Consider the following 52,550-nt stretch of genomic DNA (forward strand, 5'->3'; position numbering starts at 1 on the left):
GTCCAAGCACACCTACTCGAACTCCTCGGCATAGACGAAACCCGACCCCGCTGGCTGGAGACCTAAAACCCCATGTGCGAAGTCCGGGCCTAGACGGCGACGACTCCCCAATCCCGGACTACTACCGCGGCTCCAGCACGAGCGTCCTCAAGCAGCTCGCCACCCTCCTCGGCACCGGCGGGCCCGGCCTTTCCGACGAGGCCCTGCCGCGCGTGCAGGCGTGGTGGACCTGGCGTCTGGCCGCCGTGACGAGCGCGACCGAGCCGGACGGGCGCACCGAGCTGATCGACACCCTCCCGGCCCTAGCCGCCAGCGGCCGCTTCCCAGACGAGTGGATCCTCCAGCAGTTCCACGTCCTGCTGGACGCCAGCGGCTAAGAAGTCATCTCATTTGGGGATCCTCCGGAGGCAAATGAGGGCTGCGGCGATGCTGGCGAAGGCGGCGAAGTGGTCGGCCTTGCGTTCGTAGCGGCGGTGCAGTCGACGGAAGCCGCCGAGCCAGGCGACGGTGCGCTCGATGACCCAACGGTGGCGGCCGAGGCTTTGGGAGGACTCGGCGCCTCGGCGGGCGATGCGGGCGGGGATCTGGCGTCGTCGCAGGTAGGAGCGGATGAAGCGGTGGTCATAGGCTTTGTCGCCGTGCGGCTTGCCGGGCCTGCGTCGCCTCGGTCCGCGCCGCAAGCGGATCGGCGGGATCGCATCGACGAGCGGGATCAGGGCCTGGCTGTCATGGACGTTGGCTCCGGAGATCGCCAGCGACAGAGGCAAACCGGTACGTTCCGTCAGCAAGTGGATCTTCGACCCGTACTTGCCCCGATCGACAGGATTCGGACCCGTCAACTCCCCTTTTTCAGAGCCCGCATGTTCACCGAGTCGATGGCGCACCGCGACCAGTCCAAGTCGCCCCGCGCGCCGAGCTCGTCCAGGGCGACCCGGTGGAGCTTGGCCCACACTCGAGCCCTGCTCCACTCGGTGAAGCGGCGATGGGCGGTGGGCCCGGACGGACCGAAGCAGGGCGGCAGTTGCGCCCAGGTGCATCCCGAGGTGGCCACGAACACGATCGCCGCCAGCACTTCGCGGTCCCCGTATCGGCGTCGGCCACCGCCCTGCGGCCGACTCGGCGCCGCCGGCACCACCAACTGGAACAGCTCCCACAGCTCATCCGGCACCAAGCGCTCCACGATCGTCACGCGAGCAGCCTACAAGGCCAAATGAGATCACTTCTAACTGCGCACCGACTCCACGACGTTCACCTACCTCACTCGCGCCGCCGACGCCCACACCGAGCAGGTCCTGCTCCTCCTCAAAGACTGGATCATGACCCTCGGCCCCTACGACCAGACGCCCCGCTACCGGGAAGCCGACATCCGCACTCTGCTGCGCACCGGTCTGGCCGATCCGAAGTGGGCCCAGTTGGCGGAAGAGATCATCAACCGCGCAGCGACCCGAGGGCACAGCCAGTTCCGCGGGCTCCTCCAGGCATCTGGAGACGCCAGCGAGTAGGCCGCTGAACCTGAGCGGGAGGACGGTTGAGACCGGCGGTCGGGCCAAGCCAGTACCCACGGCGGTGCGAGCGTGGTCTCGACGTCGACCTGGATGTCGCCTGGGAGCACACGCTCACCGTGATCCCGTAAGGACCGAGTTCCCGCCCCGGATCTGGCTGAACGGTCGGGGCTGCGAGCCCCGGGCGTACCGCGTCTGGGCGCGCAGGACGCCGGGCGGCCTACGCGGCATCGCCCTTTCTGAGGGAGGTCATGGGCTCACCCTGCCACGCCGCGTGCCGACGCGCTCCCGGGTTTCCCGGCCGGGAAACCCGGGAGCGTGGACTGCGGACTACTGGCTACGGGCTACGGGTTGGGGATGCTGCAGTTGCTGTCCTGTGGGCCCGCCAGGGAGGCGCCGTTGGAGTAGTCGTGCTGGGTGCTGTAGGCGGGGCAGATCTGGTCGAGCGACGCGATGGCCGTCCAGATGTCCGGGGAAGTGGCGTGGATGTTGACGTAGCCGTAGACGTCCTTGCTGCTCTGGTCCCCGATGGTCGCCTGACCGGTGTAGCCGTTGCTCGCCATCAGGTACACCTTGACCTGGGAGCCGTTTCCCTGGAAGCCGCCGGACCACTGAAAGTGGGCGATCGCCGTCCGGCTACAGCTGTCGTACTGCTGCTCGACCTGGCCGACGTAGACGCCATTGTTGTAGATGTTGCCCGGGAGGCCTTGGTCGCTCACCCCGCAGGCGAGACGCGGGGCCGGGGCGGCCGAGGCGTCGGTGCTCATCGTGAGCGCGACGGTCGCCGCAAGGGTGACCGTGGCGACGGCGTGGCGAATACGCATTGGGTGTTCCCCCTGGAGTCGGTCCCACGGCCGGAGCGGCCGGGGTTCGAGGGGAGCGTAGGCAGGCGCCGAGGAGGCGACGTAGGCACGTTCAGGACAAAGCCCTTAGTTGGGGCTCTAGTTGAGAGGGATTTACCATTCCGCTGGCGGACGGATGACGGGAGTTGGGATCCCGGCCACCCGCCCGTCGCGTAGCCCTACGCCCCGGCGGGGCGGGTGAAGCCGTAGGAGCGCTCGACCTTGGCGACGCGGAGGGAGCAGGCGGGCCCGGACGGCCTGGGCCTGGCGTGGGAGCGGCGCTGGCGATCGTTCCCGCGGCTGCTGGTGGTCCTGGCCGGCGTGGCGGCGGCCGGGGTTCGCGGCGCGGTGGCGGACCTGTGGCTGACCGCCGAGGAGAACCCGGCCACCGCCGAGCTGCTCACCGCCGAGCCGCCGCAGCGCGCGAGGTCGAGGTGGGAGCCGCAGCAGGGACTGCTGCGGTCCGGTCAAGGTCGTAGCGCACGGCGCGGGTGCGCAGAGCGGGCCTGGTGATGCCGCGCAGGGCGTCATGGTAGGCGTGCTCGATGAAATGCCAGCCGCGGAGGACGAGGCGGTGGTCAAGTTCGCGGTGGCGCTGGAGGAACTACTGGTAGAAGACACTGTTCCGGGAAGAGACGGTCATGGTGACCTGTTGTCCGTCGACGACACGCAGGCCGCCGTAGACCCGGGTCTTCTCCGGGCCGCGGCTGCAGTCCAGCTCAGCCTTACGGGACCTTCGTCACCGCGACGCCGTTGACGAACACCGTGACGTCCTGCGGCGCCCGGCGCAGGATCTGCAGGACGTCGGGGGGCATCGGCCCGGACCAGGTGACGGAGACGACTTGGTGCTCCTCGTCGACGGTGACAGACGGAGCCGGGCCGGTCTGGTGGTGCTCGTGGGCGAGTTGCCGGACGAAGTCGCCGAAAGACACAACGGGGGGCGGGTCGGGCAGGGTGAGCGGCTGGTGGGTGTTGTGGACGACGATCTGGCCAGGGAAGGCCTCCTCGAAGGCATGCTGGGCCCTGGCCTGGTCGCCGATGACGCCCGCGCGCACCCGGTGGTCGGGCATCTGGTCGACCATGTAGACGGCGAAACCGTCGCCCCGGACGGTGCGGGCGTAGCGGTCGGCTCCGGGGTGCGCACGGTTGCCTTGTTCGATGCCGGGATCGAGGTGACAGGTGTGGAGGGTGACGTGGCGTCCGGTGGCTTTCTGGAGTTCGCGGCTGGCCTTCTGGTGGTCGCCGATGATGTCCGCGTCCAGGCCTTCGGCGGTGAGGCCGATGTTGCAGACGTGGTAAGTGTTGCCGCCCATGCGGGAGGCCAGGGTGAGGATTTCGTCGTCGCCGGGGTGGGTGGTGGCGGCGGCGAGCATGGTGATGGTGGCGCCGATGCCGACGGCGACCGCGGTGGCGGTGGCGGTGAACAGGGTTCTGGTGGTACGCCTCATGCGAGTGAGATCCCGAACTTGTTGGTGATGGCGCCGATCGGCGCGTAGGAGACCCCCGAGTAGCAGGTCGGCTTCCAGCCGGCGGCGGTGTCGGTGCCCCACTTGCAGGCGACGGGCTCTCCGGCGGATCCGACGATGATGCCCTTGGCGGCCGAACAGCGTCGCCCACCGGGTAGGGGGCAAGGACAATCGGTGTCGGCACTCCGGCCGACCGACTGACGGATCGCCACAAACACACTCTGTCAAACGGGTTCGGCACCCGACGCCGCCGCGGTGGACGTCTCCGGCCAGGAGGCGTCCACCGCGGGCGGCGGGGCAGGACCAGCGCGACGATCTCCTCCCTGGGGCCGACTGCCACGGACGAGACGACGTCACCCGGGAGCGCGCTGCCTCCGCTGCCGCCACACTGCGGTGGACGCCGTCCGGCCGGAACACGATCACCGCTTCGGCCGGACGGCGCGCGGGAAGCCGGGCGTAGTACGCCAGTTGTAGATCGCGACCTTGCCCATTGGCGGCCCCCAAGGGCCAGTCGGGACACCAAGCTGCCCGTCCCGTTGGTGACAGGGCGAAGCCATTCTGCGGGGTGCCCCGTACCAGCAGGATGGTGATCACCGGCGCGGGGCGAGGACGACTCCCCTGGACGAACGCCGTGCCGACGGGGTTCGCGGTAGGTAGAGGCTCCGTATCCGGACCCGCCCGTACCGCGCCGATGCTCCGCCGCGCACAGCCGGGCGGACGACAACCGGCCTGCTCGCAGGATCGTCCGGAGTCCGGCCGGGCTCGGCGCGGACAACCTCGGATCCCGCTCTTCCCCCTCTGTTGTCCGCGGCCACCTCGGGTTGTCCGCCACTCACCTGGGCCTTCACGCCCTCCTGTAGACGGACAATCACTGCGGATCCCACGCTGGAGATTCCACCGGCTCTCAGAAGGGAGTTCCTTTGACACACAGCCTCGACCCGGCCGACATCGTCGTCGTGCGCGCTCCGGACGTGGAAACAGCCATCACGCCCGATGACATCAGCTTCGGGCCCGCGGACGACAACAACAACAACGACTCCGGTCATAAGGACTTTTTCATCGACGACACCGACTGACCTCGCCTGAGCAGAGCCCGCCCGAGAAGTCTCACGGGCCGGGGAGGGGCCGCGCTCCCGGCGCGCCCCCTCCCCGAAGGACAGCAAGAACGCCAAGGAAGACATGGCTGCCGGTTACCGCGTCAGCAGAGCCGGCCGACCTCTGTTAGGAGACACGAGATCTCGATGACTTCTCTGACGGACCGGGTGGGGGCCGAGCCCGAAGACGGGCCTTCCTTCGGCCTCTCCCGCCTTCTCCACCCGGTCTCCCTTCCGACGTTCCGCGACGAGTACTGGGAGCGGCGGCCACTGCACATCCCGAGGAACGACCCCGAGCACTTCGCGGATCTCCTGACGCTCGACGACGTGGACCGGGTGCTGGGCCAGTCCGGTCCGGACTTCGGGAACGTCCGGGTCATCCGCGAGGGCAAGGAGACCCCGGTGTCCGAGCTGGGCGCCCCCGGCCGCAACATGACCGCCAGCCGGCTGGAGGCGCTGTACGAGCGGTACCGGTCCGGCTCGACCGTCATCCTGAACGCCCTCGAACGCCGCTGGGAGCCGTTGGCGCGCTTCACCTCGATGCTGAGCGCCGAGGTCAACGCCAGGTTCCAGGTGAACGTGTACCTCACCCCCGGCGGGCAGGCCCGCGGATTCGACCCGCACTACGACAGCCACGACGTGATCGTGATGCAGGCGTACGGCAGCAAGCGCTGGCGGCTGTACGGGGCACCGTACGCGCTGCCGTTGGAGGGTCAGAGGTACGACCACTCCGGCGAGGTGCCGGAGGTCGAGGAGGAGTTCGACCTCCAGCCGGGCAGCCTCCTCTACCTGCCCCGTGGCACCATCCACGCCGCGACGTCCAACGACGCCGCGTCGATGCACCTCACCTTCGGTGTCCACCCGGTCCTTATACCCGCGCTGATCAGCGACGCGGTCCGGGAGGTCTTCGAGGGGGACGAGCGGTTCCGCAGGAGCATGCCCATCGGATTCGCCAACGACAAGCACCTCCAGGAGCAGGCCGAGGACGTCTTCGCCGAGCTGATCGATGCGCTCGCCGCCCGGCTCTCGCCCCAGGAGATGACGGCCAGGGCCGTGAAGCAGACGACCTCGCTCGCTCCGGTGACGCTCCGCGGTCACCTGGGCGACCTGGAGAGCCTGCCGCGGCTGAACCTCGACACCCGGGTGCGGCGTCGTCCGGGTCTGCGGTGGAGCGTGGCACTCGGCGAGGAGGTCGTCGAGCTCGAGTTCCACAGCAAGACCATCCAGCTGCCGGTCCACGTGGCCGATGAAGTCAGGTTCGTGACGGAGAGCGACGGTCAGGGGTTCACCGCCGGCTCGATCCCCGGCGGCCTGGACCAGCCGGGCTGCCTGCTGCTCGTGCGCACGCTGGTCCGCGAAGGATTCCTCACCCTGTCCTGACGGACGGACGGACGGACGGGTGCCGGGCCGGGCCGGGCGGCGCCGGCCGGTCCGGCATGACGACTCACGCAGATCCTCCCGGTGCCCCGGCCCGCGGGCCGGGGCACCTGACGGACGCGTCCGACGGAGAGAAGGGAGGAGCCCCGTGGCCGGAGAACGGAAGAACAGGCGGCACGCTCCACTGGTCAGAGCCATGGGCCTGTTCGTGCCGCACCGGCTCCGGCTCGGCGCCGTGCTGCTGCTGGTCGCGGCCGGATCGCTGGCCGCGATCGCACCGCCGTTCATGCTGCGGCAGATCTTCGACGTCGCGCTGCCCCAGGGCCGGCTCGGACTGCTGACCGGGCTGGCCGCCGGGATGCTCGCCCTGGTGGTGGCCAGCACGTCCGCCGGAGTGCTCCAGGCCTACCTGTTGGTCACGCTGGGGCAGCGGGTGATGGACGACCTGCGCACCGCGGTCTACACGCATCTGCAGCGGATGTCCCTGTCCTTCTTCACGGCGACCCGCACGGGCGAGGTGCAGTCCCGGATCGCCAATGACATCGGAGCCATGCAGTCGACGGTGACCGGCGCGGCCGCCACGATCGTCGCCAGTGCCACCACGGTGGTGGCCACGTTGCTGGCGATGCTCTCCCTGAACTGGCAGTTGACGGCGGTGTCCCTGGGGGTGCTCCCGTTCTTCGTCGGGATCAGCCGCAGGGTCGGCGCGGAGCGGCGCGGGATCGTCGAGCAGCAACAGAGCCTGCTCGCCGTGATGTTCAGCCTGATCGAGGAGTCGCTGTCGGTCAGCGGCTTCCTGTTGGGCCGCACGATGGGGCGCACCGACACGCTCGTCAAGGAGTTCGCTGGGCGGTCGCGGGACCTCGCCGATCTGACCGTCCGGTCCTCGATGGCCGGACGATGGCGCCAGTCCATCATCTCGATCATCGTGGCCGCGATGCCGATAGCGTTCTACTGGACGGCCGGAATCGTCGGTGGGTACGGTGGCCCGACCATATCCGTGGGTACCGTCGTCGCGTTCACCGCTCTCCAACAGGGCCTCTTCGGGCCGGTCATGACCCTGTTGCAGACCGGCATCGGCATCCAGAGCTCCATGGTCCTGTTCGACCGGGTCTTCGAGTACCTGGACCTCGAGGTCGACGTCGCGGAGCCCAGGGATCCCGTTCCGCTCACCGGGCGCCACGGACACGTCCGCTTCGAGCAGGTGAGCTTCTCCTACCCGGCTTCGGGGCCCGTCCTCCGGGGGGTCGACTTCGATCTGCCGGCCGGTGAGAAGCTGGCGGTCATCGGCGCCACCGGCGCGGGCAAGACCACCCTCGGCCATCTGGTTCCGCGTCTCTACGACGTCACGGGCGGACGGATCACCATCGACGGCGTCGACATCCGTGACCTCAGCTTCGCCACCCTTGCCGAGACGGTCGGCATCGTCCTGCAGGACACCCACCTCTTCCACACGACCGTGGCCGACAACCTGCGGTTCGCCAAGCCCGGAGCGACCGCGAGTGAGCTGGCGGCCGCCGCCGAAGCCGCTCAGATCCATGAACTGATCGAGAGCCTGCCGAAGGGGTACGAGACGATCGTGGGCGAGCGCGGGTACCGGTTCTCCGGCGGCGAGAAACAGCGCCTGGCGATCGCCCGGACCATGCTGAGGAATCCGCCGGTCCTCGTCCTGGACGAGGCCACCAGCGCACTGGACACGATCACCGAGAAGGCGGTCCAGCGAGCACTGGAGGCGCTCTCCGCGGGCCGTACCACGATCACGATCGCCCACCGGTTGTCCACGGTCCGGCATGCCGACCGGATCATCGTTCTGGACGGCGGCCGGGTCGTCGAGTCGGGCACGCACGCGGACCTTCTCGCCCGCGCCGGACGGTACGCGGAGCTCTGCCGGGCGAGCGGCTCCCTCGGCCCGAAGCCCTGAAGGACGGAAGTCGCCTACGCCAGACGCCCGCTCAGAGCCGCAGGTCCATCCGCTGCTCGACCGTGTCCAGGCCGAACTTGCGGGCGGAACGGGAGACGGTGAGCTCGAAACCGGCCTTCGCGTACAGGTGGTGGGCGGCGTCGAGGCCCGCGATGGTCCAGAGCAGCACGCCCTCGTACGCACGGGCGCGGGCCTCGTCCAGGGCGGTCTCCAGCAGCCGGCCGCCCAGGCCCCGGCCCCGGGCGACCGGGTCGAGGAGCACCCACCGCAGCTGGCCCCAGCCCGGGCGTTCGTCCGCCCGGACGAGGCCGGTGGCGCCGACCACGCGGCCGTCGAGCTCGGCGACCCACAGACGACCGGGCGCCGCACCGCCCTCGCGGGCCCGGGCGAGGACCAACTCGGCCATCCCGGAGGCGACATAGGCCTCCATGGTCTCGTCCGTGCCGTACTCGCGGGCGTAGAGGACACCGTGCAGGGCGGCGACGGTGCCGAGGTCTCCGGGGCAGACGGCCTCGCGGACGGTCGCGAATCCGGGTGCGGTGGCGGCCATGGTGGCATCCCTTCCAGGAGGGCACTTCCACTGAAACAGTCGTTTCAGTGGAACGATAGACCACGTGTCCACCCCCACCCCCGCAGATGCGCGCTCCCGCCCGTCGCGGCGCCGCGAGGAGATCCTCGCCGCGACCGTCCGCTACGTCGCCGAGCACAACGTGTCCGACCTCTCGCTGCGCCCGCTGGCGGCCGAGATCGGCTCCAGCCCGCGGGTGCTGCTGTACCTGTTCGGGTCGAAGGAGCAGTTGGTCCGGGAGGTCCTGGCGGTCGGCCGGGCCGAGCAACTCGCGCTGCTGGAGCGCTCCGAGACCGAGGGCGGCGACGCCCGCGAGACCCTCGAACTGCTCTGGGAGTGGCTGACGAAGCCCGAGCACCGGGGCGCGCTACGCCTGTTCTTCGAGGGGTACGTCCGCGCCTTCGGCGGCTCCGGGCCCTGGCTGGACTTCGGCACCGTCTCGCTGGACGAGTGGCTGCCGCCCCTGAAACGCGCCCTGGACGGCACCGGCGCGAATCCCACCGTGGTGCTGGCCGTCCTCCGCGGCCTGCTGCTGGACCTCCTCGCCGACGGCGACGGCGATGGCGGGAGCGGGAGCGGGAGCGAGGACGGCAACGACGGTGGCGGGAACCACGCCGGCCGCGTCCACGCCGCCTGGCACGCCTTCCTCGACGCCGCCCTCGGCTGACGCCCGGCAGTCAGCCCGCGCCGCACCCGAAGGCCGGGTGCTCGCCACCTGCCAGCGGCGCCTGAGGACCTGGCGCCTGGTCGCCACTCACGCGGACAGGCCGAAGAGGACACCGGCGGAGTCCAGGCAGGGGCCTGCGTCATGGACAAGGGCGACGCCTCGTGTTCGTGTGCCGGCGCCCGCGTCCTGGCGGTGCCCTGCCCATGTGCAGGCGGGGGTCTGGCGGTCGCGCTTTCCGCGGTGCCGTGGTTGCCGGGCACGACTACTGTGCCGTTCATGTCTGACGATCTGCGGGACTTCCACCCGCGTGCTGAATCCGCCGCGGCCGTTGGGCGGTTGGCCGATCCGGGGTTCCTGGTGAACGCGGACCCGGGATCGGTGCTGGCGTTGCTGGATGCGGCGTCGGGTCCGGTGGCGCGATTGGCCGCGTCGGTGTACCGGGCCTCGACACACCTGCATCGTGACGTCACCGCGGGGGTACGCCGGCAACTGCTGGCGCTGGACGCGGCCCGTCACGGGGACCGGGAGCTGTCGGCGCGGATCACCGCGGTACCGGTGGAGGACGAACCCGCCGCACCGTGGGGCGTCGAGTGGGCCACCGGCTCCCAGCTCGACCGGTCCGTGCGTCGTATTCCGACCGCCCACACCGACGCGTTGCTGGCGGTGGCGACGGCGGTGGTCGACGGCCGCCCCGTCGCGGTCACCGGCGGTACTGACCGGAGCGTGCGGGTGTGGGACCTGACCACCGGCCGGCAGATCGGCCAACCTCTCGCCGGCCACACCGGCCAGGTGTGCTCGGTGGCGACGGCGGTGGTCGACGGCCGTCCCGTGGCGCTCATCGGCAGTGGTGACCGGACCGTGCGGGTGTGGGACCTGACCACGTGCGAGCAGATCGGCCAACCCCTCACCGGCCACACAGCTGCGGTGTCGGCGGTGGCGACGGCGGTGCTCGACGGCCGCCCCGTCGCGGTCACCGGCAGCGGCGACGTGCGGGTGTGGGACCTGACCACGCGCGAGCAGATCGGCGAGCCGCTCACCGGCCACACCCATGCTGTGTGCGCGGTGGCGACGGCGGTGCTCGACGGCCGTCCCGTCGCGGTCACCGGCAGCCACGACGAGACCGTGCGAGTGTGGGACCTGACCACGCGCGAGCAGATCGGCGAGCCGCTCACCGGCCACGAGGAGGCGGTGCGAGCGGTGGCGACGGGGGTGGTCGACGGCCGCCCCGTGGCGGTCACCGGCAGCGAGGACGAGACCGTGCGGGTATGGGACCTGACCACCGGCCGGCCGATCGGCCGACCTCTCACCGGTCACGACGGCTGGGTGCTGTCGGTGCTCACGACAACGATCGACGGCCGCCCCTGCATCGTCAGCGGAGGCGAGGACTGGACGCTCCAGGTGTGGGATCTGACCACCGGCAAGCAGATCGGCGAGCCGGTGAACGGCAACACCGACAAGGTCCGGGCGATGGCGACCGCGGTGCTGGACGGCCGTCCCCACGTGATCGCCGGCAGTCAGGACGGGATGGTGCGGGTGTGGGACCTGGCCTCGGGCGGCCAGGTTGGTGAGCCGCCCACCGGCCACACCGGCGACGTGAACGCGGTGGCGACGACAGTGGTCGACGGCCGCCCCGTGGCGATCACCGGCGGCGACGGCACGGTGCGGGTCTGGGACCTGACCACCGGCCGGCAAATCGGCCTGCATCTCACCGGCCAGGACGACTGGGTGGGGGCGGTGGCGACGGCGGTGGTCGACGGCCGCCCCGTCGCGGTCACCGGCAGCCACGTGCAGGTATGGGACCTGACCACGTGTAAGCAGATCAGCGAGCCGCTCACCGGCCACGAGGAGGGGGTGAACGCGGTGGCGACGGCAGTGGTCGACGGCCGCCCTGTAGCGATCACCGGCAGCTGGGATGACGTACGGGTCTGGGATCTGACTGCGGGTCAGCAGGTCGGCGAGCCCCTGACGGGCCACACCGGCGAAGTGAACGCGGTGGCGACGGCGGTGGTTGACGGCCGCCCCCTGGCGGTCACCGGCGGCGACGACGGCACGGTGCGGGTCTGGGACCTGACCACCGTCCAGCCGATCGGCCAACCCCTCACCGGCCACACCGACCGCGTGCTGGCGGTGGCGACGGCGGTGGTCGACGGCCGCCCCGTGGCGATCACCGGCGGCGACGACGGCTCCGTGCGAACCTGGGACCTGACCACCGCCCAGCCGATCGGCCAACCCCTCACCGGCCACACCAGCGACGTGAACGCGGTGGCGACGGCGGTGCTAGACGGCCACTCCCTGGCGGTCACCGGCGGCGACGACGGCACGGTGCGGACCTGGGACCTGACCACCGGCGACCAGGTCGGGCCGGAGCTAGTGTTCCCGCTGCCGGTCCACACGGTGGCCGTGGTGCCGGATGGCCGGTTGGTGGTGGGCTTCGGCTGGGAGGTCGCGGTGTTGGCCCGCCGCTGACCGGGCCCCGCACGAACGTCTCGCCGCCGGACGGCGGTGGCGGCCCGCGGTCAGTCCGCGCCGGGCGGGAGCCAGCGCAGGGCGAACCAGAGCTCCATCCGGACCTCCGCGTCGCCGAGGTCGACGGCGAGCAACTCGCCGACCCGGGCGATGCGTTGGCGCACGGTGTTGCGGTGGAGCTGGAGCGCCGCCGCAGTGCGGTCCCAGCTGCCGTGCAGGGCGAGCCAGGTGCGCAGGGTCTCCCGGAGCACGGCCGGCCCGGGGGTGCCCGCGGCGGCCAGCGGGGCGAAGGTGCTGCGGGCGAGGGCGGCGGCGTCCTCGGGGGCGACCAGGGTGTGGACGCTCGGCCCGACGGCCTCGCGGTGGTGGACGGCGGCGGCACCGGTGGCCAGCGCGTGACGCAGGGCCCGGTCAGCCTGGGCGTCGGCGGTCCTCAGTTCCGCCGTGGGGGCGGGCGCGCTGACGCCGAGCGTCCAGCCGAGCCGGGCGGCGGATTCGGTGTCCACGACCCGGTCCGGAGCCGCCGAGCCGGGCAGCAGCGCCCGCAGCCGGGTCCCGTCCAGGTTCAGGTGCGGTGTGCCGAGGGCGGTGCCGAGGGCGGCGAGTTGGACGGCCTCCCCGCCGCCGCCCGCCCGGCCGGTCAGCCGGCCGTGCACGACCACCCAGGCCCCGTCGGGCGGCAGCAGGGCGGCCGCCGCCTCCTCCGGTGCGGCGCCGAGCAGCAGCCGCACCAGGGCTCCCGCGCTGCGGGCGTCCGTGCCGAGCGCGTGCCGCGGGCTGGTGAGCAGCGAGAGCAGCACCACGGCCACCCCGGCCACGGACCGGTGGACGACGGTCGGCGGCTCCTCGGCGGCGGTGACGAGCGTGAGCGGGCCGCCGGAACCGTCCGAACCGGGCAGGGTCCGCACGGTCAGGTGCCGCCCGGCGTAGTGCTGGGCGGCGGCGGTCGGCGGCTGGGCGCGGCCCGCTGCGCGCGCGGTGGTCCGTTCCGCGAGGGCGCGCAGTTCAGCCGGGACCGGTACGGGCGGGCGCACTCCGGCGCTGAACAGTTCGACGCCGCGTCCGTCCAGCAGTGCCGTCCAACCGCCCAGGTGCACGGCGAGTTGCTGGACGACCGCGCGCAGCGCGTCGGGGCGGGCGGCCGCGGAGGCGAGTGCGGACTGGGCTTCGGAGATCTGCCGCAGGCCGCGGTGGGCGGCTTCGGCCATCGCCGAGTAGGCGGCCCGGCCGACGGCGACGAACGGGGTGCCGTCGGGCACCCGTAGCAGGGGCAGGTCGTGCCGGTCGCAGGCGGCGACCAGGTCGGCCGGCACCTCGTCGTAGACCGGTGCGACGCCGAAGCCGAGTGCGGCGGCGCCCGCTTCGACGACGCAGCGTACGTAGGCGTCGATGCCCTCGGCGTCCTTCGGGAGGCGGACTCCGGCGGTGAGCAGCAGTTCCCCGCCCAGCAGGTAGGGGCCGGGGTTCTCGACCTCGGTGGTGCCGACGGTGCCGATCAGCCGGTCGTCGAACGGTCCGGCGATCTGGCGCAGTCCGAGCGCGGGGTCGGCGAGCAGGACGGTCAACGGGACGGCGGGGCTGCCGGAGGCGGGAGCGGGGGCTGGGTTGGGCACGCCGGCGGCCTTTCGTCGGAGGTTTTGCACATCTGACCCCACGATATTGGATGAAACCGATACTTCTGCAGGCCAGGTGGGGCGGTTTAGGTTCAGCGCACGGCGTTTTCCTTCGGGCGCCCCCGGCTCGTCCCCCCGCTCCCCGCCTTTCCTGTGAGCCCTGCCAGTCCCGCCCGTCGCCTGCCTGTTCCCCCACCCACAGCCCTGGCCCGGCCCGCTCCCCCCAGCGCGTCCGGCCGGATCGGAGGACCCCCCATGACCCTCGACTACGTCGTGATGATCGGCTATCTGTTGGGCATCGTCGGCGTCGGCTGGTGGGGCAAGCGGCGCGCCTCCTCGAAGGCGGACTTCCTCGTCGCGGGCCGCCGTCTGGGCCCGGTGCTGTACACGGGGACGATGGCCGCCGTCGTCCTCGGCGGCGCGTCCACCATCGGCGGCGTGCGGCTCGGCTACTCCTACGGCCTGTCGGGCGCCTGGATGGTGTTCGCGATCGGGCTCGGCCTGCTGGCGCTGAGCATCCTCTTCTCCGCCCGGATCGCCCGGCTGCGGGTGTACACCGTGGCCGAGATGCTGTCGCTGCGCTACGGCGGGGCGGCGAGCGTGATCTCCGGCGTGGTCATGTGGGTCTACACCCTGATGCTGGCGGTGACCTCGACGATCGCCTACGCCAGCGTCTTCGACGTGCTGTTCGACGTGCCCCGCTGGGCGGCCGTGGTGATCGGCGGCACCATCGTGGTCGGCTACTCGGCGCTCGGAGGCATGTGGTCGATCACCCTCACCGACATGGTGCAGTTCGTGGTGAAGAGCATCGGGGTCCTGTTCCTGCTGCTGCCGGTCGCCGTCGTGAAGGCCGGCGGCCTCGCCCGGCTGAAGGCCGAACTGCCGTCCGGCTACTTCTCGTTCGGCTCGATCGGCGGCGACACCATCTTCACCTACGTGCTGATCTACACCTTCGGCATGCTGATCGGCCAGGACATCTGGCAGCGGGTGTTCACCGCCCGCACCGACCGGGTGGCCACGTACGGCGGCACGGTGGCCGGAGCCTACTGCCTGGCGTACGCCGTCGCCGGCGCGGTGATCGGGATGGCCACCAAGGCGCTCTACCCCCAACTGGCCAGCCCCGACAGCGCGTTCGCGACCATCGTGAAGAGCACGCTGCCGGCCGGGGTGCGCGGCCTGGTCCTGGCGGCGGCGCTGTCGGCGATGATGTCGACCGCGAGCGGCGCGCTGATCGCCTCCGCCACCGTGGCCAACAACGACATCTGGGCCCGGGTACGCACGCTCGTCGGCCGGGGAGGGCCAGGCGCCGCGGCCACGGACCATGACGAGGTGCGGTCCAACCGGCTGGCGATCGTGGCCCTCGGCGTGCTGTCGATCGGCGTCGCCTGCGTACTGGACGACGTGATCTCGGCGCTCACCGTCGCGTACAACCTGTTGGTCGGCGGTCTGCTGGTGCCGATCCTGGGCGGGCTGGTCTGGCGGCGCGGCAACCTGCCGGGCGCGCTCGCCGCGATGATCGCGGGCGGCGGCACCGTGATCGCGTTGATGGCCGCCAAGGGTGTCCTCGCCAACGAGCCGATCTACTTCGGCCTCGCCGTGAGCCTGGTCGCCTACCTGGCCGTCAGCCTGGCCACCCGCCCGACCGATGCCACCGTGCTGGAGCACTGGCGCGGCCGGCTCGCCGGGCAGGCAGCGACCCCGGCCGCTCCCGCCGCCACCGCCCCGGCCGCCGCGCTCTGAGAGGAAGCCTCATGGGCCTGCCCACCGCACCGACCGTCCCGACCGCACCGACCGTCACGTCCGGACCACCCGCCCCGCTCGGACCGTCCGGACCGTCCGGACCGACGGTGCCGCCCGCACCGACCGAGGCCCGGTTGCGCCGCGAACTCGCCGCCGTGTACCGGCTGGTCGCCCACTTCCGGATGACCGACCTGATCTTCACCCACATCTCGGTCCGCGTCCCCGGCCCCGAGCAGCACTTCCTGATCAACCCGTACGGCCTGCTGTTCGAGGAGATCACCGCCTCCGACCTGGTCAAGATCGACCTGGCCGGGAACCCGGTGGAGCCGACCCCCCATCCGGTCAACCCGGCCGGCTTCGTGATCCACAGCGCCGTCCACGCGGCCCGCCAGGACGCCCACTGCGTGCTGCACACGCACACCCGGGCGGGCTGCGCGGTCGCCGCCCAGCGGGACGGGCTGCTGCCCCTCAACCAGATCTCGATGGAGTTCCACGACCGGGTCGGCTACCACGACTACGAGGGCGTCGCGCTCAACCTGGCCGAGCAGGAGCGACTGGTCGCCGACCTCGGCGGGCACCCGGCACTGATCCTGCGCAACCACGGCCTGCTGACCGTCGGCCGCACCCCGGGCGAGGCCTTCCTGCGGATGTACTACCTGGACAAGGCGTGCGAGATCCAGATCGCCGCCCAGGCCGGCGGCGGCCCGCTCGTCCTGCCGTCCCGCGAGACCGCCGAGCTCACCGCCCGCCAGCTGACCGGCCAGGAGCACGGATCCGACCTCCAGGACGACCGGGCCGCCGAACTGGCCTGGGCCGCCCTCCTGCGCCTCGCCGACCGGATCGCCCCCGACCACGCGAACTGACCCCGTCGACCCGGCGCAACCCCCGCCCGCCGACGCCCCGACGCCGACGCCCCGCCCGCGGCTCCCCGACGCCGACTCCCCGACAACGCCCCGACAGCGCCCCGCCCGACCGACTCCAGGAGCTGCCATGAGCACCGCCCCCGACCCCCACGCCCCCCACAGCCCCCTCGGCCCCACCGACTCCTCCCGCGTACCGCGCTACGCCGGGCCCGCCACCTTCGCCCGCCTGCCCCGGATCGACCAGGTCCCGCGCGCGGACATCGCGGTCGTCGGCGTGCCCTTCGACACCGGCGTCTCCTACCGGCCCGGCGCCCGCTTCGGCGGCAACGCGATCCGCGAGGCCAGCCGGCTGCTGCGCCCCTACAACCCGGCCCAGGGCGCCTCGCCGTTCGCACTCGCGCAGGTCGCCGACGCCGGGGACATCGCCGCCAATCCGTTCGACATCCACGAGGCGGTCGACACCGTCGAGGCAGCCGCCGGCGAACTGCTGGACACCGGCGCCCGGCTGATGACCCTCGGCGGCGACCACACCATCGCGCTCCCGCTGCTGCGCGCCGTGGCCCGTCGACACGGGCCGGTCGCGCTGCTGCACTTCGACGCCCACCTGGACACCTGGGACACCTACTTCGGCGCCGAGTACACCCACGGCACACCGTTCCGCCGGGCCGTCGAGGAGGGAATCCTGGACACCTCCGCCCTCTCCCACGTCGGCACCCGCGGGCCGCTCTACGGCAAGCAGGACCTCACCGACGACGAGAAGCTCGGCTTCGGCATCGTCACCTCCGCCGACGTCCTGCGGCGCGGCGTGGACGAGGTCGCCCAGCAACTGCGCGAGCGGGTCGGCGACCGCCCCCTGTACATCTCCATCGACATCGACGTGCTCGACCCGGCGCACGCCCCCGGCACCGGCACCCCCGAGGCCGGCGGACTCACCTCGCGCGAGCTGCTGGAGATCCTGCGCGGCCTGAGCGGCTGCCACCTGGTCTCCGCCGACGTGGTCGAGGTCGCACCCGCCTACGACCACGCCGAGATCACCGCCGTGGCCGCCTCGCACACCGCCTACGAGCTGACGACGTTGATGGCCCGCCAGATCGCGAGCGAACGGACGGAGCAGGATCCGCGAGCCGGTGCGGGCGGCCGCACCGACGGACGCCCGGCCAGCCGCGCCGACGCCCGTACCGACGCCCGTACGGAGTCCCACGACGCCACCGGCGAGGTGCGCGCATGACGCACCTCCGCAACGGCGGCGACCTGGTGGTCGAGTCACTCGCCACCCTCGGCGCCCGCTGCGTCTTCGGCCTGCCCGGCCAGCACGCCCTCGGCCTGTTCGACGCGCTGCGCCGCTCCGACCTGCGTTACGTGGGACTGCGGGTGGAGAACAACGCCGGCTTCGCCGCCGACGGCTACGCCCGCACCGCCGGGACGGTCGCCCCGCTGTTCCTGTCCACCGGGCCCGGCGCGCTCACCTCGCTGGCCGCGCTCCAGGAGGCCGCCGCCGCCTCGGTGCCGGTGCTCGCCGTCTCCAGCCAGATCCCCTCGGCCGGACTGGGTGGACGGCGGCGCGGCTACCTGCACGAACTCGTCGACCAGCAGGCCAGCTTCCGCGACGTGGTGAAGTCCGTGCACACCGCCCGCACCCCCGCACAGATCCCCTCCGCGCTGGCCGCCGCCTGGGAGTCGGCGCTGAGCGCGCCGTACGGGCCGGTGTGGGTGGAGATCCCGCAGGACGTCCTGCTCGCGCCGGTGACCGTACCCCCGGTCACCGGGCTGCGCGCCGAACCCCGGCCGCCGGTCCCCCGCCCGGAGCTGGTCGCCGAGGCCGCGGTGCTGCTGGCCGAGGCCGAACGCCCGGTGATCCTGGCCGGAGGCGGCGTGGTCCGGGCCGGAGCCAGTGACGAACTGCTGCGGCTGGCCGAGCTGTTGCGGGCCCCGGTGGCCTGCACCTTCGGCGCCAAGGGGGCCTTCCCCTGGGAGCACCCGCTGTCGCTGCGGTCCTGGCTGGAGGACCGCCACACCACCGACCTGCTGGAGGACGCCGACGTCCTGCTCGTCGTCGGCTCCGGCCTGGGCGAACTGTCCAGCAACTACCACACCCTGGCGCCGCGCGGCCGGATCATCCAGATCGAGGCCGACGCGGGCAAGCTGGAGGCCAACCACCCGGCCTTCGGCATCCACGCCGACGCCCGCCTCGCCCTGGCCGCCCTCTCCGACTCGGTACCGGCCGCCACAGCGGACGGACGGGCCGAGGCGGTGACCGCCGAACTGCTCAAGCGCGTCCAGGAGCGGATCGACGGCCAGGGGCTGGAACTCGAACAGGACTTGCTGGCATCCGTTCGCCACGCGCTACCGGACGACTCCCCGGTCTTCTTCGACATGACGATCCTCGGCTACTGGGCCTGGTCCGCCTTCGACGCCCGCCGCCCCGGAGCGATGCACTCCGCCCAGGGCGCCGGCGGCCTCGGCTACGGCTACCCCGCCGCACTGGGCGCCGCCGTGGCCACGGGCGGCCGCCCGGTCCTCGCCGTCTCCGGCGACGGCGGCGCGATGTACTCGCTCGCCGAACTCGCCACCGCCCGCCAACTCGGCCTCAACGTCACCTGGCTGATCATCGACGACGGCGGCTACGGCATCCTGCGCGAGTACATGACGGGCGCCTTCGGCGAGGCCACCGCCACCGAACTGGCCCGCCCGGACTTCGTCCGCCTGGCCGAGTCCTTCGGCGTCCCGGCCGCCTTCACCACGCCCGACGACCTCGCACGGGACCTGGCCGCCGCACTCGCCGCCCCGGGCCCCAACGTGCTGGTCCTGCCCGCCCTGCTGCGGATGTTCGCACCCACCCACCTGGACGCCTGAACCACGGGGGGAGCGCGACGGCCCGGCCTTGCCCGCGCCCGGCGCGCTCCCCCCCGTCGACCTGATCGCACACCACCACGCGCCCCGGCCGTCCGACGCCGTTGCGCCGCCCCTTGGATAGGCTGCCGCAATGGCCCTCGACTCCCCCCGGCTACTGCGCGCCGACGCCGCCCGCAACGCGGAAAAGATCATCCGGGCAGCCCGGGAGGTCTTCACCGAACAAGGCCCCGACGCCCTCCTCGACGACGTGGCCCGCCGGGCCGGCGTCGGAGCCGCCACACTCTTCCGCCGTTTCCCCGACAAGGCCGCGCTCCTGCGAGCCGTACTCGACGAGCGCTTCGGCGAGAACGTCCGCCCCGTCATCCAGGCTGCCGCCCACGACCCCGACCCCGCCTCCGGACTGTCCCACGTCCTGGAAGCAGCACTGGAATCGGTGGCCGGCGACTACAACGTCCTCGCCGCCGCCCGCTCCGCCGGCGTCCTCACCCCGGCGACCGGACAGGAGTTCTTCACCGCCCTCGACGCCCTCCTGGCACGCGGTCAGCACACAGGCGCGATCCGCGCCGACCTCGTACCCGACGACCTCCACCGCATCGTCGTCATGCTGGTCTCCGTGCTGTGGACGATGGAACCCCGCGAAGACGGCTGGCGCCGCTACCTGGCCCTCGTCCTCGACGGCCTCACCCCCACCGGGGCCCGCCCGCTGCCCTGCCCCGCCCCCGCACTGCACACCCGCACACCCTGACACCGAGGCGGATGCCGGCCACCCTCGCGCGGTGGGGGCGGCCGACACCACCGACCGCTAGACCTGTCCGGTCGATCCTGCCGGAGAGGGCCTAGCGCGCCGGGTGCACCCGGATCGCCGAGGCCGGGCACATGGCGGCTGCCTCGCGGGCCAGTTCCGCCGCCCGTGCGCCGGGCTCGGCAACGAGCACGAAGACCTGCCCGTCCTCGTCCTGGTCGAACACCAGCGGCGCGGTCACCGCGCACTGCCCCGACGACACGCACCGCGAGGTGTCCGCCTCCACCCGCGCGACCGGCCGCTCGCGAGGCTGCTCCCCGTTCACCACAGGACCGGAACCTCGCTGAGGCCGCCCGCCAGCCGTTCGGCGTGGTCGCGCAGGCTCCGCGCGTCCACCGCCAGCCGCAGGCCGGGGAAGCGCCGGAACAGCGCGGTCAGCGCGACCTGCATCTCGGTGCGTGCCAGCACGTTGCCGATGCAGTAGTGACCACCGTGCCCGAAGGCCAGGTGCGCGTTGGGGGAACGCGACGGGTCGAAGGTGTCCGGCTCCTCGAACACCCGCCCGTCCCGGTTCGCGGCGTTGATCGCCACCAGCACCGCCTCGCCCCGCGCGATCGCGGTCCCCGCGACGGTGACGTCCTCGCGGGCGTAGCGGGTCAGGCCCAGGCCACCGGGCGAGGCCATCCGCAGGACCTCCTCCACGGTGGCGCGGGCCAGCGTCTCGGGCTCGGCGGCGAAGCGGTCCCGCCGGCCGGTGTCGCTCAGCAGGAACAGGACTCCCAGGTCGATCCGGGCCGACGTCGTCTCGTGGCCCGCGAACAGCAGCCCCACCGCCAGCCGGGTCATCTCCCCCTCGGTGAACGAGGGGTCCTCCGCCTGCACGGCCAGGATGTCGCTGATCACGTCCTGTCCCGGCTTCTTCCGCTTCTCCTCGGCGATGCCGGCCACGTACGCCTCGAACTCGGCCATGGCCGCGGCGCCGTCGGCCCCGCCGTACAGCGCGGCGATCCGCTCCGACCAGCCGCGCAGCAGGCCCCGGTCCGCGACCGGCACACCCAGCAGCTCGCAGATCACCATCACCGGCAACGGGAACGACAGGTGGTCGTGCAGGTTGACGGCGCGTTCCGGCTCCCGTGAGCGCTCCTCCTCCATCGCGTCCAGGCAGGATGCGGCGAGTTCCCCGATCCGCTCGCCCAGCCGGCGCATCCGCGGCGCGCTGAACGCGGGCGCCAGCATCCGCCGCATCCGCGTGTGCTCGCGGTCCTCCTCCTCGGGCGTGGGGGCGGGGCGCGTGTGCAGCGCCGACTCCGAGATCCTCGGCGCGCCCTCGGAATCGGGGCGCAGCCGGGAGAACCGGGCGTCGCTCAGAACCTCCCGGGCCTCCTCGTAGCGGGTCACCAGCCAGGCCGGGTCGCCAGCGGGTGTCGTCACCCTCGTGATCGGACCTTCCTCGCGCAGACGCGCGAACAGCGGCGCCAGGTCCAGGGCGTCGGGGCGCTCGAAGGGTAACTGCGGTGCGGGGGCGGTCATGGTGGTCTCCTCACCGGCCAAAGGCCACAACAGCAGCGAACGCTTGGCAGAACCGCCCTCTCCTGCACGTCCGGACCAGGGCGGATGAGCGGCATCCCGGCCCAACAAGTGAGAGTCAGCTCTCTCTTCTCTCGGGAGCGTAACACCGTCGGCACGCACAGTCAGCCACCCGGCGAAATCGGCCTGTCCGGTGACCGGGCGGGGCCCCGGCTCGGTGAAGAACACCTGCGGCACGGCCCCCTCGGGGCATCAGCCGCGCCCGCACGCCGTCCGCTTCTGCCGGTCCTCGGCCGATCGCAGGACCGCCGGGCCACGCGGTCGCGTAGGCTCGCCCGGGTGCCGCCAAGGTGTGGGGCGGCGGCCGGGTCGCCGGGCGCGGCCGGGCCGGGCCGGGCCGGGAGGCAGGGGTGGGAGGCAGGGGTGGGTGTTGTCGGATCGTGCGCGGGCCGAATCGGTCCTCAAGGACGCGGCTGCCACCTGTGAGGCGCACCTGCGGCGCTGGGTCGGACAGTTGGAGGGCGCGGTCGGGCAGGTGGCGGCCTACCAGTTCGGATGGACCCGCGACGGATCCCCTCACCGGCGGCACGGCGGCAAGAACGTTCGAGCGGCCCTGGCACTGGGCTGCGCCCGGGCGGTGGGAGGGGACCCGGAGCGGGCGGTGCCCGCCGCCGTGGTGGTGGAGATGGTGCACAACCTGTCGCTGCTGTACGACGACGTCCTGGACGGCGACGCGCTCCGTCGCCACCGGGCCTCCGCCTGGGAGGTGTTCGGGCCGGGCGCGGCGACCCGGTCTGCCGACGCACTGCTGATGCTGGCGTTCGAGGTGCTCGCAGGCCCCGACGGCGAAGCATTCGCCGGTGAAGCCGTCGCCGGTGAAGCGTCGACGGCCCTGCTGGACACGCTCATCCAGCTCGCGGTCGGTGAGAGCCTGGACGTGCTGTTCGAGGCCGCGCCCCGCGTCGAGCTGTCCGAGTGCCTGGAGATGGTGTCGGGCAAGACGGCGTCGCTGATCTCCTGCGCCTGTCGGCTGGGCGCCCTCTACGGCGGCGGCGGGCCGGCGCAGGTCGAGACCCTGGCCGCGTTCGGACACGACCTGGGCATGGCGTTCCAGCTGGTGGACGACCTGCTGGGGATCTGGGGCGACGAAGCGGTCACGGGCAAACCGGTCTTCGCGGACCTGCGGGCCCGCAAGCTCTCGGTGCCGGTGGTGGCCGCGATGGCCTCGAACACTGCGGCGGGCGACGAACTGACCCGCCGCTACGCGCTGTCGGCCGGCCCTGGCCGGGCCGGGGAGGCGGAGCTGGCCCGGCTGGTGGAGGAGGCCGGCGGCCGGCGCTGGACGGTGGAGCGCGCCGCCGAGCACGCGGACGGGGCCCGACGCCGTCTGCGGAGCCTCGCCGACGGCCCCGGCGCGGTGGCCGGTGCCGTCGCCGACCTCGACGCGCTCTGCGAACTGATCGTCAACCGGTCGCACTGAACCGGTCGCCCCCGGCGCGGGAGGACCAGGGCGCCGGGGTGTCGAGGATGTGCGCACGACCCTGCCGGTAGAGCGCGGCGTCCACCTCCTTCAGGCGGCGCAGTTCCTGCGGCTCGTACAGGGCATGGACCACGGCCGGCTCGGCCCCGTGCCCGGCGGCCTCCAGCAGCGCGTTCGCCGCCGCCCGGCCGCTCTGGTTCGCGCCCTCCATGGTGGCCAGGTTCACCGGGCAGCGGACGAAGTCCCCGGCCATGAACAGGTTCACCGCGGCCGTCCGCGCCCGCGGGCGCAGCGTCCACGAGCCGGTGGTGTTGATCAGCAGGGCCTCGTCGTTGGTGGCGGGACCGGGGCCGTCGAGGTTCTTGACGGCCGGGTCCAGGTGCCAGGAGTGGAGCAGGCCGTCGTGGAGGGTCCGGCGGCGGCCGTCGTTGAGGGCGTCGGCGAGCTGGGCCCAGACCTCGGCGACGACCTCGGCCCGGGTGCAGTCGCGGGCCGGCTTGCCGTAGAGGATTCCGGGGGTGTCCCAGGAGGAGATGTCGACCGACAGGCAGTCGGCCACCGTCCCGTCGCCGTAGGTGGCGCGGAAGTCGGTGTCCCAGAACTGCGCCTGGCTGATGGAGGTCAGGGCCCACGGGGAGTCCTGGTAGATGACGTGGCCGCGGGTGATCGGGGTGGGCTCGGTGAGGTAGAACTGCAGGCCGACCATCCAGTCGGTGCGCAGGTCCGCCGTCTTCTTCAGCTCCGGGTCCGCCTCGGCCAGGCCGCGCTCCAGCAGCGCCCCGATCCGGTCGACCGGGAGCGCGCACACGTACCAGTCGGCGGCCGCTTCCCGCCGCCGGCCGCCCGGGCCGCGCAGGACGGCGCCGGCGACAGCGCGGCCCCGCACCGTCAGGCGCTCCACCTGCCAACCGAGTTCGAGCCGCACCCCCAGCCGCTCCAGGTGCCGCACCCAGGGGTCGATCCAGGCGGTGCTGGTCGGGGCGTTCAGGACCCGGTCGGCGGCCTGGGCCTCGCCCCGGCCGAGGAAGCCGTAGCCGAAGGCCTCCAGGAACCCCCCGACGGTGTGCGCGCTGCACACCTCCGCCCTGGCCGCCACGACCGTACGGGTCGCCCCGACGACGCACACCTTCCGGTACTCCTCGGAGGCGCCGTCGGCGGCGGTGAAGTCCCACCACGACATCTGCTCCCACTGCCCCAGCCGCCGCTGCTCGCTGCTGGTCATGTAGACGAGCAGCCGGTTGGCGAAGTACAGCAGTTCCTCGTTCAGCTCTCCCCCGGCGCCCAGCTTCATGCCCCGGGCCCGCAGGATCTGCAGGGGCGTCCTCGGACCGGCGGCCAGGGACACGTCGGAGACCGTCTCCCCGATCCTCCCCGACCGGGCGGACAGCATCTGCGGTGCCTCCCGCAGGTTGCCTTCCACCCCCGAGGGCGATCCCGGGAGGGGGATCCGCCGCATCGTGTCCGGCAGGCTCCGGTAGAAGCCGGGGAAGAACCGGAACCCGTGCTCGCTGGGCAGGTCGAGCCGCCCGCCGGTACCCGTCCCCGGAACCGAGGCACTACGGGCCTTCCCGCCCCACCCGGAGGGCTCCACCACGGTCACCTCGAAGCCGCGCTCCGCCAGCTCCATGGCCGCCGTCAGCCCGGCCACCCCACCGCCCAACACCGTGACCGTCCGGCCCGAACGCCCCGACACCGCACACCCCCTCCCCGGCCCACGGCCGCTCACCCGTCCCACCTGTCCCACCCGATCCGTACGGGAACGATAGAGCAGGTCGTGGCCGTCACCCCGGCGAAGCCCTTCCCCGCGACCCCCGGCACCCCGCGGCCGCGTTGTCGGCCCGAGCCGCCGGGCCGGCATCGACCTCGACATGTGGATCGACACGCAGGGCCGCACCCGCTACGCCGAGAAGCGATGGGCCACAGACGGAACACCGGTCGCCTTCACGATGGCTTTCAGCGACTACGGTCCGCCCGAGACCGTCGATCCCCCGACCACGACCGGCATCGCAGCTTGACTCTGCCGGGTAACTCGGGGTGGCCACGCACTCGTTTTCGCCCTGTCGGACGTCGACGAGTGGCGGGACGCGGGCCGTCACCGGCACGTCCAGTTCGCGTGGTATCGGGCCGACTGGAGTGGGTGTGTCGGCGAGGCGGTCGAGCAGCCGGTCAAAGGGCTGCCTGGCCGCCCTCGACGGCTGCCTGCTCGTCGTCGTCCGACGGGATGGACACGATCATCTTCTGCAAGTTTCCTTCGGCTTGCAGGAGTTGAGATCGCGTGGATTCCTTTGGACTGTCCACGGGTCTCGAACCCGGACCTGCCGGCGAACGGAGGCCTGGCAGCCGCGGGTCCCCGCCTGTAGCGCCACCCCATGACCGACGAGACCACGGCCAGGGCAGGCAGAGAGTTCTACACGTTCGACGGCCGGATCCTGGAGGTCTTCGGCAGCTCTCCGAAGCGGTTCCACATCCGGAACACGAACCTGCGGGTCGCGGGCCCCGACCGGAAGGGGAGGCGGACCGTCGAGATCGTCGCCGGCCCGCCCGAAGCCCCGGCGACGCAGCACACATGGCACCACTCGGCCGAGGAATGGCAGCAGGCACAGGGCCTGGAAGCCCTACTGGAACAGGTACGGGCGGGTATCGCGGCAGTCCGGGAGCACGGAGCCTGAGGGTTTTCCGCAACCGTGGTCGAGGACGGCCGCCGCGGCCCTGTCAGGAGTTCCGGTTCCTCCAGAAGGTCCTGTGCCACCGGACCTTGACCGATGGATGTGCCCGTCAGCCAACGGCTGACGCCGACGGGGCGAGCGCTGACGAATCGGTCCGTGACGGGTAGCCCCCCAGGACCGGTCCCGCCCCGCTGGACTCGTTCACCACCGCCGTCCTCGCCCGGGGAACGGAGGCCGTCGCCCGGGGGACGCCGGACGCGCCGTCACCGAGTAGGCCCTCGGGGCGCTGCAACGGTGTCCCCACCGCGCCGCCCCGGTCAGCGTCCGGCCGGGGCTGCCTGCGCGATGGGCCAGCGGGGGCCGCCCGGGCCGCCCTGCCATGCCCACTGCTCCTCAGGGGTGACGGTGATCCCGTAGTCGTAGCGGCCCGGCCGGCCGAGTTCCTCCCACCGGGTCCAGGCGGCGACCACCTCGTCCCCGAGGCGGCGCGGTCCGCCCTGAAGAAGCAGCGGCGCCTCGCCGTCACCGCGCGCGGTCACCGTCGCCCACGACCGGGTGCCGTCGTGGATCCAGGCGTTGAGGCCGTCGTCGTCCCGGGCGGTGAGCACCACAGCGTCCGGCACGGCCACCCGCAGGGCGAACCGCAGGTCCCAGTCGTCCAGCAGTTGCGAGTCACGGTCCAGCGCCTGGCGGGTCTCGGGCTCGGTACCGCCGCGCACCTGCGCGAAGGCGGCGCTGCCGGTGCTCGGCTGTGCCGGGCCGTGCCGGTCGCCCATGAACTGGGCCAGGCCCTGGACCCATCCTGTGGCGGACCGTCCGTCGTCGGCCACGGTCAGGGCGACGTGGCCCAGCCGCCCCCAGGGATAGACGATCCGTCCGCCCGGCCGTACCGCCGCCACCCAGGACCAGGGGACGGTCTCCACGGCGTAAGTGGCGTGGAGCCGGTCGACCGGGACGCCGCCGGGCGGGCCGCTGCGGGTGCCGTTGCCCAGGGTGACCTCGGCGTCGAGTCCGGCGGCCGCGAGGCGGGCGCGCGCGGATTCGGCCAGGTACCCGTCCACCTCGGTGGTCACGACCAGGCCGGGCCCGGCCCGCCAGGCGGCCAGCGCCGCCGTCCAGCCCTGGCCGGTACCGACGTCCCACACCCGGTGCCCCGGCTCCACCCTGAGGCTGTCCAGCATGTCCGCCACCACCGAGGGCGCGGACAGCGACGAGGACGGCCGGCCGCCGTCGAGCTGGGTGACGGCCGCGGAGTAGACGCCGGAGTACAACTCGGCCGCCCAGCCGTCCGGATCCGCCGAGCGGTCGAGCGGCACGTAGGCCCGGTTGTCCCACCGCCACAGCCGGTCCGGCGCGAACGCGTCGCGCGGCAGCGCGGTGAAGGCGCCACGCAGCCACGGCGAAGCGGCCGGCCACGCCCCGCACCGCTCCATCTCCGCGTCCAGGCGCGCCCGGCGCCCGGCCAAGTCCTCGTCAGCCACGGTTCTACTTGCGGTGCTTGCCGTCGGACGGCGGAGCCGGAGGGACCTCGCCGTCGGCGTTGTTGGGAGGCGGCGTGCCCTTCTGAGGATCCGGCGGCGGCTTCTCGTGCTCACCCATTTTGCTGCCCCTTCGGTCGTGTGCCGGACACGGTCGGCCGCCCATCCTCGCGCACCTCCACGCCACGCGGTAGACGGCGTGCAGGAGCACCCACGGGGCGCGCACGAGAGCGTCCGCCGCGCCCACGGGTCTTGGGTTCCAGCGGTCGACGCTCAGTCCTCCGAATCGGCGCTGCTCCGGTCGGCGTCCCGACGGAGGTCGGGCATCCCGAGGTGGACGGTAGACGGTTGCGCTGCACGCTCGCACATGGCCTCCAGCTTCTGCGCGGCGGCGGCCAGGGTGTCTCGATGGCGGCGACCTCGCCGAACCATCCCTGCTCCTTTGCCCCCTGGAGGCGGTCGACGAGGTTGGCGTGGATCTCCTGAAGGCGTGGCATCTGGGCTGGGTCCACCAGAAGTAGGGGCATCCGATACAGGCGTTTTGGGCCTCACTGCTTTCCACCACGGCTCCAGCGCGGGGCAGTTGGGCCCGACCTTCCATCTCGGCCGGGCCGGCCTGCTCGTCCGCGCAGACGTTGGCGATCCAGTGCCGCAGCTTGTCGCCTTCGCGGTTGGTCGTGATGATCACGAAGGTGCGGACGCGACCGGCGGCGGCCGTGAGCCCGGGTGAACGGGCGAGCAGTGCTTTCAGCTGCTGCTGGTCATCCTCGCGCAGGTGGCCGGGGTGGCCCATGATCCAGCGGGTGGCTTCGCGGGGCGAGGGAGGCCGTGCCGTCGGGGGTGTGGTCGCCCCGGACCGGCGGCCGGGATGCGGTGGAAGGACGTAGTCGCGCAGGGTGCGGCGGCGTGCGCCGCGTTCGCCGAGCTCACCGAGCTCACCGTGGAGTCGGGAGAGGTCCGTGCAGCCCTCGACTGCGCGGGCGACCTCTGCCTCACTGGACTCGCCTCCTGATCAACGCCACTCAACGACGCACTGTAGAGCAGCACTTGGCCGGAACCCGGTGAAGGAGAACGAGCGGGCAGGCCGGAACGGGCCTGGCCGGTTCCGGCCTGCCCAAGGTCCTTTCGAGGCTCCTGACCGGTGGTGAGACTGGTGACCGCCGCCAGGGAGCACCTGCCCGGGGCAGCACACCGGACCAGGTGTCACCGACCGCTGCTCCTGCAGGGCAGCCGTCACCTCCCGGTGTGCGCTCAGCGCCACGCACGGCCCGATCCCACCCCTTCCTCCCTGCTGGAGCTGTCATGCCTGCTGGAGCTGTCATGCCTTCGAACGCCTCCAAGCTGCTGCGCGTCACGCTCGCCGCCGCCATCGCCGCCTCCGGTGCCGTGGTCGTCACGGCCGTCACCGCCGGGAGTTCGTACGCGGCGACGACCTCCTCGGTCGGCGGCCAGATCACCCGATCGGAGATCCTCGCCCGTGCCCAGTACTGGTACGGCAAGTCCATCGGCTACGACCAGGGCGGCTCGTACCCGGACTCCTCCGGCCGCTCCTACCGCACGGATTGCTCGGGCTATGTCTCGATGGCCTGGCACCTCGGCACCAGCGCCAACACGCAGGGCCTCGCGGACAGCTTCACCTACCAGATCAGCCGCAGCGATCTGATGCCGGGCGACATCCTGAACTCGTACTACGACCACGTCATCCTCTTCGAGAAGTGGGACGACGCCGCCCGCACCACCTTCTCGTACTACTCCTTCGGCAGCACACCGGTGAAGCACCGGACCGGGGTCTCGATCAACGCCGCGTCCCTCGACTCGCACCCGAACGGCGACTACAAGGCACTGCGCTACAAGAACGTCGTCAACGACCCGGCGCCGGGTTCGGCGTGGGTGCCGGCGGTTGGTGACGGTAGTTCGGTGAGTGGTGTCGACGGCACGGCCTACACCTTCACCCGCAGCGTCGACGGTCATCTTCAGGGGACTGCCAGGTATCCGACCGACAAGTGGGCGACCGTCGACCTCACCAATGTCGTGGGCACTCCGATTTCGGCGGGTGGCGCGCCGAGTGCGTTCGCGATGAAGAACGGTGTCACCGGCGTGGCCAGTGCCAACGCCGCCAACGGCCACCTGCAGATCACGTATCGCGACGCCGCCGACAAGTGGGCCACCAGCGACCTCACCAACCAGGTCGGTACGCCGGTCACCGGGGGTGCGGTCCGTGCCACGACGGATCCCGATGGCACTCTCGCGATCTATTCCCGTGGTTCGAACGATGGCGGGCATCTGAGTCTCACCGCTCTCCAGCCGAACGGGAGTTGGGCCACCGTCGACCTCACCAACGTCGTCGGCACCCCGATATCGGCGGGTGGGGCGCCCGCGACCTTCACCCAGAAGAACGGGACCGTCGGTGTGGCCAGCGCGAATGCCGCCAACGGCCACCTGCAGATCACCTACAAGGACGCCGCCGGCCAGTGGGCGACCACCGACCTCGCCAACCAGGCCGGCACACCGGCCACCGACGGCGCGCTCAGTGCCACGACCGACTCCGACGGCACCCTCATGATCTACTCCCGCAGTGTCGACGGTCATCTCCAGGGGACCGCCAGGTATGCGAACGGCCAGTGGGCAACGGTCGACCTCACGAACGTCGTCGGTACCCCGGTCTCGGCGGGTGGCGCGCCCAGTGCTTTCACCATGAAGAACGGTGTCACCGGCGTGGTCAGTGCCAACGCCGCCAACGGCCACCTGCAGATCACCTACAAGGACACCGCCAACCACTGGGCCACCACCGACCTCACCAACAAAGTCGGCACCCCGGTAACCGACGGCGCCCTCAGCGCCACCACCGACCCCGACGGCACCCTCGCCATCTACTCCCGCGGCTCGACCGACGGCGGACACCTCAGCCTCACCGCCCTCCAACCCAACGGCCAATGGGCCACCGTCGACCTCACCAACATCGTCGGCACCCCCGCCAGCTGACCCACCACCCGAACCGAGATCGCAACGGCCCGGCCCTCCTCATGAGGGCCGGGCCGTCCGGCGTGGACGGGCGGAACCCCGCCCGCAGAGCAAGGCATCGGCGGCGGAATCGAGCCAGAAGTTCCGGCTGCCCCCCAGCGAGAGGGCATTGTGCTGAGGCCGTTGCCGTTGGTACGGCTTCCCGGACCCGCTCGGGGGTTCGAGCCCGGGAAGCCTCCCTCCACGGTGCCGGTAGCGGCCGCCGACAGCGCGCGGGGCTACGCCATGACGTCGACGGCCGGTGGGGTGGTCTGTTCCGGCGGCGAGGGCTCGGCTGCGCCGGTGGGTCCGCGCAGCAGGGAGGGAGGGAGGGAAGGAAGGAGCGGGAGGCGGGCACCGCCCCGAAGTGGCCGGCGGGTCGCAGGTAGCGCCGACCGGACTCCCGTCCGCGTTATCGCCGCAGGGAAAAACACCCCAGCCGGTATTTTCGAAGACCCTCGCAGGTACGACGATTCGGCACGGCAGGTCGAAGGGCTCGGGCGGGTGGGCGATTTCTGACCGTCCGGGTCCCGCCCGAGCCGTTCGGGGTCAACGGCCGGCGGTCTCCGGCTCCAACACGAAGACAGGGACCACCCGGTCCGTCTTCGTCTGGTATTCGGCGTAGTCCGGCCAGACCTCGACCGCGCGGGACCACCACAGCTCCCGCTCCGCGCCCTCGACCTCGCGGGCCGTCATGTCCTGGCGCACGCCGCCGTCCTGGAGCTCGACCCGCGGATGCGCGACCAGGTTGTGGTACCAGGTCGGATTCTTGGGCGCGCCGACGCGACGGACGAGGTCGCGCCGCTCCAGCACCTGGACCTGGACCTGGACCTGTCGCGTGACGTGCGGGCCGACCACCGTGATCCAGCACTCTCCGTATCCACCCTGCGCGGCAGCAGCCGGGCGGCAGGATTCCTCGCGGCTTTCGACCGGCTGCCCGCGCGGCCATCGAGGCTGGTCAGGGGGCTTCTCGGGTGGTGGGGCAGCCCAGCGGCGAGTTCTGCCCGCCCGTGCTCTGGTCCTTCTCAAGGATCGCGCCCTTGACCAGTTGCCCACGGATCGACTCGTCGGCGTGCAGGACGGCGTCGGCATCGAGTCCTCGGTGGCGCAGTGACAGAGGTCAAGTAACAGAGGTCAACTGACCCGATGGGGCCGGTCGGATCGAAGCTGTGCCGGTCCGGCCGGCCTCATTGCTGTGCAGAACGTGTCCGGCCCCGACGGAGACGTCGGGGCCGGACACGTTCTGGGCAGGTCGGGTGGATCGGCTCCCAGGAGCACCCCACGCCGTGCCGCCCGCTAGCCGGCGTGGAGGGCGAGGGTCGGGGAGAGTCGGGAGGCCCGGACGGCCGGGTAGAGGCCTGCGACCGTACCGATGAGCAAGGTGGCGGCGAAGCCCCCGGTGACGGCCCACAAGGGGATCACCCAGGGCAGGCCGCCCGAGGCGGCGAAGGCGTAGGTGGCGGCCGCGCCCAGGGCCACGCCGGCCAGCCCACCCAGTCCGGAGAGCAGGAGGGACTCCGTCACGAACTGGAGACGGATCTGGCCCCTGGTGGCGCCCAGGGAGCGGCGCAGTCCGATCTCGTGGCGCCTCTCCAGCACTGAGATGATCATCGTGTTGGCGACCCCGACGCCGCCGACCAGGAGTGCCACCCCGCCCAGTCCGAGCAGGAGGTCGGTGAACGCCCCCTCGGTGGCGGCCTTGGCCTGGAGTGCCGAGGAGGGGTCGGTGACCTGCACGTTGTGCGGGTTCTGCGGGTCGACGGTGCGTGGGATCAGCGCGCGGACGGCGCCGACCGTCTGGTCCGTCGACCGTTCGTAGATCTGGGTCGGGTGGCCGTCGAAGCCCAGCAGCGCGCCGGCGCCGTCCCAGCCGACCAGGGCGGCCCGTTCGATCTCGGGAGCCAGCGGCAGCGGGTCGAGGATGCCGATGACGGTGAAGTACTGGCCGCCGATGTGGACCTGCTGGCCCGGGGCGGCGATGCCCAGGCGCCGGGCCGCGACGTGTCCGAGAACCGTCGACGGGTAGCGCCCGTTGGCCTCGTTGAGCCAGGTGCCCGAGCCGACCGCGCCGCGCACGACGTCCAGCAGTCCTTCGGTGGCGGCCTTCACGGTGATGCCGCCGGTTTCGTCGTTGGGGATCTTCTCACTGCGTCTGACGGACTGCGCCAGGTCCCCGGTCGCGCCGACCTGCTCGACCCCGGGGACGCGGCTCAGCATGCCGATCGACTCCTCGGGCAGCTTCACCTTCTCGCCGAACAGCCCCTGCCCAGGGGATGCCACCAGCAGGTTGGTTCCCAACTGATCGAGCTGCCTGAGGAGTTGGGCCTTACTGGAGGAGGAGATGCCGACCACCGCGATCATGGTGGCGATGCCGATGGCGATGCCCAGCGCGGACAGCACCACCCGCAGCGGCCGGGTGCGCAGGCCGGCCGAGCCGACGTGGAGGACGTCGCGGGGGCCGAGCCGGGCCGGGGAGAGCCGTGTGCGACTCATCGCTCCCCACCCCGATCGGCCGGGTCTGCGGCGCCGGTGCGCAGATCCGCCACGACGCGGCCGTCGCGGATGCGGACCCGGCGTGGCAGGCTGTCGGCGATCTCGCCGTCGTGGGTGATCACCGCGATGGTGGCACCCTCGGCGTTGAGGTCGTAGAGCAGCTCCATCACCGCTTCGCTCGAGGCGGAGTCCAGCGCGCCGGTCGGCTCGTCGGCCAGCAGCAGGTCCGGTTCGCCGACCACCGCCCGGGCGATGGCCACCCGCTGCCGCTGGCCGCCCGACAGCTCGTGCGGACGGTGGTGCATCCGGTCCGCGAGCCCGACCCGCTCCAGGGCCAGGGCCGCGCGCCTGCGGCGCTGGGCGCGCGGCAGGCCCGAGTAGAGCAGGCCCTCGGCGACGTTGTCCCGGGCGCTGACCCCGGCCACCAGGTGGAAGGACTGGAAGACGAAGCCGATGTGCCGGGCGCGCAGGGCGGACAGCCTGCGGTCGGAGAGGGCGGCGACGTCGTGGCCCGCCAGGGTGACGGATCCGGCGCTGGGCCGGTCCAGGGTGCCGACGATGTGCAGCAGGGTGGACTTGCCCGACCCCGAAGGGCCGACGATGGCGAGCAGTTCGCCGCGTCCGATGCGCAGGTCCACTCCGTGCAGCGCCGTGACCGCGCCCGGATACTCCTTGGTGACCTGGTTCAACTCGACCACCGCGCTCATGACTTGGGCACCCCGACCTTCATCCCCTCGGTCAGGTCGGTCCCGCTGACCTCGACCCGGCCCTGTCCGAACATGCCGAGCTGGACCGGGACTTCGCGCACCTTCCCGTTCTCCACGACCTGGACGCCGAAGCCCCCGCCGGACAGCGCGAGCAGTGCGTTGACCGGTACGGTCAGCACGTCCTTGTGGACCTCGCCTTCGAGCTCGACGGTGACGGGCGCCTGGTCGAAGCCCTCCGCCTGCCCCGGGTCGTCGAATACCACCCGGGCGGTGATCTTGGCGGGCTTGTCCGGGGAGCCCTGCTCCTTGCCGTCCTCACCGATGGTGCGGTCCACGGAGGCGACCTTGCCCTTGGCCCTGGCGCCGCCGGGCAGGTCGACCTCGACCCGGGTGCTGGGCTTGGCGAGGTCGGCCCGGGAGACCTCGATCTTGATCTGCACCTGCCGTTCGGCGCCGGTGGCGGTGAGGACCGGCTTGCCGGGAGCTGCCTGGTCGCCGACGGCCGCGTCGTTCTTCTTGATCCGCACCGGAGCGGGTGAGAAGACGATCTGCTCGGGGCCGATCTCGCCGGTCTGGGCCAGGCCGTGGGCCTTCTGCCAGCGCTTGACCGCTTCCGCCGTACCGGCGGTGAACTTCTCGTCCGCGGCCAGCCCCTTGCCGTAGCCCAGGTCGCGGAGGTTCTCCTTCAGCTGTCTGACGTCCGGCCCCTCGTCGCCGGCCTTCAGCGTCCGGTACATCGGGCGCTCGCCGACCATGAGCCGGACCTTCCGGCCGTCGACCTCATAGAGAACCCCGTCGCGTTTCACCACCGCGCCGGCCTCCGGGAGCCAGGTGAGGGTGCCCGGCACACCGGCGTTGATCCGGCGCTCCTCGGCGTAACCGAGGACCCCGTCCACCCTGGTCCGACTGCTCAGGTCCTGCCGCTCCACCGAGCCCGTGCTCGGCGGCAGCCCGTCCGTGCGGTCCACGCCGGCGTTGCCGCCGCCTCCGGTCTGCGAGAGGGCCGTGACCCCGCCCGCCAGCGTGACCGAGGTGGCCAGCACGGCGATCAGGTACGTCCGGCGGCTGCGCCCGCGCTCACTGCGCATTCTGACCACTGCACGCCTTGTTCGCCTGGTCGAACCTGTCCTTCTCGGCGCCCTCCGGGATCTTCATCGCCGATCCCGACATCGCCGAGTCGCCGTCGAACTTCGGGTCCGGCATGTCCACACCGTTACCGCGCATGCACCGGGCGAATTCGAGGGCCTTGTCCTTGTCGGCCTGGGACATCTTCGCGCCACCCGCGCCACCGACTCCCCCGCAGGCCTTGAGGGCTTCCGCCATCTTGTCCTGGCCGCCCTCCAGGACCATGGCCCGCGGGTCCTGGCCCGGCTCGGGCTCCTTCACCTGGGCGCCGTGTTCGCGCAGACACTTACGGTGCTCGTAGGCCTGGTCCGCCGCCGCGCCCGTGCCCGACGAGTCCGAGCCGCCGCCCCCGCCGGAGCCCGTGGCGCCTCCGCCGCAGGCCGTGGCGAACAGCGCGATCCCCGCCACCAGCGCGGCCGCCGCGCCGTACCTGTGGTTCCGCATGTGGTTCCGCATGGAATTCCTCCGTGTCCGATGACGAGTGGCCGATGACCAGTGGCCGATGACGAGTGGCCGATGACCAGTGGCCGATGACGAGTGGCCGATGACGAGTGGCCGACCGCTCCGGCCACGCAGAGGCTGGCACGCACCCGCATTTCGCCGCTGTCAGCCGAGACCTTTACGGCGACGAAAGGTGGGTCTCAGGTACACCTGGTGTCATGCGTGTACTGATCGTGGAGGACGAGGAATTCCTGGCGGACATGATCGCCGAGGGATTGCGGCGCGACGCCCTGGCCGTCGACGTCGTGTACAACGGCGCCGACGCGCTGGAGCGGCTGAGGCTCACCGACTACGCCGTGCTCGTACTCGACCGCGACCTGCCCGGGGCGCACGGCGACGAGGTGTGCCAGAGCGTCGTCGAGCAGCGGCTGCTGACCCGGGTGCTGATGCTCACCGCCTCCGGTACCGTCCGCGACCGCGTCGACGGCCTGGACCTGGGCGCGGACGACTACCTCACCAAGCCGTTCGCCTACGAGGAGCTGCTGGCCCGGGTCCTGGCGCTCGGCCGCCGCACCCACCCCGCCCTTCCGCCGGTCATCGAACGTGCGGGCATCACCCTCGACACCGCTCGCCGCCAGGCCTTCCGGGAGGGCCGCTACCTCGCCCTGTCCCGCAAGGAGTTCGGCGTACTGGAGGTGCTGATGCAGGCCGAGGGCGCCGTGGTCTGCGGTGATGACCTGATCGAGCAGGTGTGGGAGCGGAACATGGGATACCGCACCAACGCGGTTCGGGTCGTCCTCAGCAAACTCCGCGCCAAGCTCGGCGAGCCCTCGGTCATCGACACCGTGCCCGGCCACGGCTACCGCATCGGCGTCCCGGCATGAGGCGCTTCGCCTCGGTCGGCCTGAACCGGCCTCCGCTGCCCGGCCGACCACGCCCGCGGCTGCCGGGCGGGGAACGGGGCCGGCTGACCATGCTCTACGGCGGGCTGCTCGTCCTCGCCGGGGCCATGCTCATCTTCCTGGTCAACTTCCTGGTCCGGGAGGGCCTGTACACCTCGATCAGCACGGCCGTCGCCGTCGAACCGCGACTGGCCACACTGGCGACCCCGGACCCCGCCGCGGCGAAATCCCTCACGATGGGAACCGCTTCACCCGCGAACGCTCCACCCGGAACCGCCCCCGCCGACGGCGGACAGTCCCACTTCCAGGCCGTCAAGGTCGTCACCCAGGCCGCCGAGCAGGCAGCCCAGAACCAGCTGCTGACCGTCTCCCTGATCGCTCTGGCCGCCTTCGCCGTCATCTCGGTGGCGCTCGCCTGGTGGATGTCGGGGCGGGTGCTGCGCCCGGTGGCGGTGATCACCAACACGGCGCGGCGGCTCTCGGGTGAGAACCTGCACGAGCGGATCGCCCTCGACGCACCCCCGGGCGAGCTCAAACAGCTCGCCGACACCTTCGACGCCATGCTCGACCGCATGGAACAACTGGTGGGTGCGCAGCAGCGGTTCGCGGCCAACGCCGCGCACGAACTGCGGACTCCGCTCGCGGTGCAGCGGGCCGCGGCCGAAATCGGGCTGGCCACCGAGGATCCGGCCGCCGTCGCCCGGGTCCGCCGCAAACTGATCGAGGTCTCCGAGAGCAGCGAACGGCTCATCGAGGGCCTGCTGTTGCTGTCCGTCTCCGACCAGAGGCTGGACCGGCGCGAACCGGTCGCACTGGACGAGCTGGCCCGCGCGGTGGCCGCCGAGTGCGACGCCTCGCAGGAAGCCCGGGAGAACCGCGTCACCGTCCGGACCGACACCGCCCCCGTGTCCGTCGAGGGTGATCCGGTGCTGCTGGCACACCTGGTGCGCAACCTGGTCGGCAACGCCCTGCGCTACAACCACGACGGCGGCCGGGTCGAGGTCGGCGTGCACGACGGTGTCCTGGAGGTCGCCAACACCGGTCCCCAGGTGCCGCCGGAGACCGTCCCCTATCTCTTCGAGCCCTTCCGCCGCCTCCGGGAGCGTCGGCACAGCCCGGGTGAGGGCGCGGGCCTGGGCCTGTCCATCGTCGCCTCCATCGCGCGCGCCCATCACGCCGTCGTCACCGCCGTCCCCGCCGGCACGGGCGGACTGCGGGTCCGGGTCGAGTTCCCCACGACCTGATCCGCCGGCCCGGGGGCCCGGGCGCGGAGCAGCAGATCCGCAGGGCGGGGGCACTGCTCGGGGAAACTGAAGGTGTAGCCGTTGGACGTGGGGTTCCTCACGCGTTGGCGGGGGTGGCGACTGTTCGGCGGAGTCGCCACGGCGACGGAACCACCGTCCGTCGCGCGGTTTCCGGGCCTGTGAGCTGCGTATGAGCGTTTCGCAACAACCTCACCGATCCCTGCTCCACGGCCTCCTGCGCAGGTCGGAGGGCCGGATACTGGTGGATATGTCACGGGTACTGCTGATCGAGGACGACGCGTCGGTGCGCGAGGCGCTGGCCCTGGGCCTGCGCCGCCAGGGCCACGAGGTGCGGATGGCCGCCACCGGCGAGGACGGCCTGGAGCAGGTGTTCCGGGAGCCTCCGGAGATCGTGGTGCTGGATCTGATGCTGCCCGGGATCGACGGCTTCGAGGTGTGCCGGCGGCTGCGCACGCACGGGAGTGTCCCGGTGATCATGCTGACCGCGCGAGGGGACGACATCGACACCGTCCTCGGCCTGGAGTACGGGGCCGACGACTACGTGGTCAAGCCCGCGCAGTCCAGGGTCCTCGACGCCCGGATCAAGGCCGTCCTGCGCCGCACCACCAACGTGTCCCCCGCGCCCGGGGTGGCCGAGGCGGTGCGGGAGGTGCACGGCGACCTGGTGCTGGACCGGGCCGCGCTGACCGTCGCCAAACGCGGCACCCCGCTGCCCCTGGCACCCGGCGAGCTGCGCCTGCTGCTGGAGCTGTCCGCCGCGCCGGGCCGGGTCTTCAGCCGGGAGCAGCTGCTGGACTCCGTCTGGGGCCTGGGCCGCCAGGAGGACATCCGCCTGGTCGACGCCGGGGTGAACCGGCTGCGCGCGAAGCTGGAGGACGACCCCTCCGTGCCCCGCTACCTCCAGACCGTGCGCGGTTTCGGCTACCGATTCGGCCCCCTGTGACCACCCCGCCGCACACACCGGAGCACCCCTCGGCCGAAACCCGGACGCGCGGAGCCGCGAACGGCACCGCCCGTGCCGACGACCGGCCGGACCGCCCCGACGCCTCCCGCTTCCTCCGGTGGCGCCGGGCCGTCCTGGGGCTGCGTCCGCGGATGCTCGCCGCGTTCGTCGCCACCGCCGCCGTCAGCGCCCTGGCCACCTCCGCACTCACCTACCAGGCCGCCACCGGCTCCACCCTCGACCTGACCCAGGACACCGCCCTGGACGAGCTGCGCCGCCGCGTCGACGTCCTGGCCCCCGCCCTGCCCTTCCCCCCGACCCAGGCCGAACTCGACCGCCTGTCCCTCCGGCTCTCGGGCACCGGCGGCTTCCGCGACTGGCACGTCCTGGCCCGCTACGGCGCCGCCCACTCCGAGTGGACCGCCGCCGTCACCATCCCGGCCGCCCTCCAGGACACCGTCGGCTCGGGCCACGGCGCCTTCCAGCGATTCACCGCCGACGGGCACTCCTGGCTCGCGGTCGGCGTCCCCGTCACCCACACCACCCACACCACCGCCGGCCCCGCCACCCCGGCCGCAAGAGCCGGCGACCTGTCCGGGCTGACCGTCTACGCCCTCCTGCCCCTGGACCGCGAACAGGAGGCCACCAGCACCCTGCTGGCCGCCGCCACCGGCGCCGGCGTGTTCGCCGCCGTACTGGCCGCCGGACTCGCCCTGCTCGCCACCCGCCAGGTCCTGCGCCCCGTCCGCGCCCTGGGCGACGCCGCCCAGGCCCTCGCCCAGGGACGGCTCGACACCCGCCTCGCCGTCTCCGGTCACGACGAACTCGCCCAGCTGTCCAAGACGTTCAACCACACCGCCCGCACCCTCCAGGGCACCATCGAGGAGCTTCGGGCGGTCGAGAGCCAGGGCCGCCGGTTCGCCGCCGACGTCTCCCACGAACTGCGCACCCCGCTGGCCGCCATGGCCGCCGTCACCGACATCCTCGACGAGGACGCCGAACACCTGCCCGCCGACACCGCGACCGCCCTGCGCATGATCAGCAACGAGACCGGCCGCCTCACCCGCCTGGTCAACGACCTCATCGAGATCTCCCGCATGGACGCCGGCGCCGCCCCGCTGCGCACCGAGGACGTGGACGCCGCGGAAGCCGTACGCGCCACCCTCGACCTGCGCGGCTGGAGCGACCGGATCGAGCTGGACCTGCCCGCCGCCCTGCCCGTCCGCCTCGACGCACGCCGCTTCGACGTCATCGTCGCCAATCTGGCCGGCAACGCCCTGCGCCACGGCCGCCCGCCCGTACGCCTCACCCTCACCACCCGTGACCCGCGGCCGGGATCCGACCTGGTGCTGACCGTCACCGACCGCGGCCCGGGCATCCCGCCCGCCGAACTCCCGCACCTGTTCGACCGCTTCTACAAGGCCGACAGGGCCCGCACCCGCTCCGAGGGCAGCGGGCTCGGCCTGGCCATCGCCCAGGAGAACGCCCGCCTGCACGGCGGCTTCATCGAGGCCGCCAACGCCCCCGGCAGCGGCGCGGTGTTCACCCTCGTCCTGCCCCGCGGACCCCTGACGAAGGACGCCCCATGACCATCCGCCTCCGCTCGACCGCCGCAGCGGCGCTGCTCCTCACGGCCTGCGGCTGCGCGATCCCCGACACGGCGGGCGCGGTGAAGTCGGGCAAGCCCGCCACCGGGATCGAGTCCGGCACCCGGCTGTACTTCCTCAGCCCCCAGGGAATCCGCCTGACGATCAGGCCGGGCACCGAACGCGAAGGCCTCCAGCAGACCCTGGACGCCCTCATGGCAGGCCCCACCCAGACGGAGCAGCACACCGGTCTCGGCACCGCCCTGCCCGCCTCCGGCAAGGTCACCGCCGCCGGCGAGGACGGCACCGTCACCCTGCGCCTGTCCTGGCCGACCTCCGCGCTGAGCCCCTACGCCATCCAGCAGCTGGTCTGCACCGCCGAGGACGCCCCCGCGACCACCGCGACCGCCCCCCGGATCGCCGTGGTCAGCAGCGACGCCCCCGGACCGGTCTTCGCGCAGTGCGACCTCCACCACACCGGCTGAAGCCGACGGAACCCGACCTGGAAGGTCGCACGAGGCCTCGCCACACACCTCGGTGAGGACGCCCGCCCGGGCTCAGCGAGCCGGATCACCGGCACCGGCTGCCTACCTGTCTGCCTGCCTGCCCGCCCGCGACGGTCTGGGACAGGTCCCGAAGCCCGGCCCGAACGCACGCAGGCACAGCGCGGATCCGGCCACCGCGCCTCAGGGAAGGGACAGTTGGGTGACGTCCACGACGGCACCCGGCGCCGTCGGCGCGATCAGCGGCAGCACCAGCCACAGTGCGGCGAGCGCGCCCAGGGTGCTCACGGCCGCCAGGACCCCGGGGCGGCCGCGGGCCCAGCGGGCCCGGTAGCGGACGGGGTCCTCCAGCAGTGCCTTCAACCCGGCCGCGACCGCCACCGCCAGCCCGCCCAGCCACAACATCCGGGCCCAGCCCTCCAGGCGGGGACCAGCGTGGTCCAGGAGCAGGATCAGCGGCCAGTGCCACAGGTACAGGCCGTACGAGAGCCCGCCCAGTACCGTCAGCGGGCGCCAGCTCAGCACCCTGCCCAGCGGGGACGCCGGGACGTGCGCGAGCAGGGCGATCAGCGCGGCCGCCGCCGCCGAGTGCAACAGCAACCCGCCGCGGAACAGGACGAGCTGCCCCGTCCCCGAGGCCAGCGCCCACCCGGCGGCCAGCAGGCCCGCCGGGATCAGCGCCAGCCGGCCCGCGGCGGGCCCCGGCAACCGCGCCACCCGCAGCCGCACCGCCGGAGTGGCCGCGAGCGCGCCGAGCAGCAGGGCGAACACCCGGGTGTCGGTGCCCTCGTAGACCCGGGTGGTGTCCATCGGGTCGACGAGCAGCGCCATCAGCGCCGCGGACACCAGCGCACCGACCAGCGCCACGCCGGCCACCGCGACGGCACCCGCGGTCCGGCGCAGCCGCAACAGAAGCAGCACCAGCGGTGGCCACAGCAGGTAGAACTGCTCCTCCACCGCGATGCTCCACAGGTGGGTGAACACCCGGGTCGGGTTCGCCTGGAAGTAACCGACCTGCGCGTCGATGAAATGCCAGTTCGCGAGGTTGGCCACCACCCAGGGGGCGTCCTGGTGCGCGAAGCGGGCCATGGCCGCCGTGCCCAGCACGGAGGCCAGCACCATCGCCGAGCCCAGGGCCAGGGCGAGGGCGGGCATCAGCCGCCTGGCCCGGCGGCCCCAGAAGGCCGCCAGGTCGATCCGGCCGCCGTTCTCCCCGGCCTCCCGCAGCAACAGCCCCGTGATGAGGAAGCCGGAGAGCACGAAGAACAGGTCGACCCCCAGGAACCCGCCGGGGAAGTCCCCGAGGTGGAACAGGAGGACCCCGAGGACGGCCAGCCCGCGCAGGCCGTCCAGGGCCGGGACGTGGGAGCGGCGGGAGCCGGAGCGCGCGGCGGTCCCCGGGCCCGGCCGGCGGCGGGACACGCGCGCGTTCCCCCGCCGGGCCGTCGGCGAGGCGGTCTTCATCTCGGACACCGGCTCAGGCGCAGTTCAGCTGGGCGAACACATCCGACTTGGTCCAGTCGCCGTTGGCCCAGCTCTTGGGATCGGCGGGCGAGAACCCGGCCAGCTTGCCCACCTCGGTGGTGAACCACTGCGCGAACTTCGCCGTGCCCTGCTGGCAGGAGTGCGTCCTGTCGTTCGAACGCTGCGCCTGCGGGGCCTTGAAGTCGGTGCCCCACAAGGCGGAGGCGTCGAGGAAGAAGGCATCGCCGGGGTGCGCGGCGACGGCCGCCTTCGCCGCCCCCGGAGCGGACTCGATGTCGGCCCTGTGCGGGGCGTAGAAGTCATCGCCCGTGTCGAACGGCGGAGTGGTGACGATCACCAGACGGGCACCCGCGGCCTTGACCGTGTCGATCAGCTTCTCGTACGCCTGCTGCTGCGCCTGCGGGCCGCCCCAGTCGTAGGTGGTGATCTGGTAGGCCACCAGCTCGGGGCGGACCGACGTGAGCCGGGAGGCGACGTCGCCGCTGGACATCGCCACCGGTCCGACCGCTGCGCCGCCGCCGTCGGCGGCGACGGAGGTGAGCTCGATGCCGGTGGACTTGAGCGCGGCGGCCAGCGGCAGCGCCTCCCCGACGGCGATGGAGTCCCCCATCCACAGGATCCTTGAGGGCTTCTTCAACCCTCCGGCGCCGGGCACCGACGACGGCCGCTCCGCGCCGGCCCCGGCCTTCGCCGGCCCCGGGCCACCCCCGTCCTCGGCCGGGGAGCTTCCGCAGGAGGTCAGGGCGAGGGCGCCGGCGAGGACGGCAGCGCAGAGGATGCCACCCCGGCGCAGGCCGCGGCCAACGGCGTGGGTGTCGTGGTCATGGGACGTTCGGTGTTCGTAGGTCATGCGGAAGAAGCTAGGAGACCTCTTTTCGCGCCGTTTGACCGTTGTGTCACCGCGGTTCGACGGCCTCATGAGCATCCCGTAACCGACGTCCCCGAGGGGCGGGTCCAACGCGTCCACACGGCGTGGCCGGTGCCGATGACGAACACCTCCCGGCAGCCGTCACGGAAGTGGTACGTCGCCGTGCCGCCACGGCAGGCGCCGGCACAGGTGCGCTGCTGCCGATCGTGTGTTTCGAACGGCCCGGAGACGGCACGAGGGCCTGTTCCCGCGCAGATGCGCGGGAACAGGCCCTCGTGGGTCACTCCGGTTGCCCCTGTCCGGCCCCCGGGGTGAGGGGAAGCCGAGTGGTCGGCTTAGTACCAGTGGTTGGCCTGCCAGAAGTTCCAGGCCGCGTTCGGGCTGCCGTAGCGGGTGTTCATGTAGTCCAGCGACCACTTGATCTGGGTGGACGGGTTGGTCTTCCAGTCCGCGCCGGCCGAGGCCATCTTGGAGGCCGGCAGCGCCTGGCCCAGACCGTACGAGCCCGAGCTCGGGTTGGTCGCCGTGACGTTCCAGCCCGACTCGTGGGAGATGATCTGGCTGAACGAGGCCAGCTGGTCCGCCGGCACGATCTGCGCGGCGATGGCCTGCGGGGAGGCGTCCGCGGCCGAGGCGACGGCGGGGACCACGGCGGCACCCAGGGCGGTCACACCGGCGGCACCGGCAAGAATCACGGCAGTGGTACGCATACGGAACTTGAAAGCGGGCATATAGAGCAAGACCTCAATCAGTTGGGCCGGCGTCACTCCCCGCCTCGACCGTGGCCGGACAGGGGCCGAACGGTCGCGGGGTGTGACTCGGCGGTAAGCCGTTCACCGGTGGGACAGGGGCCGGTGTGGCTGGCGATGAATGCCAAGTTGCCAGACCGGATCGGCGCTCGCCAAGACCCCTCCGCTACGATCCGCCGTCGTAGCGAAGCGACCGGCACTGGTTCGAGAGGCGGGCCGCCCGGAGCGCGCCGACCCCGCTCCGCCTGCACAAACACCCCCCAATAACCCACCAAACAGTTGCAAAATAGTGCAAAACGGACACCACTATCCGTCGTCGTACGCCGCATTCACATGTGAGCGCACTCACGGCCCCAACCCCGGCGCCATCACCGACCGGCCCGCCGCCACCACGCCGAGTCACCGCCGATCGGCCGCCATTGAGACCGCCACCACACCCGGCCGACGCGGGAACGGCACCACAGGGCGTCGCCACAGCTGGCGGCCCCCTGGCCGGCAGGGCGGCGGTCGGGCAGGGCGCGAAGCCGTCACGGGATCCCGGCCGGGCCACCGAGACGCCCGTCCGTCCCGCCGGCATACCCCGCTCCGAAGACGTCCCGGCGTCGTTCGTGGCCGGGTGCGAGTCGCCAGGCATCTCGACGCGGCCCATGCGGCCCATGCGACCCATGCGGCCGGCGAAGCCCCGAGGGTTTCAGGCGTACAGCGCGATCCTGGGCTGGACCGTGCCCGGGCCGGCCTTGACGACGGTGAGCCGGTACCGCTGGGTGAGGGTGTGATGGCTGTGGAGGACCAGTTTCGCCCGGGTGAGGTCCGTGTACAGCGTTCCGGTCTGGCTGGCCAGCCGCACGGTCCTCCAGTGGCCGCCGGTCAGGACCTCGAGCTTGATGTCCGTCGGGGCGAGGAAGGGCCCGTCGTCCGGTGACTCGACGAGGATCTGCGGGGCGACGGTCCGGTCCGCCGACGAGTCGTTGCGGTAGGTGACAGTCATCGGGTGCGCCGCGTGGTCGGACGGCAGCGGCCGGTCGGGCAGGCCGACGAACGAGACCGGCGCGACAGCGGCCACCACCTGCGGGGCGAGGACCCCCGTGGCGAGCGCCGGCGACGGCATCGTGAACGGCGCGGCCAACACGGCGGCGAGGGCGGTCGGGGCCAGAGCCCGGCGGAGGACCTTCCAGGTGGGCATGGTGTCTCCTTCGGTCGTCGACGGCGCTCCCGGGAAGTTCACCGGCGGCCGGGCGATCACCCGCCCACCGAGCGCTCCACGGCTGGACGGACTGCCGCCGCCGGGCAGCCCGGACCGTACCCCATCCACCCTGCACACCAATGGCCCACCGCGCATCCGCACCGGACCGGCGGCCCCGCCCAGGGCCCTCCAGGAACGAGCACTGCAAGCAGGCCAGGTCACACCTTCGGGCCCCTCACCGGACGGCAAGAAGCACCGGCCACCGCGCGGGTGGCCGGTGCTTCGCCCCGCCGGACCCCGGGTTGCTCCACCAGTGCTCGCGGTGGTCGCAGCGCATGTCGGACTCGTCGTGCTCGTCGTGCTCGTGGTGCTCGTGGTGCTTGATCGTGGTGGGGTCGGTGTCGGTGTGGGTGGCGGTGTCGCCGCCCCCGGTGACGGTCGCGGTGTTCGTGACGTCGTCGTCGGTCTCCGACGCCCAGTCGAGGCCGGCCTCGACTGGGCGCGGGCCTGGGCGAAGGTCCACGCGCGGTCGCCGGCGGTGCCGGCGGGCCGCCGTACATGTCTGTTGGCCGGAATGCGAGCGAGTCAGGGCTGAGGCCGGCTGGTGCCGCTGCAGCCCTTGGTGTCCCGCCAGCGGTTCGGAGAGCGTCACGGCTCCGAACAGCCCTCAGCCGTCAGATCAGTTGGCGGAGCACGTCGTACGTAGTCGAGGACTGGAGGTCCGGGGGTGGGCAGTTGAGTGCTTGGCGGCCGACGAGGGCGGTACGGGTTCCGGCTCGCCGACCGGCGGCGACGTCGCTCGGCGAGTCTCCGACCATCCAGGACCGGGTGAGATCGAGTCCGAGGTCGTGGGCGGCTCGGTGGAGCATTCCCGGAGCCGGCTTCCGGCACTGACAGGCGCTTCGGTACGCGGGAAGGGTGCCTTCCGGGTGGTGAGGGCAGGCGTAGATGGCATCGAGATGAACGCCGTGGTGGGCGAGGAGCAGGGTCAACCGGTCGTGCATGGCGCTCATGGTCTCCGCGGTGAAGAACCCGCGGGCCACACCGCTCTGGTTGGTGACGACGACGAGGGCGTAGCCCGCTTGCTGGAGGGCCAGCAGTGGTGCCTCGATGCCTGGTTGGAGGACCAGGTCGGCGGGGTGGGAGGGGTAGTGGCGGAGTTCGGTCAGGGTGCCGTCGCGGTCGAGGAACACGGCCTTCCGGCACCGTTCCGGATGCGGCCTGTGCCTCGGGTCACTCTGTCGCACGGCTGCGGCGGTGGAAGGTCGTCGCTGTGTATCGGCCGATGAATACGGCCGCGTCGGTGACCGGGATGCTGCCGCCGAGGATCATCTGGCGCCTGCCCGCTGGGCGACGTGGTGAATCCGGTCGGTGGTGGAGTGGCCGTCGAGGAACGGCACGGTGACGACTTCTCCTCCCCAGCTTTCGACGAGGTCGGCTTCGGCGATCCGTCGGCCCGCGTAGTCGCCGCCTTTGACCCAGATGTCCGGGCGGAGCTCGGCCAGCACCCTTGAGGGGGTGTCCTCGTCGAAGACGATCACGCCGTCCACACAGTTCAGTGCTGTCAGCAGCATGGCGCGTTCGCGTTCGCCGACGACCGGCCGGCTCTCGCCTTTGAGGCGGCGAACGGAGGCGTCGCTGTTGATGCACACGACCAGAACGTCGCCCAGGCGCCGGGCCTGGTCGAGCAGGGAGAGGTGGCCGGCGTGCAGCAGGTCGAAACAGCCGCCTGCCGCGACGACCTTGCCGCCCTGCGCGCGCACCCGGGCGGCGCGCTCCAGCGGGCCCGTGCACCAGGGGGCGGGCACGACGGTCAGGGAGGCAGGGCCGCCTGCTTCGACGTAGCTGGTGGCGGCTTCGACAGCTGCGGCCACGGCGTGGGAGGGCAGCCGTTCGGCGGCGAGCGTCATGGCTGCGGTGACCGCCAGTTGGTCGCCGGCTCCGCAGGTGTCGCCGGCCGCGTGTCTGGCCGGGACCGCCAGGGGGTGACCGTCGGGATTCGTGACCAGGACCGCGCCGTTGCGGCCGCGTGTGATCGCCAGCTGCTCCACGGGCCAGATGGCCAGCAGTCGGACGGCGCGGGTCGTGTCGCCCGCCAGGTCGCGAGGTCCGGCGTGTCCGCTGAAAGCGAATGCCTCCTCGGCGTTCGGGACGGCCAGGGCGGTGCCGGGGACCGGCGCTGTGCCTCTGGGGTGCGGGTCCCACACCAGTGGACGGCCGGCTGCGGCCGAGGTGAGAGCTTGGCGGAGTTCCGGGTGGGAGGTGATGCCGCGCCCGTAGTCGCACACCAGGACTGCCTCGGCTGTGGCCAGCCGGGCATGCGCCAGTTCTGGCAAGGGTCCGAGTGGAAGTGGACAGGTGTCCGTGTCGAGCCGGAGCACAGTGCGGTCGGCGGTGCGGATACGGGTCTTGATCGGGGTGGTCCCGCCGGTTGCCAGATCAATGACCTCGATCCCGGCTTCGCCCAGCAGGGCGCGCACCTGCGCCCCGGATTCGTCGTGTCCGGTACCGCAGACGAGGGTGACGCGCCAGCCGGGGGTCCGGGCGGCGAGAACGGCTGCCAGCCCGGCGCCGCCCGGCCGGTTGACGGTCTGGGTGCCGGAGACGACGGGGACGGGGGCTTCCGGGGAGAGGCGGTCTGCGGTCCCGGTGATGTCGCGGTCCAGCAGGACGTCGCCGACCACCACCAGTCGCCGCGGACCGTCCGGTTGTGTGTCGGCGGAGGGATCGGGTCCGGTGAGGTGGGTGTCGATGCTGGCACACAGCAGGTGTACGGCGACCAGATGGCATTCCTGGACGGTGGCGGCTTGGGCGGCGTCCACGCACACCGCCTCGTCGCTCACGTCGGAGAGGGGATTCGGGCCGGGGCCGGTCAATGCCCAGACGGTGAGGCCTGCTTCCCGGCCGGCGTGGGCGGCGGCGAGCACGTTGGGACTGGTCCCGGAGGTGGAGAGAAGGAGCAGGACGTCGCCAGGGCGCCCGTGCGCACGGACCTGCCGGGCGAAGACCTCCTCGGGCCCGTAGTCGTTGGCTATGGCGGTGACCGAGGAGGAGTCGGAGTGCAGCGCGATCGCGGACAGCGGTGCGCGCTCGGCGCGGAACCGGCCGACCAGTTCGGCCGTGAGGTGCTGGGCCTCGGCTGCTGACCCGCCGTTGCCCGCCACCAGGAGCCGCCTCCCGGTGGCCAGAGCAGGGGCGAGGATCCGGCCCCAGCGGTCCAGGACATCGGTGTCGAGGTGGTGCAGCGCCTGGACGAGGGCGCGGATGTGTTCTTGGCCCGGTGGAGCCATGAAGTGCCTCCGGAAGGGGGGTTGAGGGGAAGACGCAGCCGGCGGGTGCGCGGTCACACCGACTCGGGTGCGGAGCCGTGACGGACACGTTGGGCCTGGTACCGGAGGAGGACGCCGGTCAGGAGAAGCCACGACGCGGCTACGGCCACCTCGTGTGCCACCGCCCCCCACACCTGACCCGTCGTACCGATCCGCACGGCGTTCAGGCCGGCGCCCAGGGGTAGCACCTGGCCGATCAGGTGAAGGATTCCGTCCGGATCGGCAGGAACGACCACACCGCCGCAGAGCAGTATGAGGTAGCCGACGAAATTGACGGCCATTCCCTCGTCCAGACCGAGGAGAACGAGCGCGCAGCAGAGCATTCCTGTGCAGAGACAGCCCATCGTGGTGAGGAGAACGAGGGGATACGCAGCCGCGACGTCGGCCGTTGCGCGCCAGCCGAGCATGGTGGGCCCAAGGACGACCAGGGCCACGAGTGACGTGGTGAGCCCTTCGGCGACGTACACCCACGACCGCAGGAGCATGACGGCGAGCAGGGGGACGTTCCCGAGGCGCAGCCGGTACATGGTCCCCTGGGGGACTTCGGCGGTCACCACAGTGGACACGTGGCTGGTGACCGCTGCGACCGGAGCGAAGACGACGGCTCCGACGAACGCGTACGCACGTCCGGTGGCTCCCCCGGCGAGTTGCCCGAGGAGGGTGAAGAAGGCGACCTGGAAGACCGTCCGAATCGCCACGCTGGACGACGCTGCCACGCCGGCTGAGGCGACCCGGTAGTCCTTCCCCGAGAGACGGCAGATCCGCAGGCCGACGGCGAACGCGCTTCGGACGGACTCAGGCAAGCTCAAGGGTCCCCTTGACTCGGCCGCGCCGCAGCACAGCATTGAATGCGTACACCCCACAGGCGAGGTAAAGCACGGTCAGGATCAGCACGCCCGCCAGGTGAACGGAGGCAGGCGCCCGGCCGTGGGCGGCATCGTGTACCAACTCGGCCAGATGGTGCAGGCTGACGGCCTGGGCCGGCCAGCGCAGCACCGGAGAGAGGAGATCCGGTGGGATGACGATGCCACCGAGAACGAAGACCGGGTAGCCGAGGGCCTCGATGATGCGCAGACCCGCTCGGGACAGGAAGACGACGCAGCTCAGGACGAGACCCATGGCTGCTGCGGAGACGACGGCCGCGACAGTGACGAGCACGGCCGCCGACGGCCGGGGCAGCTGTGGGTGCAGCCCGAGGACGGGCACGGCGACAACCACCGCGGCCAGCGTGCGCACCAGTCCCGCCGCAGCAACCCCGAGCGTCTTGCCGAGAAGGACGGACAGCAGGGAAACAGGGCGAACCAGCAGTGTCGCGAGGGTTCCCTGGGCCGCCTCACGGCGCAGTAGCGTTCCCGCGCCCCACAGGGTGGACGACCACAGGCCGATCATCACGCAACCGAACACGACCTCGGTCGCCTGTCCGGGGTCGGTACTCGCGGTTCCCCGGGAGACTACGGCCAGGAGGACCATCGGCTGGATCACCGAGACGACCATCGCCGTTCTGACCCGGCCGGTCTCCCTGATCTGAAGGACGGCCGCGCGCCACACCGCCCACGCTTCCGTCTGCGCGGCACGCAGAACGTCACCCACGATTCACGGCCAGTCTTCGTATCACGGCCTCGACCCCGGGCGAGGCGACATCGATGTCCGTCACCGGATACCGTCGTACGACCTCGGCCAGTCGGGCGAGCACGTCCGCGTCCCAGGCTCCGACCTGGAAGGCGAGTCTCCAGCCGTCCTTGTCCTGGTGGATCCGCACGGACGCGTTGGCCAGGAGTTGGGCAGCGTCACGTGGCGCGACGCCTGGGCCAGACAAGCTCACCTCCGCAGTGAAGCCCGCCTGCCGCCGGAACTCGTTGACGGGCAGGTCGTGGGAGACCGAGCCGGATTCGAGCAGCACGACCCTGCCCGCCAGGCGGTCGATGTCGGTCGGGTAGTGGCTGGTGAGGAGCACCGCCGTGCCCGTGCGGGCGAGCCGCGCGACCGCGTCGCGGACCCGCTCCCCCTCCAGGAGGTCCAGGCCGATCGTCGGCTCGTCCAGCATGAGCAGGCACGGCTGGTTCAGCATTCCCACAGCCAGGTGGAGGCGTTGCCGCATGCCTTTGGAGAACGTCTCGACCCGGCTCTCGGCCCGTTCGACGAGCCCGACCTCCTCCAGGGCCGCCAGCGAACGGTCGCGCAGGTGGCGGTGCGGGCCGGACAGACCGCCGAAGAACATGATGTTGTCCAGGGCCGAGAGCCGGGGGTACAGCCCCCGGTCTCCGCCGAAGACAACACCGATGTGACGGCGCGCCCGGCGCGCCTGCCCGGCCAGGTCGGCACCGCAGACCGCGGCCCCGCCCGCTGACGGGAGGAGCAGCGTCGAGAGGATCTTCAAGAGCGTGGTCTTGCCCGCACCGTTGTCTCCGAGCAGTCCGACGATCTCCCCGGCACGCACCGTGAAACTGACACCACGCAGCGCCTCGACAGGCGGAGTTCCGGGAAATGCCCTGCGCAGGTTCTCCACTCGCAGGACTTCCCCGTCCGGCTGACACGGTCTCACGACAACCCCATTACACGTCACCTCGCGGTATCTCGGATTCATCACATGCGCCCGTTCCCGATCCCCGGGCCGGCGCAGTACCGGCCCGGGGGTGGAATCCGGCTTCCGCGTGCGGGTCGCCGGGCGACCGGCTAGATCACGCCATCGGCACGAAAGAACTGCTGGATCTGCGCGATGCGCTCCTCCTTGGTCATGTCGGTCACCTCCTCTCGGGATCGGACAACGGGCCTCCCGTGTCACTGCTGTCGCCTTCGTTGCCCGGGCTCAGAGCCTGCCCGGGCTGTCTGCGACGTCGGGGAGGAAGCTCACAAAGTCGACGTCCTTGCGCCGGCCGGTGCTGTGGAAGTCGCCGTCGTCGACTTCCCGCACCCGGCACCGGACGTCCGCGCCGAGGACGTCCGCGAGACTGCGGGTCAGCTCCGTCGCGTCCGCAGCGGTGAACGCAGGAGCGGGCGAGACCAGCACGGACACGGAGAAGTCGGCCTCCTGCACGACTTGGTAGCGGCGGACCGGGTGGCGGCGGACAGCCCGAACGGCCCAGAGCACGGGAACCGCGGTCCCGTCCGGCCGACGAAGCTCACCCGGGTTCCGCCCCTCCACCAAGTCCATCGCCTTGTGCGGGAGGCCACACGCGCACGACGCCCCTGCCAGCGAGCCGAAGTCCCCCGTCCGGTAGCGGATGAGGGGCATCGCCAGGTTGGTCAGATCGGTGATCACGATCTCCCCGACGCTGCCCTCCGGCACCGGCGCACCATCGTCGTCGACGACCTCCAACCACAGCCGCTCCGACTCGATGTGGTAGGAGCCCAGCGCACACTGCACCGCGATGGTGCCGACCTCCTTCATCGCGTACATGTCGGTCACCGTCAGCCCGAAGAAGTCCGCGAGTGCCTCCCGAGCGGCGGGGACGAGAAGCTCCCCGCACGACACGACGGACCGCACCGACGGCAGGCGGCCGCCGTGCTGCCCCAGCAGCCCCATGAAGTCCATGAGGTTGCGCGGAGACCCCGTCAGCACGTCGGGGCGGAAGCCCCTCGCCCGATCGGCGAACCCGGCACGGTCGGGTGCCGTGCGTCCGGCCGTGCCGAACTGCGCAACGCGCGCGAACCCCATCCCGGGAGAGGTGTACTCGAACCAGTGGTCGAGCCGCGCGAGACACGGCATCAGCACCCTTCGGTCGAACGCCAACCCCGCTCGCTCGTTCCGGACGAGCGCGGTGGCCCACTCGTGGACGAACGCGTCGTCGTGGCGGATCATCCGCAACGGCACACCACTGGTCCCCGACGTTTCCAGGAACCTGCACACCGCCGGGTCGATGTCGTCGTCGCAGTGGTCGATCATGCCCTCAGCGAGCTGACGCTTGCCCACCAACGGGAAGGCGGACAGTACCCGCCACGGATCCGCCCCGCCGTCGACCATGATCCCGGTCCGCCGGTACGCCGGGACCGCATCGACGGCATGCCGGAGCAGCGCTGTCAGCCGCTCGCGCTGCATCTCCCTGATCCGTCCGGGCCGCTGCGCGAGTTCGGAGTACAGCGTGCGCTCCCCGTAGATCTGCGGAAAGAGCAGCCCCTCATGAACCATCTGCGAGTGCCAGTGCCGCTCGTTCTCTGTTCCCACCAACGGATCGAATTGCCGCCGCACAGTCGCACTCCACCATTTCATGTCAATCGGAAGAGTCCGAAGAGCCGTCTCCCGTTACTCCTCGGGGATGCCGCCACCCTGGACTACGTACGGCCGAAGGGCCGGTTCCGGCTCACCTGAACCGCTCCCGGCGGGACGGAACCGGTTCAACGGGTGGCACCAGCGCCACAGGGCGGCCGACTCCGCACTGTGGCGGAGTGCACCAGCACCAGCCGGATCGCGAACTACAGCTGTCGCGAGAACACGGAAACCCTGCTCAGCAACCAGAACGCGCTGCTGGTGCCGAGGCCGTAGGCGAGGTGGGCGGTCAGATCATCACCCAGCGTCTTGGCATCGTATGTCCAGATGGGTTTGTAGAGTCCCGCGATCGGAAGCACCACGTATCCGCTGAGCCACACGAGCGCACCGTACGGGAGCCCGTAGAGGACGTGGGGCTTGCGCAGCGAGGCGCTGACGGCGCCGTAGAAGGCCGCGTTGCCCACTCCGTAAGCCCAGTGCATGAACGTGCTGACGGGGAACGCCGCGCTGTCCGGCAGCTCACGCCGGGTGAAGGCCTCGACCAGGCGCTTTCCGACCTGCCCTGGGTCCGGCGCCTCCTGCCAGGTGCGGACCGGGGCGAACTCCCAGTGCAGGGCGTTGCGTTCGCCACCGGCCCGGCGCTGGCGCAGGAACCGCGCGGCGTCCATGCAGACGGTGCCGACCGCTCCCGCCGCCAGGCCCGCACCGACAGCGCCAAGCGGGGTCAGCTGCTTGCGAGTGCGCATAGGTCGATCGCTCCCGATCCCGGTTCTTTCAGAGGGCGGTTCGTGAGTATTTGACTGGTTTTGTTGTCACCTGATGGTGTGGGCGGGGGTGGAGTCCGCCCGTCCGAGGCCGGTGGTCTGTTGGGGTGGTGAGGTGAGTGAACGCAAGCCGTACCC

Annotated in this window: 48 protein-coding genes and 2 pseudogenes; 22 read left to right on the forward strand and 28 right to left on the reverse strand. The window is 71.9% G+C overall.

Going from position 1 to position 52,550, the window contains the following annotated elements; all coding sequences use genetic code 11:
* The first annotated feature begins 74 nt into the window (after window positions 1–74).
* A complete protein-coding gene (locus AB0P03_RS34800; protein ID WP_363632584.1) occupies window positions 75–377 on the forward strand; it encodes a hypothetical protein in 303 nt (100 codons plus the stop codon).
* Window positions 378–386: 9 nt separating this feature from the next.
* On the opposite strand, the gene AB0P03_RS34805 is transcribed toward AB0P03_RS34800, so the two are convergent.
* A protein-coding gene (locus tag AB0P03_RS34805) for an IS5 family transposase (protein WP_363632619.1) occupies window positions 387–1,183 on the reverse strand; the annotation gives its coding sequence in 2 pieces (ribosomal slippage) (window positions 387–847 and window positions 847–1,183; 798 coding nt in all).
* Window positions 1,184–1,316: 133 nt separating this feature from the next.
* On the opposite strand from AB0P03_RS34805, the gene AB0P03_RS34810 reads away from it, so the two are divergent.
* Complete coding sequence (locus AB0P03_RS34810; protein ID WP_363588953.1) at window positions 1,317–1,502, forward strand: hypothetical protein; 186 nt, start codon at window positions 1,317–1,319, stop codon at window positions 1,500–1,502.
* 344 nt (window positions 1,503–1,846) lie between these two features.
* On the opposite strand, the gene AB0P03_RS34815 is transcribed toward AB0P03_RS34810, so the two are convergent.
* Window positions 1,847–2,326, reverse strand: a complete 480-nt coding sequence (locus tag AB0P03_RS34815; RefSeq protein ID WP_363588951.1) for a hypothetical protein — start codon at window positions 2,324–2,326, stop codon at window positions 1,847–1,849.
* Window positions 2,327–2,566: 240 nt separating this feature from the next.
* On the opposite strand from AB0P03_RS34815, the gene AB0P03_RS34820 reads away from it, so the two are divergent.
* Window positions 2,567–2,857, forward strand: coding sequence for a hypothetical protein (locus AB0P03_RS34820; protein ID WP_363588949.1), 291 nt, complete (start codon window positions 2,567–2,569; stop codon window positions 2,855–2,857).
* Window positions 2,858–3,069: 212 nt separating this feature from the next.
* On the opposite strand, the gene AB0P03_RS34825 is transcribed toward AB0P03_RS34820, so the two are convergent.
* Window positions 3,070–3,792, reverse strand: a complete 723-nt coding sequence (locus tag AB0P03_RS34825) for a hypothetical protein (RefSeq protein WP_363632586.1) — start codon at window positions 3,790–3,792, stop codon at window positions 3,070–3,072.
* A complete protein-coding gene (locus AB0P03_RS34830) occupies window positions 3,789–4,022 on the reverse strand; it encodes a hypothetical protein (RefSeq protein WP_363588945.1) in 234 nt (77 codons plus the stop codon). Before AB0P03_RS34830 ends, AB0P03_RS34825 begins: the two co-directional genes overlap by 4 nt.
* A gap of 708 nt (window positions 4,023–4,730) precedes the next feature.
* Here AB0P03_RS34830 and AB0P03_RS34835 point away from each other — a divergent pair.
* The 3 genes from AB0P03_RS34835 (at window position 4,731) to AB0P03_RS34845 (ending at window position 8,202) form a co-directional block, all read left to right on the forward strand.
* Window positions 4,731–4,886, forward strand: coding sequence for a hypothetical protein (locus tag AB0P03_RS34835; protein ID WP_331742852.1), 156 nt, complete (start codon window positions 4,731–4,733; stop codon window positions 4,884–4,886).
* Between the two features lie 165 nt (window positions 4,887–5,051).
* Window positions 5,052–6,284 carry a cupin domain-containing protein gene (locus AB0P03_RS34840; protein WP_363588943.1) on the forward strand — a complete coding sequence of 411 codons (1,233 nt, stop codon included), beginning with the start codon at window positions 5,052–5,054 and terminating at the stop codon, window positions 6,282–6,284.
* Window positions 6,285–6,477: 193 nt separating this feature from the next.
* On the forward strand, window positions 6,478–8,202 hold the full coding sequence (locus AB0P03_RS34845; protein ID WP_363588968.1) for an ABC transporter ATP-binding protein: 1,725 nt from the start codon (window positions 6,478–6,480) through the stop codon (window positions 8,200–8,202).
* A 31-nt stretch (window positions 8,203–8,233) separates the two neighbouring features.
* Here the strand turns inward: AB0P03_RS34845 and AB0P03_RS34850 are convergent, their stop codons facing one another.
* Entirely contained in the window at window positions 8,234–8,752 is a 519-nt protein-coding gene (locus tag AB0P03_RS34850; RefSeq protein WP_363632588.1) for a GNAT family N-acetyltransferase, read from the reverse strand.
* 64 nt (window positions 8,753–8,816) lie between these two features.
* Here AB0P03_RS34850 and AB0P03_RS34855 point away from each other — a divergent pair, with 64 nt between their 5' ends.
* Both AB0P03_RS34855 and AB0P03_RS34860 read left to right on the forward strand, forming a co-directional pair.
* Window positions 8,817–9,437: a helix-turn-helix domain-containing protein gene (locus AB0P03_RS34855; RefSeq protein WP_363632589.1), complete on the forward strand. Its 621-nt coding sequence runs from the start codon at window positions 8,817–8,819 to the stop codon at window positions 9,435–9,437.
* 276 nt (window positions 9,438–9,713) lie between these two features.
* The gene (locus AB0P03_RS34860) at window positions 9,714–11,903 is read left to right on the forward strand and encodes a WD40 repeat domain-containing protein (RefSeq protein WP_363632591.1); all 2,190 of its coding nucleotides are present in this window, start codon (window positions 9,714–9,716) and stop codon (window positions 11,901–11,903) included.
* A 50-nt stretch (window positions 11,904–11,953) separates the two neighbouring features.
* Here AB0P03_RS34860 and AB0P03_RS34865 read toward each other — a convergent pair whose 3' ends face one another.
* Complete coding sequence (locus AB0P03_RS34865; RefSeq protein WP_363632593.1) at window positions 11,954–13,516, reverse strand: PucR family transcriptional regulator; 1,563 nt, start codon at window positions 13,514–13,516, stop codon at window positions 11,954–11,956.
* A gap of 255 nt (window positions 13,517–13,771) precedes the next feature.
* Here AB0P03_RS34865 and AB0P03_RS34870 point away from each other — a divergent pair, with 255 nt between their 5' ends.
* The 5 genes and pseudogenes from AB0P03_RS34870 to AB0P03_RS34890 all read left to right on the forward strand — a co-directional run bounded on the left by AB0P03_RS34870 (window position 13,772) and on the right by AB0P03_RS34890 (window position 19,717).
* Complete coding sequence (locus tag AB0P03_RS34870) at window positions 13,772–15,256, forward strand: sodium:solute symporter (protein ID WP_363620564.1); 1,485 nt, start codon at window positions 13,772–13,774, stop codon at window positions 15,254–15,256.
* 11 nt (window positions 15,257–15,267) lie between these two features.
* Window positions 15,268–16,119 carry a class II aldolase/adducin family protein gene (locus AB0P03_RS34875; protein ID WP_363588931.1) on the forward strand — a complete coding sequence of 284 codons (852 nt, stop codon included), beginning with the start codon at window positions 15,268–15,270 and terminating at the stop codon, window positions 16,117–16,119.
* 127 nt (window positions 16,120–16,246) lie between these two features.
* Window positions 16,247–17,224, forward strand: a pseudogene (gene speB, locus AB0P03_RS34880) (agmatinase); the annotation flags it as partial.
* A gap of 119 nt (window positions 17,225–17,343) precedes the next feature.
* Window positions 17,344–18,972 (forward strand): thiamine pyrophosphate-binding protein, encoded by a 1,629-nt coding sequence (locus AB0P03_RS34885; protein ID WP_363588929.1) that lies wholly within the window; start codon window positions 17,344–17,346, stop codon window positions 18,970–18,972.
* Window positions 18,973–19,102: 130 nt separating this feature from the next.
* Window positions 19,103–19,717: a helix-turn-helix domain-containing protein gene (locus AB0P03_RS34890; protein ID WP_363632595.1), complete on the forward strand. Its 615-nt coding sequence runs from the start codon at window positions 19,103–19,105 to the stop codon at window positions 19,715–19,717.
* Between the two features lie 91 nt (window positions 19,718–19,808).
* Here AB0P03_RS34890 and AB0P03_RS34895 read toward each other — a convergent pair whose 3' ends face one another.
* Both AB0P03_RS34895 and AB0P03_RS34900 read right to left on the reverse strand, forming a co-directional pair.
* Window positions 19,809–20,039, reverse strand: coding sequence for a ferredoxin (locus AB0P03_RS34895; RefSeq protein ID WP_363587255.1), 231 nt, complete (start codon window positions 20,037–20,039; stop codon window positions 19,809–19,811).
* Window positions 20,036–21,244: a cytochrome P450 gene (locus tag AB0P03_RS34900; protein WP_363587254.1), complete on the reverse strand. Its 1,209-nt coding sequence runs from the start codon at window positions 21,242–21,244 to the stop codon at window positions 20,036–20,038. Before AB0P03_RS34900 ends, AB0P03_RS34895 begins: the two co-directional genes overlap by 4 nt.
* A gap of 427 nt (window positions 21,245–21,671) precedes the next feature.
* On the opposite strand from AB0P03_RS34900, the gene AB0P03_RS34905 reads away from it, so the two are divergent.
* Window positions 21,672–22,721 carry a polyprenyl synthetase family protein gene (locus AB0P03_RS34905; protein ID WP_363587253.1) on the forward strand — a complete coding sequence of 350 codons (1,050 nt, stop codon included), beginning with the start codon at window positions 21,672–21,674 and terminating at the stop codon, window positions 22,719–22,721.
* Here AB0P03_RS34905 and AB0P03_RS34910 read toward each other — a convergent pair.
* Complete coding sequence (locus tag AB0P03_RS34910; RefSeq protein ID WP_363632597.1) at window positions 22,705–24,414, reverse strand: FAD-dependent oxidoreductase; 1,710 nt, start codon at window positions 24,412–24,414, stop codon at window positions 22,705–22,707. The genes AB0P03_RS34905 and AB0P03_RS34910 overlap by 17 nt on opposite strands.
* Window positions 24,415–24,589: 175 nt before the next feature.
* Here AB0P03_RS34910 and AB0P03_RS34915 point away from each other — a divergent pair, with 175 nt between their 5' ends.
* Window positions 24,590–24,736 (forward strand): hypothetical protein, encoded by a 147-nt coding sequence (locus AB0P03_RS34915; protein WP_363587251.1) that lies wholly within the window; start codon window positions 24,590–24,592, stop codon window positions 24,734–24,736.
* 354 nt (window positions 24,737–25,090) lie between these two features.
* Complete coding sequence (locus AB0P03_RS34920; protein ID WP_363587250.1) at window positions 25,091–25,390, forward strand: hypothetical protein; 300 nt, start codon at window positions 25,091–25,093, stop codon at window positions 25,388–25,390.
* Between the two features lie 314 nt (window positions 25,391–25,704).
* Here the strand turns inward: AB0P03_RS34920 and AB0P03_RS34925 are convergent, their stop codons facing one another.
* Window positions 25,705–26,868 carry a protein-L-isoaspartate O-methyltransferase gene (locus AB0P03_RS34925; protein WP_363587249.1) on the reverse strand — a complete coding sequence of 388 codons (1,164 nt, stop codon included), beginning with the start codon at window positions 26,866–26,868 and terminating at the stop codon, window positions 25,705–25,707.
* Window positions 26,869–28,185: 1,317 nt separating this feature from the next.
* On the opposite strand from AB0P03_RS34925, the gene AB0P03_RS34930 reads away from it, so the two are divergent.
* A complete protein-coding gene (locus AB0P03_RS34930) occupies window positions 28,186–29,847 on the forward strand; it encodes a hypothetical protein (protein WP_363632599.1) in 1,662 nt (553 codons plus the stop codon).
* Window positions 29,848–30,414: 567 nt separating this feature from the next.
* Here the strand turns inward: AB0P03_RS34930 and AB0P03_RS34935 are convergent.
* The 5 genes from AB0P03_RS34935 to AB0P03_RS34955 form a co-directional block, all read right to left on the reverse strand.
* Entirely contained in the window at window positions 30,415–30,957 is a 543-nt protein-coding gene (locus AB0P03_RS34935; RefSeq protein WP_363632601.1) for a nitroreductase/quinone reductase family protein, read from the reverse strand.
* Window positions 30,958–31,161: 204 nt separating this feature from the next.
* Window positions 31,162–32,358 (reverse strand): ABC transporter permease, encoded by a 1,197-nt coding sequence (locus tag AB0P03_RS34940; protein WP_363632602.1) that lies wholly within the window; start codon window positions 32,356–32,358, stop codon window positions 31,162–31,164.
* Window positions 32,355–33,065: an ABC transporter ATP-binding protein gene (locus AB0P03_RS34945; RefSeq protein WP_363632604.1), complete on the reverse strand. Its 711-nt coding sequence runs from the start codon at window positions 33,063–33,065 to the stop codon at window positions 32,355–32,357. The genes AB0P03_RS34940 and AB0P03_RS34945 overlap by 4 nt, the downstream gene beginning before the upstream one ends.
* Entirely contained in the window at window positions 33,062–34,153 is a 1,092-nt protein-coding gene (locus AB0P03_RS34950) for a peptidoglycan-binding protein (RefSeq protein ID WP_363632605.1), read from the reverse strand. The genes AB0P03_RS34945 and AB0P03_RS34950 overlap by 4 nt, the downstream gene beginning before the upstream one ends.
* Complete coding sequence (locus AB0P03_RS34955) at window positions 34,143–34,646, reverse strand: hypothetical protein (protein WP_363632607.1); 504 nt, start codon at window positions 34,644–34,646, stop codon at window positions 34,143–34,145. The genes AB0P03_RS34950 and AB0P03_RS34955 overlap by 11 nt, the downstream gene beginning before the upstream one ends.
* 203 nt (window positions 34,647–34,849) lie before the next feature.
* On the opposite strand from AB0P03_RS34955, the gene AB0P03_RS34960 reads away from it, so the two are divergent.
* From AB0P03_RS34960 to AB0P03_RS34980, 5 genes are all read left to right on the forward strand, one after another.
* Window positions 34,850–35,515 (forward strand): response regulator transcription factor, encoded by a 666-nt coding sequence (locus AB0P03_RS34960; protein WP_363587242.1) that lies wholly within the window; start codon window positions 34,850–34,852, stop codon window positions 35,513–35,515.
* Window positions 35,516–35,604: 89 nt separating this feature from the next.
* Window positions 35,605–36,777 carry an ATP-binding protein gene (locus tag AB0P03_RS34965; RefSeq protein ID WP_363587256.1) on the forward strand — a complete coding sequence of 391 codons (1,173 nt, stop codon included), beginning with the start codon at window positions 35,605–35,607 and terminating at the stop codon, window positions 36,775–36,777.
* 268 nt (window positions 36,778–37,045) lie between these two features.
* Complete coding sequence (locus AB0P03_RS34970) at window positions 37,046–37,741, forward strand: response regulator transcription factor (protein ID WP_363587241.1); 696 nt, start codon at window positions 37,046–37,048, stop codon at window positions 37,739–37,741.
* Window positions 37,738–39,330 carry a HAMP domain-containing sensor histidine kinase gene (locus AB0P03_RS34975; RefSeq protein ID WP_363587240.1) on the forward strand — a complete coding sequence of 531 codons (1,593 nt, stop codon included), beginning with the start codon at window positions 37,738–37,740 and terminating at the stop codon, window positions 39,328–39,330. The genes AB0P03_RS34970 and AB0P03_RS34975 overlap by 4 nt, the downstream gene beginning before the upstream one ends.
* Window positions 39,327–39,812 (forward strand): GerMN domain-containing protein, encoded by a 486-nt coding sequence (locus tag AB0P03_RS34980; protein ID WP_363587239.1) that lies wholly within the window; start codon window positions 39,327–39,329, stop codon window positions 39,810–39,812. Before AB0P03_RS34975 ends, AB0P03_RS34980 begins: the two co-directional genes overlap by 4 nt.
* Window positions 39,813–40,013: 201 nt before the next feature.
* Here AB0P03_RS34980 and AB0P03_RS34985 read toward each other — a convergent pair whose 3' ends face one another.
* From AB0P03_RS34985 to AB0P03_RS35045, 13 genes and pseudogenes are all read right to left on the reverse strand, one after another.
* Complete coding sequence (locus tag AB0P03_RS34985) at window positions 40,014–41,252, reverse strand: acyltransferase (RefSeq protein ID WP_363587238.1); 1,239 nt, start codon at window positions 41,250–41,252, stop codon at window positions 40,014–40,016.
* A gap of 55 nt (window positions 41,253–41,307) precedes the next feature.
* The gene (locus tag AB0P03_RS34990) at window positions 41,308–42,165 is read right to left on the reverse strand and encodes an SGNH/GDSL hydrolase family protein (RefSeq protein ID WP_363587237.1); all 858 of its coding nucleotides are present in this window, start codon (window positions 42,163–42,165) and stop codon (window positions 41,308–41,310) included.
* Between the two features lie 353 nt (window positions 42,166–42,518).
* Entirely contained in the window at window positions 42,519–42,893 is a 375-nt protein-coding gene (locus AB0P03_RS34995) for a transglycosylase SLT domain-containing protein (protein WP_363587236.1), read from the reverse strand.
* A gap of 730 nt (window positions 42,894–43,623) precedes the next feature.
* A complete protein-coding gene (locus tag AB0P03_RS35000) occupies window positions 43,624–44,115 on the reverse strand; it encodes a signal peptide protein (protein WP_363587235.1) in 492 nt (163 codons plus the stop codon).
* A 235-nt stretch (window positions 44,116–44,350) separates the two neighbouring features.
* On the reverse strand, window positions 44,351–44,638 hold the full coding sequence (locus AB0P03_RS35005; RefSeq protein ID WP_363632608.1) for a hypothetical protein: 288 nt from the start codon (window positions 44,636–44,638) through the stop codon (window positions 44,351–44,353).
* Window positions 44,639–44,789: 151 nt separating this feature from the next.
* Window positions 44,790–45,308: an HAD family hydrolase gene (locus AB0P03_RS35010; RefSeq protein WP_363632609.1), complete on the reverse strand. Its 519-nt coding sequence runs from the start codon at window positions 45,306–45,308 to the stop codon at window positions 44,790–44,792.
* 135 nt (window positions 45,309–45,443) lie between these two features.
* On the reverse strand, window positions 45,444–46,802 hold the full coding sequence (gene rfaE2 / locus AB0P03_RS35015) for a D-glycero-beta-D-manno-heptose 1-phosphate adenylyltransferase (RefSeq protein ID WP_363632620.1): 1,359 nt from the start codon (window positions 46,800–46,802) through the stop codon (window positions 45,444–45,446).
* Window positions 46,803–46,862: 60 nt separating this feature from the next.
* Window positions 46,863–47,405: pseudogene (locus AB0P03_RS35020) on the reverse strand (SIS domain-containing protein); the annotation flags it as partial.
* A gap of 53 nt (window positions 47,406–47,458) precedes the next feature.
* A complete protein-coding gene (locus AB0P03_RS35025; protein ID WP_363632610.1) occupies window positions 47,459–48,247 on the reverse strand; it encodes an ABC transporter permease in 789 nt (262 codons plus the stop codon).
* Complete coding sequence (locus tag AB0P03_RS35030) at window positions 48,240–49,034, reverse strand: ABC transporter permease (RefSeq protein WP_363632612.1); 795 nt, start codon at window positions 49,032–49,034, stop codon at window positions 48,240–48,242. Before AB0P03_RS35030 ends, AB0P03_RS35025 begins: the two co-directional genes overlap by 8 nt.
* Window positions 49,027–49,950, reverse strand: a complete 924-nt coding sequence (locus AB0P03_RS35035; RefSeq protein ID WP_363632614.1) for an ABC transporter ATP-binding protein — start codon at window positions 49,948–49,950, stop codon at window positions 49,027–49,029. Before AB0P03_RS35035 ends, AB0P03_RS35030 begins: the two co-directional genes overlap by 8 nt.
* A gap of 300 nt (window positions 49,951–50,250) precedes the next feature.
* Window positions 50,251–51,606, reverse strand: a complete 1,356-nt coding sequence (locus AB0P03_RS35040) for an AMP-binding protein (protein WP_363632616.1) — start codon at window positions 51,604–51,606, stop codon at window positions 50,251–50,253.
* 248 nt (window positions 51,607–51,854) lie between these two features.
* Complete coding sequence (locus AB0P03_RS35045) at window positions 51,855–52,394, reverse strand: hypothetical protein (RefSeq protein WP_363632617.1); 540 nt, start codon at window positions 52,392–52,394, stop codon at window positions 51,855–51,857.
* Window positions 52,395–52,550: the final 156 nt, after the last annotated feature.

The organism is Kitasatospora sp. NPDC088779, assembly GCF_040685395.1.
Lineage (GTDB): Bacteria > Actinomycetota > Actinomycetes > Streptomycetales > Streptomycetaceae > Kitasatospora.

Excerpts from the sequence above, each read along its gene's own strand:
- AB0P03_RS34995 (WP_363587236.1), bottom strand. The coding sequence starts at position 42,893 with ATGCGTACCACTGCCGTGATTCTTGCCGGTGCCGCCGGTGTGACCGCC.
- AB0P03_RS34935 (WP_363632601.1), bottom strand. The coding sequence starts at position 30,957 with ATGCCGACGCCGTCCTGCACGCCGACGAGTCGATCCGTGGGCAACTGG.
- AB0P03_RS34915 (WP_363587251.1), top strand. The coding sequence starts at position 24,590 with ATGTGGATCGACACGCAGGGCCGCACCCGCTACGCCGAGAAGCGATGG.
- AB0P03_RS34815 (WP_363588951.1), bottom strand. The coding sequence starts at position 2,326 with ATGCGTATTCGCCACGCCGTCGCCACGGTCACCCTTGCGGCGACCGTC.
- AB0P03_RS34870 (WP_363620564.1), top strand. The coding sequence starts at position 13,772 with ATGACCCTCGACTACGTCGTGATGATCGGCTATCTGTTGGGCATCGTC.
- AB0P03_RS34950 (WP_363632605.1), bottom strand. The coding sequence starts at position 34,153 with ATGCGCAGTGAGCGCGGGCGCAGCCGCCGGACGTACCTGATCGCCGTG.
- AB0P03_RS35000 (WP_363587235.1), bottom strand. The coding sequence starts at position 44,115 with ATGCCCACCTGGAAGGTCCTCCGCCGGGCTCTGGCCCCGACCGCCCTC.
- AB0P03_RS34885 (WP_363588929.1), top strand. The coding sequence starts at position 17,344 with ATGACGCACCTCCGCAACGGCGGCGACCTGGTGGTCGAGTCACTCGCC.
- AB0P03_RS34965 (WP_363587256.1), top strand. The coding sequence starts at position 35,605 with ATGCTCTACGGCGGGCTGCTCGTCCTCGCCGGGGCCATGCTCATCTTC.
- AB0P03_RS34980 (WP_363587239.1), top strand. The coding sequence starts at position 39,327 with ATGACCATCCGCCTCCGCTCGACCGCCGCAGCGGCGCTGCTCCTCACG.
- AB0P03_RS34840 (WP_363588943.1), top strand. The coding sequence starts at position 5,052 with ATGACTTCTCTGACGGACCGGGTGGGGGCCGAGCCCGAAGACGGGCCT.
- AB0P03_RS34845 (WP_363588968.1), top strand. The coding sequence starts at position 6,478 with ATGGGCCTGTTCGTGCCGCACCGGCTCCGGCTCGGCGCCGTGCTGCTG.
- AB0P03_RS34890 (WP_363632595.1), top strand. The coding sequence starts at position 19,103 with ATGGCCCTCGACTCCCCCCGGCTACTGCGCGCCGACGCCGCCCGCAAC.
- AB0P03_RS34900 (WP_363587254.1), bottom strand. The coding sequence starts at position 21,244 with ATGACCGCCCCCGCACCGCAGTTACCCTTCGAGCGCCCCGACGCCCTG.
- AB0P03_RS34940 (WP_363632602.1), bottom strand. The coding sequence starts at position 32,358 with ATGAGTCGCACACGGCTCTCCCCGGCCCGGCTCGGCCCCCGCGACGTC.
- AB0P03_RS34955 (WP_363632607.1), bottom strand. The coding sequence starts at position 34,646 with ATGCGGAACCACATGCGGAACCACAGGTACGGCGCGGCGGCCGCGCTG.
- AB0P03_RS35045 (WP_363632617.1), bottom strand. The coding sequence starts at position 52,394 with ATGCGCACTCGCAAGCAGCTGACCCCGCTTGGCGCTGTCGGTGCGGGC.
- AB0P03_RS34930 (WP_363632599.1), top strand. The coding sequence starts at position 28,186 with ATGCCTTCGAACGCCTCCAAGCTGCTGCGCGTCACGCTCGCCGCCGCC.
- AB0P03_RS34875 (WP_363588931.1), top strand. The coding sequence starts at position 15,268 with ATGGGCCTGCCCACCGCACCGACCGTCCCGACCGCACCGACCGTCACG.
- AB0P03_RS34970 (WP_363587241.1), top strand. The coding sequence starts at position 37,046 with ATGTCACGGGTACTGCTGATCGAGGACGACGCGTCGGTGCGCGAGGCG.
- AB0P03_RS34850 (WP_363632588.1), bottom strand. The coding sequence starts at position 8,752 with ATGGCCGCCACCGCACCCGGATTCGCGACCGTCCGCGAGGCCGTCTGC.
- AB0P03_RS34860 (WP_363632591.1), top strand. The coding sequence starts at position 9,714 with ATGTCTGACGATCTGCGGGACTTCCACCCGCGTGCTGAATCCGCCGCG.
- AB0P03_RS34960 (WP_363587242.1), top strand. The coding sequence starts at position 34,850 with ATGCGTGTACTGATCGTGGAGGACGAGGAATTCCTGGCGGACATGATC.
- AB0P03_RS34990 (WP_363587237.1), bottom strand. The coding sequence starts at position 42,165 with ATGACCTACGAACACCGAACGTCCCATGACCACGACACCCACGCCGTT.
- AB0P03_RS34825 (WP_363632586.1), bottom strand. The coding sequence starts at position 3,792 with ATGAGGCGTACCACCAGAACCCTGTTCACCGCCACCGCCACCGCGGTC.
- AB0P03_RS34945 (WP_363632604.1), bottom strand. The coding sequence starts at position 33,065 with ATGAGCGCGGTGGTCGAGTTGAACCAGGTCACCAAGGAGTATCCGGGC.
- AB0P03_RS34920 (WP_363587250.1), top strand. The coding sequence starts at position 25,091 with ATGACCGACGAGACCACGGCCAGGGCAGGCAGAGAGTTCTACACGTTC.
- AB0P03_RS34810 (WP_363588953.1), top strand. The coding sequence starts at position 1,317 with ATGACCCTCGGCCCCTACGACCAGACGCCCCGCTACCGGGAAGCCGAC.